45 protein-coding genes (2 of these 45 cut by a window edge) are annotated in these 57,671 nt (G+C 68.5%); 22 read left to right on the top strand and 23 right to left on the bottom strand.

Going from position 1 to position 57,671, the window contains the following annotated elements:
* Positions 1–879 carry the 5' portion of a GntP family permease gene (locus tag DM194_RS14060; RefSeq protein ID WP_111068218.1) on the bottom strand. The gene continues 465 nt to the left of window position 1, outside the view, so only the first 879 of its 1,344 coding nucleotides appear in the window; its start codon is at positions 877–879; its stop codon lies beyond the left edge, outside the window.
* A 188-nt stretch (positions 880–1,067) separates the two neighbouring features.
* Positions 1,068–2,510, bottom strand: a complete 1,443-nt coding sequence (locus tag DM194_RS14055; protein WP_111068673.1) for an alanine/glycine:cation symporter family protein — start codon at positions 2,508–2,510, stop codon at positions 1,068–1,070.
* A gap of 301 nt (positions 2,511–2,811) precedes the next feature.
* Here DM194_RS14055 and DM194_RS14050 point away from each other — a divergent pair, with 301 nt between their 5' ends.
* Positions 2,812–3,906, top strand: a complete 1,095-nt coding sequence (locus DM194_RS14050) for a DUF808 domain-containing protein (RefSeq protein ID WP_111068217.1) — start codon at positions 2,812–2,814, stop codon at positions 3,904–3,906.
* Between the two features lie 72 nt (positions 3,907–3,978).
* Here DM194_RS14050 and DM194_RS14045 read toward each other — a convergent pair whose 3' ends face one another.
* The 7 genes from DM194_RS14045 to DM194_RS14015 all read right to left on the bottom strand — a co-directional run bounded on the left by DM194_RS14045 (position 3,979) and on the right by DM194_RS14015 (position 13,619).
* Positions 3,979–6,063 carry a hybrid sensor histidine kinase/response regulator gene (locus DM194_RS14045; RefSeq protein WP_111068672.1) on the bottom strand — a complete coding sequence of 695 codons (2,085 nt, stop codon included), beginning with the start codon at positions 6,061–6,063 and terminating at the stop codon, positions 3,979–3,981.
* A 14-nt stretch (positions 6,064–6,077) separates the two neighbouring features.
* On the bottom strand, positions 6,078–7,577 hold the full coding sequence (locus tag DM194_RS14040; protein ID WP_111068216.1) for an ATPase domain-containing protein: 1,500 nt from the start codon (positions 7,575–7,577) through the stop codon (positions 6,078–6,080).
* Positions 7,561–7,800 (bottom strand): hypothetical protein, encoded by a 240-nt coding sequence (locus DM194_RS14035; protein ID WP_111068215.1) that lies wholly within the window; start codon positions 7,798–7,800, stop codon positions 7,561–7,563. The genes DM194_RS14040 and DM194_RS14035 overlap by 17 nt, the downstream gene beginning before the upstream one ends.
* A 418-nt stretch (positions 7,801–8,218) precedes the next feature.
* Entirely contained in the window at positions 8,219–10,546 is a 2,328-nt protein-coding gene (locus tag DM194_RS14030; RefSeq protein WP_111068214.1) for a xanthine dehydrogenase family protein molybdopterin-binding subunit, read from the bottom strand.
* On the bottom strand, positions 10,543–11,562 hold the full coding sequence (locus DM194_RS14025; protein ID WP_111068213.1) for an FAD binding domain-containing protein: 1,020 nt from the start codon (positions 11,560–11,562) through the stop codon (positions 10,543–10,545). The genes DM194_RS14030 and DM194_RS14025 overlap by 4 nt, the downstream gene beginning before the upstream one ends.
* On the bottom strand, positions 11,559–12,080 hold the full coding sequence (locus DM194_RS14020; protein ID WP_111068212.1) for a 2Fe-2S iron-sulfur cluster-binding protein: 522 nt from the start codon (positions 12,078–12,080) through the stop codon (positions 11,559–11,561). The genes DM194_RS14025 and DM194_RS14020 overlap by 4 nt, the downstream gene beginning before the upstream one ends.
* A 108-nt stretch (positions 12,081–12,188) precedes the next feature.
* Positions 12,189–13,619 (bottom strand): sigma-54 interaction domain-containing protein, encoded by a 1,431-nt coding sequence (locus DM194_RS14015; RefSeq protein ID WP_194295289.1) that lies wholly within the window; start codon positions 13,617–13,619, stop codon positions 12,189–12,191.
* 316 nt (positions 13,620–13,935) lie between these two features.
* On the opposite strand from DM194_RS14015, the gene DM194_RS14010 reads away from it, so the two are divergent.
* From DM194_RS14010 to DM194_RS13995, 4 genes are all read left to right on the top strand, one after another.
* Entirely contained in the window at positions 13,936–14,850 is a 915-nt protein-coding gene (locus DM194_RS14010; RefSeq protein WP_111068211.1) for a 3-hydroxyacyl-CoA dehydrogenase family protein, read from the top strand.
* A gap of 103 nt (positions 14,851–14,953) precedes the next feature.
* Positions 14,954–15,892, top strand: a complete 939-nt coding sequence (gene kce / locus DM194_RS14005) for a 3,5-dioxohexanoate:acetyl-CoA acetone transferase (RefSeq protein ID WP_111068210.1) — start codon at positions 14,954–14,956, stop codon at positions 15,890–15,892.
* Between the two features lie 31 nt (positions 15,893–15,923).
* Complete coding sequence (locus tag DM194_RS14000) at positions 15,924–16,703, top strand: 3-hydroxybutyrate dehydrogenase (RefSeq protein ID WP_111068209.1); 780 nt, start codon at positions 15,924–15,926, stop codon at positions 16,701–16,703.
* 83 nt (positions 16,704–16,786) lie between these two features.
* On the top strand, positions 16,787–17,989 hold the full coding sequence (locus DM194_RS13995; RefSeq protein ID WP_111068208.1) for an ABC transporter substrate-binding protein: 1,203 nt from the start codon (positions 16,787–16,789) through the stop codon (positions 17,987–17,989).
* A 58-nt stretch (positions 17,990–18,047) separates the two neighbouring features.
* Here the strand turns inward: DM194_RS13995 and DM194_RS13990 are convergent, their stop codons facing one another.
* Positions 18,048–19,376, bottom strand: a complete 1,329-nt coding sequence (locus DM194_RS13990) for a solute carrier family 23 protein (protein ID WP_111068207.1) — start codon at positions 19,374–19,376, stop codon at positions 18,048–18,050.
* 585 nt (positions 19,377–19,961) lie between these two features.
* On the opposite strand from DM194_RS13990, the gene DM194_RS13985 reads away from it, so the two are divergent.
* A complete protein-coding gene (locus DM194_RS13985) occupies positions 19,962–20,300 on the top strand; it encodes a hypothetical protein (protein WP_111068206.1) in 339 nt (112 codons plus the stop codon).
* Positions 20,301–20,450: 150 nt separating this feature from the next.
* On the opposite strand, the gene DM194_RS13980 is transcribed toward DM194_RS13985, so the two are convergent.
* Together DM194_RS13980 and aptA are read right to left on the bottom strand one after the other, a co-directional pair.
* Entirely contained in the window at positions 20,451–21,950 is a 1,500-nt protein-coding gene (locus DM194_RS13980) for a CoA-acylating methylmalonate-semialdehyde dehydrogenase (RefSeq protein WP_111068205.1), read from the bottom strand.
* A gap of 119 nt (positions 21,951–22,069) precedes the next feature.
* Positions 22,070–23,431 (bottom strand): omega-aminotransferase AptA, encoded by a 1,362-nt coding sequence (aptA, locus tag DM194_RS13975; protein ID WP_111068204.1) that lies wholly within the window; start codon positions 23,429–23,431, stop codon positions 22,070–22,072.
* Between the two features lie 149 nt (positions 23,432–23,580).
* Between aptA and DM194_RS13970 the strand changes: the two genes are divergently transcribed.
* Both DM194_RS13970 and DM194_RS13965 read left to right on the top strand, forming a co-directional pair.
* The gene (locus DM194_RS13970) at positions 23,581–24,504 is read left to right on the top strand and encodes a LysR family transcriptional regulator (protein ID WP_111068203.1); all 924 of its coding nucleotides are present in this window, start codon (positions 23,581–23,583) and stop codon (positions 24,502–24,504) included.
* 119 nt (positions 24,505–24,623) lie between these two features.
* Complete coding sequence (locus tag DM194_RS13965; RefSeq protein WP_111068202.1) at positions 24,624–24,914, top strand: hypothetical protein; 291 nt, start codon at positions 24,624–24,626, stop codon at positions 24,912–24,914.
* 101 nt (positions 24,915–25,015) lie between these two features.
* Here DM194_RS13965 and DM194_RS13960 read toward each other — a convergent pair whose 3' ends face one another.
* The 5 genes from DM194_RS13960 to DM194_RS13940 all read right to left on the bottom strand — a co-directional run bounded on the left by DM194_RS13960 (position 25,016) and on the right by DM194_RS13940 (position 32,144).
* Positions 25,016–25,198: an EAL domain-containing protein gene (locus tag DM194_RS13960; protein ID WP_111068201.1), complete on the bottom strand. Its 183-nt coding sequence runs from the start codon at positions 25,196–25,198 to the stop codon at positions 25,016–25,018.
* A gap of 104 nt (positions 25,199–25,302) precedes the next feature.
* Positions 25,303–26,127 (bottom strand): universal stress protein, encoded by an 825-nt coding sequence (locus tag DM194_RS13955; protein WP_246024401.1) that lies wholly within the window; start codon positions 26,125–26,127, stop codon positions 25,303–25,305.
* Between the two features lie 248 nt (positions 26,128–26,375).
* The gene (locus DM194_RS13950; RefSeq protein WP_111068199.1) at positions 26,376–28,163 is read right to left on the bottom strand and encodes an acyl-CoA dehydrogenase C-terminal domain-containing protein; all 1,788 of its coding nucleotides are present in this window, start codon (positions 28,161–28,163) and stop codon (positions 26,376–26,378) included.
* A gap of 11 nt (positions 28,164–28,174) precedes the next feature.
* Positions 28,175–30,481 (bottom strand): 3-hydroxyacyl-CoA dehydrogenase/enoyl-CoA hydratase family protein, encoded by a 2,307-nt coding sequence (locus tag DM194_RS13945; protein WP_111068198.1) that lies wholly within the window; start codon positions 30,479–30,481, stop codon positions 28,175–28,177.
* A 118-nt stretch (positions 30,482–30,599) separates the two neighbouring features.
* Positions 30,600–32,144 (bottom strand): fatty acyl-CoA synthetase, encoded by a 1,545-nt coding sequence (locus tag DM194_RS13940; RefSeq protein WP_111068197.1) that lies wholly within the window; start codon positions 32,142–32,144, stop codon positions 30,600–30,602.
* A gap of 198 nt (positions 32,145–32,342) precedes the next feature.
* Between DM194_RS13940 and DM194_RS13935 the strand changes: the two genes are divergently transcribed.
* Genes DM194_RS13935 through DM194_RS13920 form a run of 4 tightly spaced genes read left to right on the top strand, consistent with a single transcriptional unit; the run spans position 32,343 to position 36,312 of the window.
* Positions 32,343–33,041: a TetR/AcrR family transcriptional regulator gene (locus tag DM194_RS13935; protein ID WP_246024400.1), complete on the top strand. Its 699-nt coding sequence runs from the start codon at positions 32,343–32,345 to the stop codon at positions 33,039–33,041.
* Between the two features lie 35 nt (positions 33,042–33,076).
* Positions 33,077–34,081: a 3-hydroxyacyl-CoA dehydrogenase NAD-binding domain-containing protein gene (locus DM194_RS13930; RefSeq protein WP_111068196.1), complete on the top strand. Its 1,005-nt coding sequence runs from the start codon at positions 33,077–33,079 to the stop codon at positions 34,079–34,081.
* A gap of 55 nt (positions 34,082–34,136) precedes the next feature.
* Positions 34,137–35,069, top strand: coding sequence for a 3,5-dioxohexanoate:acetyl-CoA acetone transferase (gene kce / locus DM194_RS13925; protein WP_111068195.1), 933 nt, complete (start codon positions 34,137–34,139; stop codon positions 35,067–35,069).
* A gap of 37 nt (positions 35,070–35,106) precedes the next feature.
* Positions 35,107–36,312 carry an ABC transporter substrate-binding protein gene (locus DM194_RS13920; RefSeq protein WP_111068194.1) on the top strand — a complete coding sequence of 402 codons (1,206 nt, stop codon included), beginning with the start codon at positions 35,107–35,109 and terminating at the stop codon, positions 36,310–36,312.
* A gap of 37 nt (positions 36,313–36,349) precedes the next feature.
* Here DM194_RS13920 and DM194_RS13915 read toward each other — a convergent pair whose 3' ends face one another.
* Positions 36,350–37,060 (bottom strand): TetR/AcrR family transcriptional regulator, encoded by a 711-nt coding sequence (locus tag DM194_RS13915; protein WP_111068193.1) that lies wholly within the window; start codon positions 37,058–37,060, stop codon positions 36,350–36,352.
* Between the two features lie 194 nt (positions 37,061–37,254).
* Here DM194_RS13915 and DM194_RS13910 point away from each other — a divergent pair, with 194 nt between their 5' ends.
* Genes DM194_RS13910 through DM194_RS13890 form a run of 5 tightly spaced genes read left to right on the top strand, consistent with a single transcriptional unit; the run spans position 37,255 to position 41,410 of the window.
* Positions 37,255–38,034 (top strand): glucose 1-dehydrogenase, encoded by a 780-nt coding sequence (locus DM194_RS13910; RefSeq protein WP_111068192.1) that lies wholly within the window; start codon positions 37,255–37,257, stop codon positions 38,032–38,034.
* 16 nt (positions 38,035–38,050) lie between these two features.
* Complete coding sequence (locus tag DM194_RS13905) at positions 38,051–39,247, top strand: acyl-CoA dehydrogenase family protein (RefSeq protein ID WP_111068191.1); 1,197 nt, start codon at positions 38,051–38,053, stop codon at positions 39,245–39,247.
* The gene (locus tag DM194_RS13900; RefSeq protein WP_111068190.1) at positions 39,244–40,290 is read left to right on the top strand and encodes a phosphotransferase family protein; all 1,047 of its coding nucleotides are present in this window, start codon (positions 39,244–39,246) and stop codon (positions 40,288–40,290) included. The genes DM194_RS13905 and DM194_RS13900 overlap by 4 nt, the downstream gene beginning before the upstream one ends.
* The gene (locus DM194_RS13895; protein ID WP_111068189.1) at positions 40,287–40,700 is read left to right on the top strand and encodes a DUF6285 domain-containing protein; all 414 of its coding nucleotides are present in this window, start codon (positions 40,287–40,289) and stop codon (positions 40,698–40,700) included. The genes DM194_RS13900 and DM194_RS13895 overlap by 4 nt, the downstream gene beginning before the upstream one ends.
* On the top strand, positions 40,697–41,410 hold the full coding sequence (locus DM194_RS13890; RefSeq protein ID WP_111068188.1) for a histidine phosphatase family protein: 714 nt from the start codon (positions 40,697–40,699) through the stop codon (positions 41,408–41,410). Before DM194_RS13895 ends, DM194_RS13890 begins: the two co-directional genes overlap by 4 nt.
* Positions 41,411–41,433: 23 nt before the next feature.
* On the opposite strand, the gene DM194_RS13885 is transcribed toward DM194_RS13890, so the two are convergent.
* From DM194_RS13885 to DM194_RS13875, 3 genes are all read right to left on the bottom strand, one after another.
* Complete coding sequence (locus DM194_RS13885) at positions 41,434–41,760, bottom strand: hypothetical protein (protein ID WP_111068187.1); 327 nt, start codon at positions 41,758–41,760, stop codon at positions 41,434–41,436.
* Between the two features lie 74 nt (positions 41,761–41,834).
* On the bottom strand, positions 41,835–45,140 hold the full coding sequence (locus tag DM194_RS13880) for a bifunctional diguanylate cyclase/phosphodiesterase (protein ID WP_162630032.1): 3,306 nt from the start codon (positions 45,138–45,140) through the stop codon (positions 41,835–41,837).
* A gap of 388 nt (positions 45,141–45,528) precedes the next feature.
* Complete coding sequence (locus DM194_RS13875) at positions 45,529–46,191, bottom strand: HAD family hydrolase (RefSeq protein WP_111068185.1); 663 nt, start codon at positions 46,189–46,191, stop codon at positions 45,529–45,531.
* 391 nt (positions 46,192–46,582) lie between these two features.
* Here DM194_RS13875 and DM194_RS28700 point away from each other — a divergent pair, with 391 nt between their 5' ends.
* Positions 46,583–49,963, top strand: coding sequence for a PAS domain S-box protein (locus DM194_RS28700; RefSeq protein ID WP_246024399.1), 3,381 nt, complete (start codon positions 46,583–46,585; stop codon positions 49,961–49,963).
* On the opposite strand, the gene DM194_RS13860 is transcribed toward DM194_RS28700, so the two are convergent.
* Complete coding sequence (locus tag DM194_RS13860) at positions 49,960–51,720, bottom strand: hypothetical protein (RefSeq protein ID WP_111068184.1); 1,761 nt, start codon at positions 51,718–51,720, stop codon at positions 49,960–49,962. The two genes, DM194_RS28700 and DM194_RS13860, sit on opposite strands and share 4 nt — an antisense overlap.
* A 478-nt stretch (positions 51,721–52,198) precedes the next feature.
* Between DM194_RS13860 and DM194_RS13855 the strand changes: the two genes are divergently transcribed.
* The 4 genes from DM194_RS13855 to DM194_RS13840 are packed head-to-tail and all read left to right on the top strand — an operon-like array spanning position 52,199 to position 56,058.
* Positions 52,199–53,206 carry a sulfate ABC transporter substrate-binding protein gene (locus DM194_RS13855; protein ID WP_111068183.1) on the top strand — a complete coding sequence of 336 codons (1,008 nt, stop codon included), beginning with the start codon at positions 52,199–52,201 and terminating at the stop codon, positions 53,204–53,206.
* 3 nt (positions 53,207–53,209) lie between these two features.
* Positions 53,210–54,112, top strand: coding sequence for a sulfate ABC transporter permease subunit CysT (gene cysT / locus DM194_RS13850; RefSeq protein WP_111068182.1), 903 nt, complete (start codon positions 53,210–53,212; stop codon positions 54,110–54,112).
* Entirely contained in the window at positions 54,102–54,989 is an 888-nt protein-coding gene (gene cysW, locus DM194_RS13845) for a sulfate ABC transporter permease subunit CysW (protein ID WP_111068181.1), read from the top strand. The genes cysT and cysW overlap by 11 nt, the downstream gene beginning before the upstream one ends.
* Before the next feature lie 31 nt (positions 54,990–55,020).
* Positions 55,021–56,058 carry a sulfate/molybdate ABC transporter ATP-binding protein gene (locus DM194_RS13840; protein ID WP_111068180.1) on the top strand — a complete coding sequence of 346 codons (1,038 nt, stop codon included), beginning with the start codon at positions 55,021–55,023 and terminating at the stop codon, positions 56,056–56,058.
* A gap of 3 nt (positions 56,059–56,061) precedes the next feature.
* Here the strand turns inward: DM194_RS13840 and DM194_RS13835 are convergent, their stop codons facing one another.
* A protein-coding gene (locus DM194_RS13835; protein WP_111068179.1) for a monovalent cation:proton antiporter-2 (CPA2) family protein crosses the window boundary here: on the bottom strand, positions 56,062–57,671 show its 3' portion. It continues 88 nt past the right edge of the window; the window shows 1,610 of its 1,698 coding nt (coding positions 89–1,698); its start codon lies off the right edge, out of view — the gene reads right to left on this strand; the stop codon is at positions 56,062–56,064.

The following is a 57,671-nucleotide window of genomic DNA, read 5'->3' as shown; positions in this document are numbered from 1 at the left end:
GGTGGACATCATCTCCCGCGTCAGCCGCTTTGGAAGCATCAGCGCCAGTCCCACGCCGATCAGAAGCGCCACGACGGGCTGGCCCAGGAAGGACAGGATCTGCACGATGCCGCCCGTGCCGAACGGCTTGGCCGGCAGTTCGGCGATGGAGCGGAGCACGATCAGCAGGATGGGAACCGCGATGGGGACCAGCGACTTGGCGGCCGACGGCGCGTCCGCATCGGCTTGCGGCGCGTCGCGGGCAGGATCCTCGTCGGGACGGTACGGTTCGATCGGCACGCGCGCGGCGTACAGGATGGCGAACAGCCAGCCGGCGGCGGTGGCGATGGCGGCGATCGCCATGCCCCACAGAATGACCAGCCCCAGGTCGGCGCCGAGAATGCCGGCCGCGGCGACCGGCCCCGGGGTCGGCGGCACCATGGTGTGGGTGGCGTACAGCCCGAGGGAAAGTGCGATGGCGGTGGCGGCGAGGCTGATCCCGGCCTTGCGCGCCACGGCCTTGTTCAGCGACGACAGGATGACGAAGCCGGAATCGCAGAACACCGGGATGGAAACCAGATAGCCCATGACGGACATGGCCAGCGGCGCGTTGCGCTGCCCGGTCATGCGCAGGATGCTGGAGGCGAGCCGGAAGGCGCCCCCGGATTTCTCCAGGAAAATGCCGATGATGGTCCCGGCGATGATGACGATGCCGATCGAGCCGATGGTGCCGCCGAACCCCTCGTTCACCGATTTCACCACGTCGGCCAGCGGCATGCCGGACAGGATGCCGAAGCCGAACGCGGTGATGAGGAGCGCCAGGAAGGGGTGCAGGTTCAGCCGTGCGGTGGCGAACACGATGAAGGCGATGGACAGCAGCAGCAGCAGGACCAGCAGCATGGCGCGCCTCCCAAGGAGCGAAGTTGACCAGGCGTAACACGCCCGTGGGTGGCGAGTTCCCGCGCCGGTGGAGTGGCCGCGGCCTCATGGGGCTTGCCGCGCTTGGATAGCAGCGGCGGAGACGCGCCCGCCGTTTTGAGGGCGCGCGCAAAGCCTGATGCGTCCGGGTTTGCGCTGAATGCTATCAGTCACCGCCTCGCGGGGGATACGTGCCCGCCTTTCGTGGCTGCCGGCGGCTCCTGCTCGACGATCCAGGCCTCGCGGTCGAGGTCCAGATCGGCGAATTGCGCGGCGTCGAAGACGGGCGACCCGACACCGGCGGCGATTTGCCGGTCGTAGTCCCGCAGGATGCGCATGCCGACCCGGAACAGCATCACCAGCGCGGCGAGGTTGACCAGCGCCAGCAGCCCCATGGTGAGGTCGGCGAAGGCGAAGACGGTGCTGAGATCCTGTTGCGATCCCCACATGACCAGGATCAGCGTCAGCACACGGTAAATGGTGAACAGGGTCCGGTTCTCGTTGCTGAAGAAATTCAGGCTGTTCTCGCCCAGATAGTAGTTGTAGATGATCGATGTGAAGGCGAAGAGCATCAATGCGACGCTGACGAAGGACCGTCCCCACTCGCCCACCACGTTGGCCAGCGCCGCCTGGGTCAGCTCGATGCCCTTCAGTTCCGATCCCGGCTGGTAGACGCCCGAGAGCAGGATGATGCAGGCCGTGCAGGAGCAGATGATAAGGGTGTCGATGAAGACGCTGAACGCCTGCACCACGCCTTGCGCGCCGGGATGCTTCACATAGGCGATGGCGGCGACGTTGGGGGCGCTGCCCAGCCCCGCCTCGTTGGAGAACAGGCCCCGCCGCACTCCCATCGTGATGGCGGCCCCCATGGTGCCGCCGATCGCCGGTTCCAGCCCGAAGGCGCTCTTGAAGATGAGCGCCAGCACGCCGGGCACCGCGCCGGCGTTCAGGACGATCACCACCAGCGTCATCACGACATATCCCACCGCCATGACGGGCACCACGATGTCGGCGACCTCGGCGATGCGCCTGATGCCGCCGAAGACGATCAGACCGACGACGGCGACCAGCACGATGCCGGTGACGAGCGGCGGCACACCGAAGGCATCCGCGACGGAGGTCGCGGTGGTGTAGGACTGCAGCGCGGTGAAGCTGAAGCCGAACGTGACCAGCAGCAACCCCGAGAACAGCGCTGCCAGCCAGCGCATCTTCAGCCCTCGCTCGATGTAATAGGCCGGTCCGCCCCGGTATGTGCCGTCGGGTTCGGCGATCTTGAAAAGCTGCGCCAGGCTGCATTCGAAGAAGCTGGTCGCCATGCCGATCAGCCCGATGATCCACATCCAGAAGACCGCCCCCGGTCCGCCCAATCCGATCGCTACCGCGACGCCTGCGATGTTGCCGGCGCCCACCCGTCCGGCGACGCTGAGCATCAGGGCCTGGAAGGAACTGAGGTGCCCCGGCTGGCGCCCGAACGCCCCGACCAGCGTGCCGAACATCCTCCCGAAGTAACGGAACTGCACGAACCGCGACGCCACTGTGAAGGCCAGGCCGATCGCAACCAGTACGACGGTCAGGACATAGTTCCACAGCAGGTCGTTCACGAAACCAAGCATGACGGCTGCCCCCCGGCTTTCGGCCGCGAGCGGCCCCATGTGCTCGATAACGCGCCAGGGTTCCCGATGTGCCGGCTGCCGGCCGGTAGAGACCTATGTATTCCCTTTGCCTTTCCCGCCGTCCTTTCCGGTTTCAGGCCGCCGAAGGTGCAGGGCGGCGCCCCCGGCCTCATGCCGGCCGCAATCGTTTCCGGGCCGTGGAACACGCGTCCTGCGCGTTGGTTCAGCATCTGGATGAAATCCGGAAAGCCCCAGGCCGATGTTTGTTAGGATGGCGCCGGGATCATGAGGAGCCGCTTCCTTGAGCACTGGACTGATCGCACTGCTTGACGACGTCGTCGGTTTGGCGAAGGTCGCCGCCGCTTCGCTGGATGATGCCGCCGGGCAGGCCGCGAAGGTGGGGGCCAAGGCCGCCGGCGTGGTGGTCGACGATGCCGCCGTCACGCCACGCTACGTCGTGGGTTTCACGGCGGATCGTGAATTGCCGATCATCGGCAGGATCGCCGTGGGCTCCCTGAAGAACAAGCTGATCGTGCTGTTGCCGGCCGCCCTGGTCTTGAGTCTCGTGGCGCCCTGGGCCATCACGCCGCTGCTGATGCTGGGCGGCGCCTTCCTTTGCTATGAAGGGGCGGAGAAGGTCTTTGAAGCCATCTGGCCGCACGAGGCCCATGACGGCCATGGTGCGGAGGGCATTGCCGACCCGCAATCGGCCCGGCAATTCGAAGAGTCCAAGGTCAACGGCGCGATCAAGACCGACCTGATCCTGTCCGCCGAGATCATGGCGATCACGCTGTCCGCCGTCGCCGCGGAGGTTTCCTCCTTCTGGATGCAGGCGCTGGTCCTGGCCATCGTCGGGGCCGGCATCACCGTCGCGGTGTACGGCGCGGTGGCGCTGATCGTGAAGGCGGACGACGCCGGCCTGTCCCTGGCGCAGAACGACCGGCCGGTTTCCAGCATCTTCGGGCTGCGGCGGCCGAGCGCCGTGGCGCCGGGCGGGGTTGACCGGCTGCTGCGCCCGCTGACGCAGGGGCTGGGCCGTGGTCTCGTCTATGGAATGCCGATTTTCCTCAAGCTGCTCAGCCTCGTCGGCACCGCCGCCATGCTCTGGGTCGGCGGCGGCATCATCATCCATGGGCTGGAAGGCTATGGGTTCGAGGAACTCGGTCACGCGATCCATGACGCCGCCGCGGCGGTCGGCCATGCGCTTCCGGCGGGGGCGGCGGTGATCGAATGGCTGGTTGCCGCCGCGATGGCCGGCATATTCGGGCTTGTTCTCGGCGCGCTGCTGATCCCGCTGGTCCACCGCGTCGTCATGCCGGCCTTCGCGATGCTGAGACGCAAACGCGGCTCCGTGGCGGAAACCGCTTCGTCCGACCGTCCTCAGCGTGCCGACTGACGGTCCATTCGTCGGGGCGGGCCCACTGCGAGCGAGTTCCGGAATTCGGCGCGCTAATCGGGGTGGAGGCCGTCACTCTGCTTGGCCGGGGAGCGAACCCCTCGCCATTCCGGCCAACAGCTTGGCCGTCGCAACGGCGAGTTGGCTTTGCGTGTATGGCTTGGCGAGCCGCGGCAGGTCGGCGACCACGCCCTCCGGCAGATCGGCGTATCCCGTCGCCAGCAGAACCGGCAGGTCCGGCGCCATGGCGCGGGCCGCCTGGGCAAGCTCGACCCCGGTCATGCCGGGCATCGCATAATCGGTCAGCATCAGGTCGACCGCCTGCCCGCTGCGCAGAAGCTCCAGCGCCTCGCTGCCCGAACTCGCTTCGAGGACCGTGTGCCCAAGGTCGGACAGCATATCGACGGTGCTCATGGCGATCAGCGCGTCGTCGTCGACCACGAGGACCACGGCGGGAGACACGTCGACCGCCGGGGCCGGCGGCAGCTCGGCCGCCCGGGCCGGTGTGCCGGCCTTGGGCAACCACAGCTCCACGACCGTTCCCCCGCCCGGAACGCTCGACAGCCGGAACGCGCCGCCGGACTGCACCGCCAGACCGTGGACCATCGACAACCCCAGCCCGGTGCCCTTGCCGATGCCCTTGGTCGAGAAGAAGGGCTCGACCGCCCGCGCGACCGTTTCCTCATCCATTCCCATGCCGGTGTCCCGCACGCTGACATGCGGGTAGGAACCGGGCGGCAGACCCGAAGCCTCGGGAACCGGCGCCTCGTCCACGGTCACGGTGAGCGTGCCGCCGTCGGGCATGGCATCGCGGGCATTGACGGCGAGATTCAGGACGGCCAGTTCGAACTGGTTGGGATCGATCAGTGCCGGTGCTTGGGTTGACGGAGCGTCTATGCGGATGACGACGCGCGGGCCGACAGACCGTTCCAGCAGCGTTCTCATGCCGTCCAGCAGCCCGGCAAGGTCCACCGCCTGCGGCTGCAGATCCTGGCGGCGGGCGAAGGCCAGAAGCCTTTGGGTCAGCGTCGCCCCGCGCCGGGCGCCCTGCATGGCGCCGTCGAAAAGGCGCTCCGTCGCCGGATCGGCGGGAAGTCGTTTGCGCAGCAATTCCAGATTGCCGAGCACCGCCATCAGCAGGTTGTTGAAGTCGTGCGCGACGCCGCCGGTCAGCTGGCCGAGCGTCTCCAGCTTCTGCGTCTGGCGCAGTTGCTCTTCGGCGCGTTCGCGGTCGCGGATCTCGTCGCGCAGCTGGTCCAGCGTCGCCGCCAGTTCCCGGGTGCGTTCCCGCACCTTGGATTCCAGCGTCGCGGTAAGGCGCTGCAGCGCCTCCTGAGCCGCCTTCTGGTCGCTGATGTCGACGATGACGGCGAGCGCACCCGCAGTCCTGCCGGTGGCGTCCTGTACGGGCACGCCGCTGACACGGGTCCAGACCGGCTGGCCGCCGACAGGACGATAGACGAACTCGATGCCGCTGACGGTTTCGCCGCGCAGGGCCCGTTGAGCGACGAATTGGTCGCGGGACAAGCGGCGGCCCTGCTGATCGTATCCAATCCAGCTCTCTTCTCCGTCCGGCAGCAGGGAGGGGATGACGGCATCCGGGAGGAAGCGGCGGAATGCCGGATTGGACAGGATGGTCCGGCCGTGCAGGTCCATCAGGTTCACCGCCACCGGCAGGTGTTCCACCAGCGTTTCGAAGCGTGCCCGTTCGTCGGCGAGGTCCGCGAGGAGGCGCTCGCGCTCCGCGAGCCTCGCCCGCGCCTCGTACTGCCGGCGACGGCCGCGCAGGCAGGTCCGCACGACGCTGATCAGGGTGGTCGGGTGAAACGGGCGTTCCACGAAGGTGACGTTGCCCAGCAGTTCGGTCAACCGGGCCGCCTCGGGCGTGCGTTCGGCGCCATTGCCCCGCAAGGTCAGCAGTATGACGGGAAGGTCCGACCAGGAGGGCTGCGCGGCGATCCAGCCGGCGAGGCACTGGAGATCGGCGGTGCGCACCGCCTCCTCCACGAGGATGAGCAGGCCCGCTCCGTCCTCCAGCGCCGAGCACAGCGCCGGCAGGTCGGGACAGGCGTGCGTGGCGATCCCGACCTCGCCCAGCAGGGCGGAAGCGACGGCGGCATCCCGTCCGTGCGGCGCCAGGATCAGCGCCCGCTCCATGATCGCGGCCTCGCTCAAGCCGGATCGTCCTTCAGCAGAGGCCCGCCTTGGCCGATATAGACAGGCACGCCGCACAGCACCCCCTGGAACTCGGCCAGCGGCGGTCCGAGGCTGATGCCCTTGTCGTTGACCCGGTACTCGCGGATCGTGTCCTCGTGCGGACCGGCGCGCTTCTTGATCACCGAGATCGCCCGCCGGACACGGCCCAACGCCTCGAAGTAACGCAGCAATACGACGGTATCGGCCAGATAGGTGACGTCGACCGGGGCCTGCATGTCGCCGATCAGGCCATGTTGGGCGATGGTGAGGAAGGTCGTCACGCCCTGGCGGTTCAGGTACAGCAGCAATTCGTGAAGATGCAGGACCAGAAGCTGCTCTTCCGGCATCGCAGCCTGATAACCGTTGAGGCTGTCGATCACCACGCTGCGGATCCGGTGGTCGTCGACGCAGGCGCGGACCCGGTGGGTGAACTCGCCGGGCGCCAGTTCCGCCGCATCCACCTGCTCGACGATCACGCTGCCGCTGTCGCGCATGGCTTCGAGATCCAGGCCCATCGCCTTGGTCCGGGCGAACAGCAGGCCAAGCTCCTCGTCGAAGACGAACAGCGCCGCCCGCTCTCCCCGTGCGACGGCCGCCGCCACGAACTGAATCGCCAGCAGCGACTTCCCGGTCCCCGCGGGGCCGATGATCAGGGTGCTCGATCCGCGCTCCATGCCGCCGCCCAGCAGCGTATCGAGTTCGGCGATTCCGCTGGCCAGACGCTCCCCGGAGAAACCGGTCCGATGCTCGGCGGCGATCAGCCGGGGGAAGACCTGGAAGCCGCCGGTGGTGATCGTGCAGTCGTGGTAGCCGCCGCGATATGCCTGCCCACGGTACTTCAGCACCCGCAATCGCCGCCGCTCCGCCCCGTAGGCCGGCGTCACCATCTCCAGACGGATCACGCCGTGGGCGATGCTGTGGACCGTCTTGTCCATGGTGTCGGTGGTCAGGTCGTCGAGCAGCAGCACGGTTGCGCCGTGCCGGGCGAAATAATGCTTGAGGGCGAGGATTTGGCGCCGGTACCGCAGCGAGCTTTGGGCAAGCAGCCTGATCTCCGACAGGCTGTCGAGAACGATCCGCATCGGCTTGCTCCGGCCGATCGCCTCGAAGATCAGCTTGGTCGTCTCGCCGAGTTCGAGGTCGGAGGAGTAGAGCAGACTTTGCTGGTGCGCCTCGTCGAGCAGGCTCTCCGGCGGAACCAGCTCGAACACCGTGATCTCCTCGCCGAGCGTCCAGCCATGCGTGGCCGCGGCGTCGCGCAGTTCGCCATCGGTTTCCGACAGCGTGATGTAGAGCCCGGTTTCGCCGGCCGCCGCGCCATCCAGCAGGAACTGCAGGGCAATGGTGGTCTTGCCGGTGCCGGGGCTGCCCTCGAGCAGGAAGACACGGTCGCGGGCGAGACCGCCGGCGAGGATGTCGTCGAGGCCGGCGATGCCGGTTCGCGCCTTGCGCGGCGGTTCAGAGGGTGCGGGCATGGCAGGCCATGAAATCCGTCTTGAGGGTGTCGGGCAGCGCGTGCGCCGGGATGCGGGCCAAGGTATCGGCAAGGGCACGCTGCGTATGCCAAAGATCATGCGCCAACTGAAGGCCGAGCCGGACATGGGCGGAAATGCCGCAGAGTCCGGCCAGCCGGGGCAGCCGGGCAGCCGTCCCGGGCGTGGCGGCGGCGGTGCCTGCAAGCACGCGGTTGCGCAGCACGGCTCCGGGGTGGGGCGGCGGATCAGCGGGCGGAGATAGTTCTGCGGACATCGGATTTGACCGGAATACACGGCCGCCTGAATGTAATGCATCGCAGGACAGAGTGCAGCCTGCACTATCCTCATCGACCCTTCGGCATAGAGGCGGTGAAGACAGGTTGCCGGCCTGTGTTCACGACGCCTCTATTTCCCGGTCGCTGGAATTTGTTTGCGGCAGGGGCGTGAAGATTGAACGGTTTGCGTACTCTTCGGTATCGGCGCGATGCCGTCGCCGCTCGCGGCCTCGCATCCGGGCCTGACCTTTGGCCGCGCCGCCGGCATGATCGGGGAGTGCCGGCCGCGATCCGCATGGCCCGATCTTCGGAGCTTCCCGTGCGACCGGCTTCGGGCCAACGGAACATGACCGGCTTGGGAGCCGGTCACAGAAGCTTGTCGAGCGTGATCGGAAATTCCCGCACCCTCCGTCCGGTGGCGTTGTGGATGGCGTTGGCGACGGCGGCTCCGGTGCCGGTGATGCCGATCTCGCCGATGCCGCGGGCGCCCATCGGGGCGTGCGGATCCGGGATGTCGGTCCAGATCACCTCGATCTCCGGCACGTCCAGATGCACGGGAAGGTGATAGTCGGACAGGTTGCGGTTCATGATCCGGCCGTTCCGCTGGTCGAACTGCGTCTCCTCCATCAGGGCCAGCCCCAGCCCCATGATGATGCCGCCGCGGAACTGGCTCGCCGCCGTCTTCGGGTTGAGGATGCGGCCGCAGTCGAAGGAGCCGAAAAAGCGGCTGACCCGCGTCTCGCCGGTGATGGCGTTGACGCGCACCTCGCAGAACATCGCGCCGTAGGAATGCATCGACCAGTGCATCGTCTCCAACGGCATCGGCGCGCTGCCTTCCACCGCCACTTCATTGCGTCCCGACCGTGCCAGGATCGAAGCATAGCTCTCGAAGCGGCCGGGTTCGTCCAGCTTGCGCAGGCCGGCATCGGCGCATTCCACCTCGTCGGCGCCGAGGCCGGCCAGCGGCGAGTCGTTGCCGGCGAGCGTCAGCAACTCGTCGACCAGCTCCTTTTGGGCCATCATCACGGCGAGGCCGACGGAGGCCGTCTGCTGCGACCCGCCGGCGAGAATGACGCCGGGCAGGCTGGAATCGCCATAGCGGACCGTCACCGCGTCCAGCGGCAGGCCGAGCCGGTCGGCGGCGACCTGCGTGTGGGTGGTCGCGGTGCCCATGCCCATCTCATGCGCCGCCACGTCGATGCGGGCATGGCCGGCGGCGTCCAGCGTGATGCGCGCCGCACCGCCGGGCATGCGGTGATAGGGGTAGGTCGCGGTGGCGCAGCCCATGCCGACGAGCCAGTCGCCCTCCCGCCGCGACCGCGGCACCGGGTTCCGCCGCTCCCAGCCGAAGCGCTGCGCACCGGCCCGGTAGGCCGCCACGATGTTGCGGGCGGAGAAGGGACGGCCGGAGAGCGGATCCTTCTCCGGCTCGTTGAGGACGCGCAGCTCGACCGGATCCATGCCGAGCTGCTCGGCCAGTTCGTCCATCGCGCATTCCAGGGCGACGGTGCCGACCGCCTCGCCGGGGGCGCGCATGAAGGTGTTGGCGACCATGTCGAGGTAACAGGTCTGCACCTCCAGCGCGAAGGTTTGGGCGGAGTAGGCGCTCTGTGTCGGCAGGATGAAGGGCTCCGGCATCGGGCTGTGGCGCGTCTTCGGAGTGACGCCGCGATGGATGATCGCCGTCAGCCGCCCGTCGGCATCGGCGCCGAGCGCCACCCGCTGCTCCGTCGGGCTGCGTCCGCCGACGATGCGGTACACGCCCTCGCGCGACAGGGCGATGCGGACCGGGCGGCCGGCCAGCCGCGCCGCCGCCGCCGCGAGGATCTGGTGCTGCCACAGCCCCTTGGCGCCGAAACCGCCGCCGACGAAGGGGGAACTGACATGGACCTGGGACTCCTCCAGGCCGAAGATCCGCGCCATCGTCCATGCGGTGTGCGCGACCGCCTGCGTGGCGTCGTGAACGAACAGATCGTCCCCCCGCCAGACCAGCGTCGCGCCATGCGGTTCCAGGGCGTTGTGGTTGTGGCCCGGCGTTCGGTAGACCGCCTCGACCTTGTGCGGAGCGGCGGCCAGGGCCGCGTCGGCATCGCCGACCACGGCGCGCAACGGCTCGCCCATGAAGGCCCCGACCTCGCAGCCGTCGGCCGTCGGCAGGGAGGTCGCAGCCGGCTCCTCCGCATAGGTCACGCGGATCAGCGAGCGGGCGTGGTCGGCCTGCTCCTGGGTTTCGGCGAGCACCAGGGCGATCGGTTCGCCGTTCCAGCGCACCCGGTCGTCCTGCATGACCGGCGAATCGTCGCCCGCCGCCGCCTTGTCTCCGCTGAGGAAGCGCGGCGGCGGGTTGAGGCGCGGCGCGTTGCGGTGGGTCATCACCAGGACCACGCCCGGCGCCGCCTCCGCCGCGCCGGTGTCGAGGGTGACGATGCGGCCCTTGGCGATGGTGCTGTAGGCGAGTGCGGCATAGACCATGCCGTCCAGCGCGATTTCCGCCGCGAAGGGGGCCGCGCCCCGCACCTTCAGCGGCCCATCGACCCGGCTGACCGGCGTGCCGATGTGGCCGTGCCGGCGCCGGAGCAGCGGGTCGGGCCGGCCGCCCGGCAAAAGGGCGCCGGGCGCCAGCTCGACCGCCTTCTTCATCGCCGTTTGCGCAATGCCCTGCGCCGCTTCCTTGCCCTTGTCGACGATGCTCATGCCCCGTCTCCCGCCAGCCTGTTTTCCGCCAACTCGCCGAGCATGGCGACGATGACGCGTTGCGCCAGTTCGACCTTGAACGCGTTGTCCCGCAGCGGTGACGCCTCCGCCAGTTCGGCGGCAGCCGCCGCCTGGAAGGCGGCCTCGGTCGCGGGTTGGCCGCGCAGCGCCTGCTCCGCCTTCGCTGCGCGCCAGGGCTTGTGGGCGACGCCGCCGAGCGCCAGCCGCACGTCCGTCACGGTCCCGTTCTCCACCGCCAGTGCGGCGGCGACCGAAACCAGGGCGAAGGCATAGCTCGACCGGTCGCGGACCTTGCGGTAGGCGGAGCGCATCGCCGGGGGCGGGGCCGGCAACTCCACCGCGGTGATGAGGTCGCCCGGCTGCAGCACCGTGTCGCGGTCGGGCTCGTCGCCGGGCAGCCGGTGCAGGTCCGCGAAGGGCAGGCGGCGTTCGCCCTGGGCGCCGGTCAGGTGAACGGTGGCGTCGAGGGCCGCCAGCGCCACGCACATGTCCGACGGGTGGGTCGCGACGCAGGAGGGCGAGGCGCCGAGGATCGCATGCATGCGGTTGAAGCCGTCGATGGCGTCGCAGCCCTGTCCGGGCTCCCGCTTGTTGCAGCGCGATCCGGCCCGGTCGTAGAAATAGGCGCAGCGCGTGCGCTGGAGGATGTTGCCCGCCACGGTCGCCATGTTGCGGATCTGCGGGGAGGCGCCGGCCAGGATCGCCCGCGCCAGCACCGGATAGCGGCTGCGGACCAGCCGGTGCTCAGCAAGGGCGGTGTTGCGCACCGCCGCGCCGATCAGCAGGCCGCCGCCATCGGTTTCCGCGATCACGCTCGACAGGCCGGTGACGTCCACCAGCGCCGTGGGACGCTCGATGGTTTCGCGCATCAGGTCGACGAGGTTGGTGCCGCCGCCCAGATAGCTGGCGCCCGCTTGCCGGTTGCCGCACTGACCGGCGATCAGGCGGACCGCGGCGTCGGCATCGGACGCCTGGGTGTAGGTGAAGGGCGTCATTCCGCGGCCTCCCGCTGTGCATCGGCCGGATAGGTTTCGGCGATGGCGTCGATGATGCCGTTGTGCGCGCCGCAGCGGCACAGGTTGCCGCTCATCCGCTCGCGCAGTTCGTCCCGGCTGTAGGGGATCGAGGCGGCGTCGATTTCGGCGGTGACGTGGCTGGGCACCCCACGCCGCAACTCTTCGATCATGCCGATGGCCGAGCAGATCTGGCCGGGCGTGCAGTAGCCGCACTGGAAGCCGTCATGCTCGATGAAGGCCTGCTGCAGCGGATGCGGCGCGCCCTCGGCGCCGAGGCCTTCAATCGTGGTGACGGAGCGCCCTTCATACTGCACCGCCAGCGCGAGGCAGGAGAGGATGCGCTGCCCGTCCACCAGCACCGTGCAGGCGCCGCAGGCGCCCTGGTCGCAGCCCTTCTTGGTGCCGGACAGATGGAGTTTTTCGCGAAGCAGATCGAGCAGGGAGACGCGGGGATCATCGGGCAGATCCACGTCGGTCCCGTTCACGGTGATACCCATGCGTTCCTCCCGGCCAAGCAGGGCCGGCCGGTCGTCACCGGCCGCATGAAGCGGGATAACAGGCGAACGGCGAAATGGTGCCGTTCATGGGGTCATGGGTGCGCGGTATCAGTCGTCCGGTTGCGAGGGAATGCCGTGCTTGCGCAGCTTGGCATAGAGGTTCGTTCGCGACAGGCCGAGCCTGCGGGCGGCTTCCAGCTTGTTCCCCCGGCTGTCTTCCAGCGCTTCGAGGACGAGGACCCGCTCCAGCTCGTCCATCGCCGCGGCCAGGGAGCGCTTGCCGTCGGGCGGGGGAGGAGGGGGCTGGATCGCGCTGCCCGGAAGGATGTCGGCGAAATCCTCGGCCAGGATGCGCTCGCCTTCGGTGCGCACATAGACCTGTTCGATCACATTGGCCAGTTCACGGACATTGCCGGGCCAATCATGCTGCCGCAGCGCATCGAGCGCCGCAGGCGTCAGCTCGCGCATCGGCTGATCGAGGCTGATGGCGATCTTTTCGGAAAAGAGCGAGGCGAGGATCTCCAGATCGTCCTTGCGGTCGCGCAGCGCCGGCAACTGGATCGGAAAGACGTTGAGCCGATAATAGAGGTCCGACCGGAAGGCGCCGCTCCGCACCATGTCGGCCAGCGGCCGGCTGGTGGCCGCGATGATGCGGACATCGACCTTGACGACCTGATTGGAGCCCAGCGGTTCGACCTCGCGCTCCTGCAGGGCGCGCAGCAGCTTGGCCTGCAACGGCAGCGGCATGTCGCCGATCTCGTCGAGAAACAGCGTCCCGCCATGGGCCAGCTGGAACTTGCCGGGGCGCGGCTGGCGCCCTGCGCCCGTATAGGCACCCGGCGCGACGCCGAAGAACTCCGCCTCTAGGAGATTTTCGGGAATGGCGGCGGTGTTGACCGCGACGAAGGGGCGATGGGCCCGGTCCGAGGCCGCATGGATCGACTGGGCGACCAGTTCCTTGCCGGTCCCGGTCTCGCCCAGCAGCAGCACCGCCGAACGGATTTGCCCCGCCCGGCGCACCAGCCGCTTGACCTGAAGCATGGGCGGGCTGAAGCCGATCAGGTTTTCGACCGTGTATTGGGAGGCCCGGCTGGCCGCCAGTTCCTGTTCCACGCGGTTCAGGCGCGATTGCAGCTTGTTGAAGCGGTCGGCGATGGGCCGAAGATAGGTCAGGCTGTTCTTCAGGGCGAAGGCGAGGGCGCCGATGACCTCTCCCCGCTCGTCGCGCAGGGGCAGGCGGCTGACCAGCAGCGTGTGCTCGCCATAGCGCATGATGTCCAGCGGCAGCGACCGGCCGGTTTCCACCACCTCGCGCATCCGGCTGTGCGGGATGACGCGCTCCACCGTCTGGCCGATCATGTCCGCGGTCGATTGCAGTCCGAGCTGCGCCATCAGCTTGTCGTTGAACCAGACATGCTTGTCGTTGGACCAGACGATGCGCGCCTCCCGGTCGACCAGTATGGCGCCGTCGATCATCTCGTCGATCATCTCCATCAGCGCCCGCGCCGCGGCGAAGTGACCGGCTTCCTCCGGCTGCATCCGACAGACCTCCGTGATGCCCATTGTCAAGATACTGAACATTATCTGTCAGAAAAGTGAACACAGCGAAAGCGCTAATTGGCAAAGATGGTCGGCCGTTGCGGAGAGCGATCTGTCTGAAATCACTGATTCCGGCGTTCCTCCATCCCGCATCGCGAAATCAAACCCCTTTTCTGCCAATCGGTTGCCCAATTGGCACGCGCGTTGCTAACCATCCTTTCGCAAGGTGGCGAAACGAACAATCCGCTCCACGCCTTATGTGCGGCGGAGGGCGGGGCGGGGGCTCCGGTCAGGCAGAAGGGGATATGCACGCGCCATGACAAAGCAGCGCATCGCGATCATCGGCGGCGGATTGATGGGGCACGGCATCGCGCAGGCCTTCGCCGCCGCCGGGCATCGCGTCGCGATCCAGGAACCTGATGCCGACCGCCGGGCGGCGATCCTCGGCCATATCCGCCGGAACCTTCAGCTCCTGGGAGAGGACAGCGCGGTCGCCGAGCTGATCCACCCGCAGGAAATGCTGGCGGACGCCGTCTCCGGCGCGGACATCGTGATCGAAGCGGTGCCGGAGGATCTGGCCCTCAAGCAGCGGGTCTTCGCGGCGGTCGAGGCGGCGGCTCCCGCCCACGCGCTTCTGGCCAGCAACACCTCGGTCATCCCGATCACCCGGATCATGGAGCGGCTCGGCGACAAGACCCGCGCCATGGGCACCCATTGGTGGAATCCGCCCCATCTGATTCCGCTGGTCGAGGTGGTCCAGACCCGGGACACCGATGATGCGGCGGTGGAGGCGATGATCGGCCTGCTGGCCTCCATCGGCAAGACGCCGGTGCATGTCCGCAAGGATGTTCCCGGCTTCATCGGCAACCGCCTGCAGCATGCGATGTGGCGCGAGGCCATCGCCCTGGTCGAGAGCGGCGTCTGCGATGCCGAAACGGTGGATACCGTGGTCAAGGCGAGCTTCGGCCGGCGCCTTGCCGTCTTGGGGCCGCTGGAGAACGCCGATCTCGTCGGCACCGACCTGACGCTGGCGGTGCACGGGCATGTCCTGGCCGATCTCGACCGCAGCGCCGGCCCGCAGACTCTCCTGCGCGATCTGGTCGCCTCCGGGCGGCTCGGCATGAAGGCGGGCGCCGGCTTCCGGACCTGGACCGAGGCGCAGCGGCAGGAGGTCGCCGACGGCCTCGCCGCCCATCTCCGCCGCCTGGATGGCCCGCCTGGGTGGCGTTGACCGCAACTGACCGCCAGAACGGCCGCCGGCACGGCGGTTCACCGACGCATAAGCTTCAATCGTCCGCAGCCTGCCCGGCCGGACCAGAACAGGAGGGCCATGCATGGCCGTGACACGGAACAAAGTGATCATCAGCTGCGCGCTGACGGGATCGATCCACACCCCCACCATGTCGGACGCCCTGCCGGTGACGCCCGACGAGATCGTCGAGCAGGGCGTCGGCGCGGCTGAGGCCGGGGCGGCGATCCTGCATCTGCACGCCCGCGATCCCCGCACCGGCCAGCCGACGCCGGACCCCGCGGTGTTCATGCAGTTCCTGCCGCGGCTCAAGCAGTCCACCGATGCGGTGCTGAACATCACCACCGGCGGCTCGCTGAACATGACGGTGCAGGAACGGCTTGCCGCCCCGCTGCTGGCCAAGCCGGAGATGTGCTCGCTCAACATGGGATCGATGAATTTCGGCATCTACCCTCTCGCCGACCGTTACAAGGACTGGAAGCACGACTGGGAAGAGCCCTATCTGCGCAGCACCGACGACTTCATCTTCCGCAACACCTTCCGCGACATCGCCTATATCCTTGAACATCTGGGCGAGGGCTGCGGCACCCGCTTCGAGTTCGAGTGCTACGATGTCGGCCATCTCTACAACCTCGCGCATTTCCTCGATCGCGGATTGGTGAAGGCGCCGCTGTTCATCCAGACCATCTTCGGCATCCTGGGCGGCATCGGGGCGGAGGAGCGCAACCTCGCCTTCATGCGGGAGACCGCCGACCGCCTGTTCGGCAAGGACTACCAATGGTCGGTTCTGGCCGCCGGCCGCCACCAGATCCCCTTCACGACCATGGCCGCGGTGATGGGCGGCAATGTCCGCGTCGGGCTGGAGGACAGCCTCTATCTCGCCAAGGGCCGGCTCGCCCGGAACAGCGCCGAGCAGGTGGCGAAGATCCGCCGCATCCTTGAGGAGTTGTCGCTGGAGGTCGCCACCCCGGCCGAGGCGCGCGCCATGCTCGACCTCAAGGGCGCCGACCAGGTGGCGTTCTGAGCCGTACCATTTCCTGATCGAGGGACGATAAATGCAGAACAGAAACGCCGTCGTCACCGGTTCCACCAGCGGAATCGGGCTGGCGACAGTGCGGGAACTGGCCGGCCGGGGCTGCAATGTGATGGTCAACGGCTTCGGCGACCGCGCCGAGATCGACCGGACCTGCGCCGGGATCGCGGAGCAAAGCGGAACCCGGATCGTCTATTCGGGGGCCGACCTCAGCCGGCCGGAGGAGGCCCGCGCCATGATGGCGGAGGCCGCCGACCTGCTGGGACCGGTGGACATCCTGGTGAACAACGCCGGCATCCAGCATGTCGCCGCCCTGCACGAGTTCCCCGACGACAAATGGGATCTGCTGCTGGCGGTCAACCTGAGCGCCGCGTTCCACACCATCAAGGCGGCCGTGCCGGCGATGCGCGAGCGGGGCTGGGGACGCATCGTCAACACCGCCTCCGTGCTGGGCATGGTCGGCGCTCCGCACAAGCCCGCCTATGTCGCCGCCAAGCATGGCATCATCGGCCTGACCAAATCGGTGTCGATCGAGCTCGCCCCCCATGGCATCACCTGCAACGCGGTGTGTCCCGGCACGGTGCTGACCCCCATCATCGAAAAGCAGATCGCCCAGCAGGCGCAGGTCACCGGCCTGCCCGAGGATCAGGTCCTGAAGGCGGTGTTCCTGGAAAAGATGCCGACCGGCCGGCTGATCGGGCCGGAGGAGGTCGCCGCCGCCATCGCCTTCCTCTGTTCCGACGCCGCGGCATCGATCACCGGGGCGGTCATTCCGGTCGACGGCGGCTATACCACCCATTGAGCCGTCGTCCCGGGAGCCTCCGGGCGCCGCCGTCGCCGGCGGCCGCCCCAAGCACCAAGAACTGTCAGAATTGGGAGTGAAACATGCGCAAGTTCCTTCTCGCCGGCGTCGCCCTCGCCACGCTGGCTTCAGGCAGCGCCTATGCCCAGATGTCCGACGACGTCATCAAGATCGGCATGCTGTCGGACCGGTCCGGCATCTACGCCGACATCAACGGTGAAGGGTCGGCCATCGCCGCGAGGATGGCGGCCGAGGAATTCGGCAACGCCATCAACGGCACGAAGATCGAGATCATCGTCGGCGACCACCAGAACAAGGCGGACATCGCCGCCAATCTGGCCCGGCAATGGATCGACACCGAAAAGGTCGACGTCGTCGCCGACGTGCCCAATTCGGCCGCCGCCCTGGCCGTCCAGGGGATCACGCGGGACAAGAAGCGCCTCTTCCTGATGTCCGGTCCCGGCTCCACCGACCTGACGGGCAAGGATTGCAGCCCCTACGGCTTCCAATGGACCTGGGACAACCATGCCGTGGCGTCGGCCACCGCCCGTGCGCTGGTCGAGCAGGGCAGGAAGAGCTGGTACTTCATCACCGCCGATTACGCCTTCGGCCATTCGCTCGAAAACGAAGCGGCCAAAACCGTCAAGGAACTCGGCGGTACGGTCAAGGGCAGCGTGCGCCATCCGCTGGGTGCGTCCGACTTCTCGTCGTTCCTGCTGCAGGCGCAGGCGTCGGGTGCGGACGTGGTGGCCTTCGCCAATGCCGGCGGGGACACCATCAACGGCGTCAAGCAGGCGGCCGAGTTCGGCATTCCCCAAAGCGGCCAGACCTTGGCCGGCCTGTTGCTGAACGTCAACGACATCCACGCGCTCGGCCTGGAGACCTCGCAGGGTCTGATGCTGGCGAACTCCTTCTACTGGGACATGAACGACGAAACCCGCGCCTGGTCGAAGAAGTTCGAGGAACGGACCGGCCGCAAGCCGTCGATGAACCAGGCCGGCGTGTATTCGGCCGTCCGCCATTACCTGAAGGCCGTGCAGGAGGCCGGCACCGACGATGCCGACAAGGTGGCCGCCAAGATGCGCGGCATGCCCATCACCGACATGATGATGAAGGAGGCGAAGATCGCCGACAATGGCCGCATCTTCGCCGACATGTATCTGGCGCAGGTCAAGACGCCGGCCGAATCAGAACACGCCTGGGATTACTTCAAGATCGTCAAGACCGTTCCCGCCGACCAGGCCTACATCGACCCGAAGAACAGCGGCTGCCCGCTCGTCAAGTAAAGCGAAACGGGGAGCGCGGACGCGCTCCCCTTCCGCTCTGCTCTCGCTCCATGGAGCGTCAGTGGAGCGTCGCCTTGGATTCCGGCTGGGGCGCGGTGTGGGAGATCTCGCGCGAACGCCCGATCCCGAGCAGCTGGTAGAGGCCGATCGCCGCGACGGTCGCGGTGCCGATGCCGCCGATGGAGAAGGCGCCGTTGGAAATGGTGAAGTCGCCGGCGCCGAGAACCAGCGTCACGCCGACGGTGATCAGGTTGCGCGGATCGGAGAAGTCGACGCGGTTGTCGACCCACAGGCGCACCATCGCCGCGGCGATCAGGCCGAAGACGACCGTCGCCAGCCCGCCCAGCACCGGGGCGGGAATCGTCCGCAGCAGGGCGCCGAACTTCGGCGAGAAGCCCAGAAAGATCGCGGCGACCGCGGCGACAACGAAGATGAGCGTGGAGAAGACGCGGGTGACCGCCATCACGCCCATGTTCTCGACATAGGTCGTGACCCCGGTGCCGCCGCCGCTGCCCGAGACGATGGTGGCGATGCCGTCGCCGATGAAGCCGCGGCCGATGTAGCGGTCGAGGTTGCGCCCGGTCATGGCGCCGATGGCCTTGATGTGGCCGAGATTTTCGGCGACCAGGATGAAGGCGATCGGGGCGATGAGGGCCATGGCGCCGGCATCGAAGCTGGGCGTGCGGAACTCCGGCATGCCGAACCACGGCGCGGCGGCCAGTTCCGCGAAGTTGACCGGCGGCAGCAGGCCGAACCCGTTGCCCAGCACGAGATAGAAGACATAGCCCGCCGCGATGCCGGCGAGGATCGAGAGCCGCCGGATGGCCAGCGGGGCATAGACGGCGATGAGGGCGGTGGCGACCAGGGTGAACAGGGCGACCAGGGTGTGCGGACCCGTTCCCTGGATGCCCTGGACGGCGACCGGAGCCAGGTTGAGGCCGATCGCCGCGCCCACCGCGCCGGTGACCGCCGGCGGCATCAGCCGCTCGATCCAGCCGGTGCTGGTGTAGGTCACCAGCATGCCGATGAGGACATAGAGCACGCCGGCCGCGATGATGCCGCCGAGCGCCGGCCCGATGTTCGGGTTGGCGCCCTGGCCGCTGTACCCCGTCACCGCGATCACCACGGCGATGAACGAGAAGGACGAGCCGAGATAGCTCGGTACGCGCCCGGCGGTGAGCACGAGGAACAGCAGCGTGCCGATGCCGGAAAACAGGACCGCGAGGTTTGGATCAAACCCCATCAGCAACGGCCCGAGGATGGTCGAGCCGGACATGGCGACCAGATGCTGGATGCCGAGCGTCATCGTCGAGCCCCAGGGAAGGCGCTCGTCCGGCTGGACGACGGGGCCGGTCGCAAGCGGCCAACGGGGGAAGAAATCTGCCATGGAGGTTCTGTCCGAAGCTGTGTGGAAAGGCGCCCTTGCCGGGAAAATGTTCAGGCCATGCCAAGCCGAAAATTGTCTATCTGGTAAGGTCGGGCAATCGGGGCGCTTTCCGTGGGAACGACGCCCGCTTTTTGGCGTCCGCGACGCCGTTGCGCCACATCTTTATGCACACTGCCGCTTTTACGGCCGCGCAAAGCACCGGATACCGGCGGATGTGCTTTCCAGGACCGCTTCCCAAAGGAAATAGGTCGTAGAGGCAAGTGCTCGCAAAGGTCGAATTGAGGTGTTTTGGAGCCAATATCAAGATTATGATGATTTTATACAGTCTTCTGCGCCATTTTCAAAAAATATGAACGAAATAGCGAGCGCAATCGATTGGCAGAACTCAATCGAGTGCTATCACTTCTGCATAATGTCCATTGCAAACTGTCTTTCGGGCCACCAATTGTGGTCTATTGGCGACACACCAGGCGTGCTCATTTTTGCTGTGGTTCGTAAATCCGGGGCTCTTCCTGGTGTGACTCGATCCGGACGGCATGGCCGCGGCCATTGCCGACACAACCGGCCCAAATCGGAGATCTCCCCATGGATGCCCGCACAAGGCTTGCCTTCTTCATTCTGAAAACCCGCGTCGGTTGGATCGTCCGTGTGGACGGCTACGTCTATCCACCCTGCGCAAGTCAGGCTGATGCGCTCGCCAAAGCCATTCGTGAAGCCCGGGCGGCGGAGCGGCTCGGTTTCGCCAGTGTCGTGCTGGCGCAATCGGCGGCAGGGGAGCGCTGCCACGTCCGCTGGACCTGTGCGCCTATGGTCGGACCGTCACAGGCGGTTGAAGCTTCACCGCTTCCGGCGGCTCCGGCCATGGCGGACCTCCTGAAGTCCGTTTCCGCATCGGCCAAATCCACACCGGAGGAGCGCCTTTGACCGGCGGCTGGCCGATGCAGCCGCCGATGCAGCCGATGTCCGCATCTCAGCCAGCCGCGTAATACCGAGCATGAAGACGCTGTTGCGACGCCGGCGCCCCCACCGGCACCGGCGTCGCGGCAGACAAAGCTGTACTACCTCAAAGCCGCTTTACTTCATGGATGGGAAGGCGAACTGGGCGCCCTCGCGGAGCCCGCCGGTCGGCCAGCGCTGGGTGATGGTCTTGCGCCGGGTGTAGAAGCGCACGCCGTCCGGCCCATAGGCCGACAGATCGCCGAACAGCGATCGCTTCCAGCCGCCGAAGCTGTGGTAGGCGACCGGCACCGGCAGCGGCACGTTGATGCCGACCATGCCGACCTTGATCATGTCGCCGAAATAGCGGGCGGCCTCGCCGTCGCGGGTGAACAGGCAGGTGCCGTTGCCGTACTCGTGGGCGTCGATCAGGTCCATGCCCTCCTGCATCGTCTTGACCCGGACGAGGCAGAGGACCGGTCCGAAGATCTCTTCCCGATAGATGGTCATGTCCGGGGTGACGCGGTCGAACAGGCAGCCGCCCAGGAAGTTGCCGTTCTCATGCCCCGGCACCACCAGCCCGCGGCCGTCCACCACCAGCTCCGCCCCCTCGGCGACGCCCTGGTCGACATAGGCCTTGACCTTCTCGTAATGCGCGCGGGTGACCAGCGGTCCCATCTCGCAGCCGGCCGAGGTTCCGGCGCCGACCTTCAGGTCGCGCAGCGCCGCCGACAGCTTGTCCTTCAGCCGGTCGGCCACCTCGTCGCCCACCGCCACCACGACGGAGATCGCCATGCAGCGCTCGCCGCAGGAACCGTAGGCCGCACCCATCAGCGCGCTGACCGCGTTGTCGAGGTCGGCGTCAGGCATGACGATGGCGTGGTTCTTGGCCCCGCCCAGCGCCTGCACCCGCTTGCCCTTCGCGCTTGCGGTCGAATAGACATACTCGGCGATGGGGGTGGAGCCGACGAAGCTGACGCCCTGCACCCGCGGATCGGTCAGCAGCGTGTCCACCGCCTCCTTGTCGCCATTGACGACGTTCAGCACGCCCGGCGGCAACCCGGCCTGCTCTGCCAGCTGGGCGATGAGCAGGGCGGAGCTGGGGTCGCGCTCCGACGGCTTCAGGACGAAGGTGTTCCCGCAGGCGATGGCGATGGGGTACATCCACAGCGGGACCATCGCCGGGAAATTGAACGGCGTGATGCCGGCGACGACGCCCAGCGGCTGGAACTCCGACCAGCTGTCGATGGCCGGGCCGACATTCTTGGAGAACTCGCCCTTCAGCAGTTCCGGCACGCCGCAGGCATATTCAACATTCTCGATGCCGCGGGTCAGCTCGCCGAAGGCGTCGTCCAGGACCTTGCCGTGCTCCGCCGTGATCAGCGCGCAGATGCGGTCGGCATTCTCCTCCAGCAGCTGCTTGAAGCGGAACATGATGCGGGCGCGCTTGGCCGGCGGCGTGGCGCGCCAGGCCGGAAACGCGGCCTCGGCGGCGGCGATGGCCTCTTCCACGGTGGCACGCGACGCCAAGGCGACCTGACCGGCCACGTCACCGGTGGCGGGATTGACGATGTCGGCGGTGCGGCTGTCGGCCGGGGCTTCGGTCTTGCCGCCGATCAGATGCGGAACGATAGGCATGGGGCGGTTCCTGAGGGTGTTTGTCTTTGCGAAGTCGGACCCCCCACCCATCCTCCCCCGCCGGGCGGAGGAGGGAAGGGTGAGGGCAGTGCTCGGCCGTTGCTCTTCGGCCGCGGCCCTTACGCCGTCGCCTGGATGGCGTCGGCGACGACGTCGAACAGGCGGTCGAGGTCGGCCGGCTCGCTGTGGAAATGCGGGCCGAACTGGAGCGTATCGCCGCCGAAGCGCACGTAATAGCCGGCTTTCCAGCACTTCTCGCCGATCTCGTAGGGCCGGCGGGCCGGCTCGCCCGGAAGCGGCGCGATGGTGACGGCGCCCGTCAGGCCGTAGTTGCGGATGTCGGCGACGTTCTTCAGCCCCTTCAGCCCGTGGATCAGGTTTTCGAAATGCGGCGCCAGCGCCGCCGCCTTTTCCCACAGCTTCTCCCGCTCGAAGATGTCGAGCGCGGCCAGACCGGCGGCGCAGGCGACCGGATGGGCGGAATAGGTGTAGCCGTGCGGGAACTCCACCATGTATTCCGGCCCGCCATTGTCCATGAAGGCCTGGTAGATGTCGCGCTTCGCCACGACGGCCCCCATCGGGACGGCGCCGTTGGTCAGGCCCTTGGCGACGTTCATCATGTCCGGCACCACGCCGAAGGCATCGGCGCCGAAGGGGGCGCCCATGCGGCCGAAGCCGGTGATGACCTCGTCGAAGATCAGCAGGATGGAATGCTTGTCGCAGATCTCGCGCAGCCGCTGCAGGTAGCCCTTCGGCGGCGGCAGCACGCCGGCCGAGCCGGCCAGCGGCTCGACGATCACCGCGGCGATGTTGGAGGCGTCGTGCAGCGCCACCAGCTCCTCCAGCGCGTCCGCCAGGAAGGCGCCTTCCTCGGGCATGCCCTTCACGAACAGGTTCTGCGGCAGCAGGGTGTGGGGCAGGTGGTCGGCATCGACGCCGGTGCCGAACAGCTTGCGGTTGCCGCCGATGCCGCCCAGGCTGGTGCCGCCGAAATTGACGCCGTGATAGCCCTTGGACCGGCCGATCAGCTTGGTCTTGGTCGGCTGACCCTTCATCCGCCAATAGGCCCGCGCCATCTTCAGCGAGGTGTCGGCCGCCTCGGAGCCCGAGCCGACGAAGAAGACATGGTCGAGGCCGGCCGGGGTCATCGACGCCAGCTTGTGCGCCAGCTTGAAGGCGGCCGGATGCCCGTGCTGGAAGGCCGGGCTGTAATCCAGCTCGGCGATCTGGCGGGCGACCGCTTCGGAGATCTCGCGGCGGCAATGGCCGGCGCCGCTGCACCACAGGCCGGACAGGCTGTCGTAGATCTTGCGGCCTTCGGCGTCCCAGTACCAGCTCCCTTCCGCCTTCACAATCATGCGGGGGTTGTTCTTGAACTGACGGTTGCCGCTGAACGGCATCCAATAGGCGTCGAGTTCCTCGCGCGTCAGTCCGGCAGCCTTGCTGAGGGCGTTGGCATGATCGTTGTCCAGGGGGGCCATCCGCTGTTCTCCCGCATCTGTTGGGTGGCGTCTGTCGGGGGTGCTGTGGGCGGTGAGTGTGCGCGCTTCCAGGTTGCGATTAAATCCAAACTATAAGAACTTCACATAACCCGGTACTTAACTATCCCGCCCCAAACCATGGTCCCCGCATGAGCAAGCCCCCCCGGTCCCTGGCCCCGATCGGCGATGCCGACATCCGGCTGCTGCGCGTGTTCCGAACCGTGGTGGAGTGCGGCGGCTTTTCCGCCGCCGAGGTGGAGTTGAACATCAGCCGGGCGGCGATCAGCCAGCACATGGCGGATCTTGAACGGCGGCTCGGCCTCACGCTCTGCCGTCGCGGTCGGGCGGGCTTCCGGCTGACCGACGAAGGGCATCTGGCCTATGAGGCGAGCTTGCGCCTGCTCGCCAGCGCCGAGAGCTTCCGCAGCGAGATCAACACCGTTCACGGCCGCCTGCGCGGCGAGCTGAACATCGGCATCACCGACAACCTCGTCACCATGCCGCAGATGCGGGTGACCCACGCCCTGCGCAGCCTGAAGCAGCTTGCGCCGGAGGTCCGCGTCAACATCCGCATGATCCCGCCCAATGAAATCGAGCGCGGCGTGCTGGACGGGCAGTTGCACGTCGGCGTCGTTCCCGTGCGCAGAGGCCTGCCGGGGCTGGCGGGCCTTCCGCTCTACCAGGAAGAGTCGCTGCTCTACTGCGGCGACGGCCATCCGCTGTTCGACCATTCCGACGCGGCGGTGACGCGGGAGGCGGTCGAGGCCGCCGACGCCGTGGCCCCGACCCAGGCGCAGCTTCCCCATGAGCTGAACAACACCGCGACGGCGACCGACCGCGAGGGCGTGGCCTTCCTGATCCTCACCGGATGCTATGTCGGCTTTCTGCCCACCCATTACGCCCGGCAATGGGTCGAGCGCGGCATGATGCGGGCGCTGCTGCCCGACACCTACCATCATGCCCTGGAGTTCCAGGTGGTGACCAAGAAGGGCGCGCAACCGAATCTGGTGCTGGAGCGGTTCCTGGAAGTCCTGCGCGGAACCGGAAACGGGGAGGGCGCGGCCGTGGAATGAGGGTCTGCAGGCGACCCTTCATATGCCGGATTGTCCACCATGCGGGAAAGCCGGCTACCGGAAGGGACGTATGCGGAGACCGTCGTCCAGAGTAGGGCGGGAAAGTCTAGGAGACGAACATGGCACAGCCGTCATCGGCCACGATCTTCAAAAACCCTGCGACCGGCCAGACGGAAGCCGTGTCCAACAAGGACGGTCTTTGGGCGTTCCTGGGCGGCCCGTTCTATTTCGCGTCCAAGGGCGAGTGGATGCACAGCGCGATCCATGCGGTTCTGACCGTCATCGGCCTGCTGCTTTGGCCCAGCGGGGCCCTCATGCTGGCGGGGGTCTGGTTCGGTTACGCATGCGCGACACCGACCATTCTGGAAGCGCGCTACAAGCGGCTGGGCTGGCAGCAAATCCCGGCCTGATGGACCCTGTCTGATGGTTCCGGCCTGATGGTTCCGGCCTGATGGATGAGGGTGGGCAGGACGGTGCCCTCGGCTGATCGGCCGGGGTTGGCCCCGGCTTGTCAGCCCGCAACTTGCGGGTGGTCGCGCAACCAACCCTCGAACACCGCCGCCGTCATCGGCCGCGCGATGTGGTACCCCTGCACTTCGTCGCACCCCAGTTCGGACAGCATGTCCAGAGCGGTGAGGGTCTCCACGCCTTCGGCGACGACCCTATAGCCGAGCTGGTGGATCAGGGAAATCATGGCGCTTACCAGCGTGGGGTTGCGGTCCTGGCCGCCGGCCGCGGCGGAGTTCCCGCAATCGGCTGATGAATGCGGGACTCCGATGAACGCGGCGCCTGCCGCGGTCAGTGCGAGACGAGCACCGGCACCCGAAGATCGTCCAGCATTCCCCGTGTGGCGCCGCCCAGGACGAAATCCCTCATCCGGGAATGGCCGAAACCGCCCATGACCAGCAGCCCCGCGCCGACTTCCTGCACATGCGCCTGCAGGATGTCGGCGATGGGTCGGCCGTCGCTCTGCAGCCGGGCCAGCCCGGCATCGATGTCGTGGTCGGCCAGATACTCCGCCAACCGGTCGCCCGCATCTTCCTCCATCGGAACCTTTTCGCCCGCCACCGTGACGATGGTGACGGTTCCGGCGCGGCGCAGGAAGGCGTGGGCGTCGGACACGGCCCGCGCGGCGGCGCTTCCGCCGTCCCAGGCGATCACCACATGGTCCGGGACAATGGCCGGCCCCGCTTCCGGAACCAGAAGGACCGGACGGCCGGACGCGAAGATCACGGCCTCTGCGGTCAGGCGCGAGGTTCCGTCCCGCGGGCCCATCCCGAACAGGACGATGTCGTGATAGCGCGCCTCTCGGGCGATGATCTCCCCGAACTCCGCCGGATAGCGCTCGGCCTCCAGGGTGCGCAGAGGAATCCCCAACGGGTCCAGCTCAGCCTTCATGGCGCCGATCAGGGCCGTCGACCGCGCGCGGCTTCCGGCCTTCGCCTCCCGGATCATCGCGGGTACGTTGATGGCCAGGGTGCCGAGCAGGCTGGATGCATTCGGCAGATCGATGTTGCAGGCGAGAGCGCAGACATCCGCCTGCAGATGCCGGGCATACATCGCCACCTGCCGGGCAATGCTGTCGGGGTTGCCATCGGGATAGGTATGAAGGGGAACGAGCATCCGCATTTTCATGTCGCGTCCTCCCAAAACAGGCTGTGTCAGCCGCTATTGGAGCGCTTCTGGTCGAACCGGTCCCATTGCACAAGGAGAGCAGATCTTCGCGCAATCCGCGTTGACCTGCGTCAACCCGCGTTCTCCCGAAGCCTGGAGTCCGTCGGATGCCTATCCTAGCACCCGAGGGGTCTCCAGGCTTTTGGCTATTCGGTGTGGGTCATGGCTCAGGCATTTCCGCTTGAACCGACCGCATTCTAGCCGTCCAGGGCGGCCAGATCGTCCGTCAGGCCGGGGTCGAACAGGCTGTCGTGGCCACTGCGGATGCGTAGATCCAGCGCCACGGTCTCGGGCAGCAGGCGGTTGGCGAAGACGCGGGCGAGGCCGATCCGTCCGTCCAGATAGGCCCGGTCGTAACCCTCCGGCCGCCGTGCCGCCGCGGTCGCCATCAGTCCCCACATCCAGCCATAGCTCACCAGCGCCATCAGCTTCAGCGTGTCCGCCGCCGCCGCCGCCGGGGCGAGGGGGCTGCGCGCTCCCGCTTCCGCCAGCCATGCCACCACGCCGCGCAGCCGCTCCGCCGCGTCGCGCAACGGGCCGGCGATGTCGCGGGTGAGCGGTTCGGCCTCCAGATCCCTCGCCGCCGCGTCGATGGCCGCGAACAGGCGGGCGACCGGCCGGCCGCCATGCAGCGTCAGCTTGCGCTGCACGAGGTCGAGCGCCTGGACTCCGTTCGTCCCTTCATAGATCTGCGTCGCGCGCACGTCGCGGACCAGCTGCTCGACCCCGTTGTCGCGGATATAGCCGTGACCGCCCATGACCTGCTGGGCCAGCACCGCCGCCTCGAAGCCGAAATCGGTGCCGGCCGCCTTGATGACCGGTGTCAGCAGGGCCGCCCAATCCTCCGCCTCCTCCGCCAATGCGGGATCGCCGCCATGGCGGGCGCGGTCCATCCACAAGGCGGTCCAGGCGGCGAGCGCCCGGCCGGCGTCGGTCAGCGCGCGGGCGGTCAGCACCATCCGCCGCACGTCGGGCAGATGGATGATCGCATCGGCCGGCCGGCCGGGGGTGCGCGGCCCGTCGGGAGCCCGTCCCTGTTCGCGCTCGCGCGCATAGGCCAGGGCGGACTGCGCGGCGCATTCGCCGACGCCGATGCCCTGGATGCCGACGAACAGCCGTTCGTGGTTCATCATGGTGAACATGGCCGGCAGGCCGCGATGCGGCTGCCCCACCATCCAGCCCACCGCCCCTTCGTAGGACACCACGCAGGTGGGCGAGGCGTGCAGGCCCATCTTCTGTTCCGACGACAGCACGGCCCAGCCGTTGCGGGAGCCGTCCGGCAGCCGCTTCGGCACCAGGAACAGGCTGATGCCCCGCGTGCCCGGCGGCGCATCGGGCAGGCGCGCCAGCACCAGATGGACGAGGTTGTCGGTCAGGTCGTGGTCGGCCGAGGAGATGAACATCTTCTGGCCGGTCAGGCGATGGCTGCCGTCCGCCGCCGGCTCCGCCCGCGTGCGCAGCAGGCCGAGATCGGTGCCGGCATGGGGCTCGGTCAGGGCCATGGCGCCGGTCCAGTCGCCGGAGATCATCCGCGGCAGATAGGCATCCTTCAGCGCGTCGCCGGCATGGGCGGCGATGGCGCGGATGGCGCCCTGGGTCAGGCCGGGCACGATGCTGAAGGCGAGGTTGGCGCCGCACACCATCTCCGTCACCAGCGTGTCGAGCAGCGCCGGCATGCCCTGTCCGCCATAGGCGGGATCGCCGGCCAGCCCGTTCCAGCCGCCCTCCCGCCAGGCGCGGTAGGCGTCGCCGAAGCCGGCGGGCATGCGCACGCCATCCGCCTCCACGCGCACCCCCTCCTCGTCGCCGGAACGGTTCAGGGGGAACAGCACCTCCGCGGCGATGCGTCCGGCCTGGGACAGCACGTCGTCGAACAGGTCGCCCGACACCTCGTCCCACCCGGCTTCCGCCAGAATCGCGGGCGCGCGGAGCACCTCATGGACCAGGAAGCGCATGGACTGGATCGGCGGCTGATACACGGACATGGTTCTGCTCCTCAATTCCGCAGGGGCTTGCCGGTGTCCAGCATGTGCCGGATGCGGGCGCGGGTGGCCGGTTCCCGGATCAGGGCGGACAGGGCCTCCCGCTCCAGCGCCGCGAGCGCGTCCTCGTCGACGGGGGTCTGCGGCCCGGCCTCGGGACCGCCGCAGCAGGCGTCGGCCAGCCAGCCCGCGACCACCTCGTCATGGGGGCTGGCCTGCCCGTCCTCCCGCCGGCCGCGGACGATGGCCTGCAGCGCCTCCCGCCCCGCCGGCCCCGGCAGGGTGACGGAGCCGATGCCGGGCGGACGGTAGCCATCGGACAGCGTCAGCGCCTTCGCCTTGGCGTCGCCGAGCAGCCGGTCGCGGCCCATGGTGATGCCGTCCTCCGGCCGCAGATAGCCGAGCGCCCGCGCCTCCAACGCCGAACCGGTGATGCGCGCCCCGGCGATGGTTTCGAAGGCCGCCCGGGCGGTTCCCATCGGGCCTTCGGGCCGGTCGGACCGGCGGCCCCAGCGCAGCAGCAGTTCCGCCGTGCCGCGCCAGCCCGGAATGATGCCGACCTTCAGCTCGACCAGCCCGATATAGGTTTCGGCATGGGCCTGGATCGCGTCGCAATGCAGCAGCACCTCGCAGCCGCCGCCGACCGCCAGCCCGGCCGGCGCGCCGACCACCGGGATGGCGGCGTGCTTCAGGGCGCGGAAGGCCGCTTGCCCCTGATCGACGAAGCGTTCCAGCGCGGCGAAATCCTCCGCCTCCAGCCGCTCGACGAAATAGCCGAGATTGGCCCCGGCGGAGAAGGCGCGCGGATTGTCGTTGTAGAGGACGAGCGCGCGGAATTCCGCCGGCACCCGCTCCGCCGCTTCCGCGACCATGGCGAGGATGCCCTGGTCGATGGCGTTCATCTTGGTGTGGAATTCCAGGCAGGCGACGCCGTCGCCCAGATCCCAGACCGACGCCGATCCGTTGCCGGCGAAGCGCGGCCCGCGCTCCTTCACCTCGGCAAGGTCGGGCATGGCTTGCGGCCTGCGGACCGTCGTCCAGGCTCCGGCGGTGGTTCTGGTCTCCCGCCCGGCGGCGCCACGGCGGTGGAAGCCGCCCTCTGCCGCGGCGGCGGCGAGCAGCGGCGGCACGTCGCGCCCCTCCTCCGCCAGCCGGTCGGCGATGGCGGCGCAGCCGACCCGGTCGGCCAGCGCGAACGGCCCCTCGGCCCAGCCATAGCCGAGCCGCATCGCGGTGTCGATGGCCGCCACGTCGTCGGCGATCTCCCCCGCCACGGCGGCGGCATAGGCGATGCTGTTGGACAGCACGGCCCAGGCATAGCGTCCGGCCGCATCCTCCTGCCGGATCAGCGCCGCCAGATCGCGGTTGGCGGTGGCCTCGGCCTGCGGACGGTACTCCCCGGTGGCGAGGTCCAGCGCCTCGCGCGCCTTGCTGCCGGGGGCGAGGCGGTAGAAGCCGCCCTTGGCCTTGCGCCCGATCCGGCCCTCGGCGATCAGGCGGCGGATCAGCGGCTCGGTGGTCGGATCGTGGCGATGGTGGGCGTCCTCGGGCGGCAGGGCGCCCAGCAGGCTGCCCCAGACCAGCGGCACCAGATCGATGCCGACGAGATCCAGCAGCCCGAAGATGCCCGTGCGCGGCACGCCGAACGGCGCGCCGGCCACGGCGTCCGCCTGCTCCACCGTCAGGCCGTGGCGCAGCGCCTCGATGGCGGCGACCGACATCCAATGGCAACCCAGCCGGTTGGCGATGAAGGCCGGCGTGTCGCGGCAGTCGACCACGGTCTTGCCCAGCACCCTCTCCGCGGCATCGCGGACCAGGGCGGCGGTTTCCGGCGCGGTGCCGGGGCCGGCGACCAGCTCCATCAGCCGCATGTGGCGCGGCGGGTTGAAGAAATGGGTGATGAGGAAGTCGCGGCGGAAGGCCTCCGACGCCCCCTCCGTCAACTGCGCCAGCGGGATGGTGGAGGTGTTGGAGGATACCGCCGCCCCCGGCTTGCGCAGCCCGTCCAGCCGGGCGAACAGCCGGCGCTTGATCTCCGGATCCTCCACCACCGCCTCGACGATCCAGTCGGCGTCGGCGACGGCGGCCAGATCGTCCTCGATGCAGCCGACACTCACCAGATTCGCGGCGGACGGGGCCATGAAGCCCTGCGCCTTCAACTGCCGTTCCAGGCCGGCACGGGCCGGGGCGGCACGGTCTTCGCCGGGGCCGGCGACGTCGAGCAGCAGAACCGGCACGCCGCCGTTGGCGAACTGCGCGGCGATGCCCGATCCCATGGATCCGGCGCCGATCACCGCGGCCTTGCGGATGGTTCCTTCCATCACGCGCGCTCCGGGAGGGTGGCGGGCAGGCGGGTGCGGCCCGCGGCGAAGGCGTGGTTCATCGCTTTCGATCCTTGAATACGGCCTGGAGTGTGGCCCGTAGTGCGGCCAATGGGGCTCAGGCGCCGTAGGACTTGCGCAGTTCGCGCTTCAGCAGCTTGCCGGCGGTGTTGCGGGGCAGGGTGTCGAGGAACTCGATCCGCTTCGGCACCTTGAAATGGGCCAGATGCTGGCGGACATGGGCGACCAGTTCCTCCTCCGTCGCGGTCTGGCCGTCGCGCAGAACGACGAAGGCGCTGATCGCCTCGATCCATTTCGGGTCGGGCAGGGCGACCACCGCCACCTCCGCCACCGCGGGATGGGTGTAGATCGCCTCCTCCACCTCGCGGCTGGCGACCAGGACGCCGCCGGTGTTGATGACGTCCTTGATGCGGTCGACGATGTAGAGATAGCCCTCCTCGTCGAAATAGCCGACGTCGCCGGAATGGAACCAGCCGCCGGTGAAGGCCTCCGCCGTTTCCTGCTCCTTGCCCCAATAGCCGACCATCAGCTGGGGAGAGCGGTGGACGATCTCGCCATGGGTGCCGGGGGGCACGTCGTTCATGTCGGGATCGACGACGCGCGTCTCGACGTTCAGCACCGGACGCCCGGCCGAGGCGGGGCGCGCCTCATGCTCCTCCGGCCGCAGGACGGTGGCGAGCGGCCCGATCTCGCTCTGGCCGTAGCAGTTGAAGGCCTGGGCGCCGGGCAGCCGCTGGCGCAGCTCCTGCAGCACCGGCACCGGCATGATCGACGCGCCGTAATAGAGCTTGCGCAGCGAGGACAGGTCATGCGCGTCGAAATCGGCATGGCGCAGCAGCCCGACCCAGACCGTCGGCGGCGCGAAGAAGGAGGTGATGCCGTGGCGCTCGATCAGCTCCAGGCAGCGCTTCAGCGCCGGGGCCTGGATCAGCCGCGTCGTCGCGCCGATCAGCAGCTGCGGCATGACGAACACATGCATCTGCGCCGAATGGTAGAGCGGCAGCGCCGCCAGCGAGCGGTCGTCCTGGTCCAGGCGGCAGCTGTAGATGCAGCTCTGATACTCCGCCAGCAGCGCGCCATGCGTCATCATCGCGCCCTTCGGCGCCGCCGTGGTGCCGGAGGTGTAGAGAAGCTGCGCCACGTCATCGGCGCGCACCGCCGTATCGACCTCCGCCGGGGCGGTTTCGTCGAGCGCCACCGCCAGGATGTCCAGGCCGCCGGCATCGCCGTCCGTCAGCGTGCCGAACCGCTCCACCCGGCCGGCGGCGCGCACGCCCTCCAGGTTCGCGGCGAGGTCGGGATCGTGCAGCACCATGCGGGAGCCCGACTGCTCGACGATGTAGGACAGTTCCTCGCCGGTCAGGGCGTAGTTGATCGGCACATGGATGAAGCCGCCGATGGCGCAGCCGAGCCAGGCGATCATATAGGCGTCGGAGTTGCGGCCATAGGCCGCCACCCGGTCGCCGGGACGCATGCCCAGGTCGCCAAGCCGGCGGGCCACCCGCAGCGCGGCCCGGTGCAGGCCGGAAAAGCTCCAGTCCCGCTCCTCGTAGGAGAGGGCGGTTCGCGTGGCATTGCGTCGGGCGCTGCGGGCAAGCGCTGCGCCGATGCTGTCGGTCCGGGCGGTGGCGATGCTGTCCATGCGTTCCTCTCCCTTAATGTTCGCCCACTCAACATACTTGTTGGAAGGCATGTTACTTGAGAGTAGGATGAGGCAGATTGATGCGTCGGTCAACAGTGTGTGTGGCGATCAATATGGCCCGGCCGGTGCGCCTGTTGTTGCGCTCTTTGGCCTGATGGACAGAAGCGGAGGGGAGTGCCAAGGCTGGGGAATGGGTGCGTGCCGGAAGGGAGTGACGACGCGATGCAGGAAGCCGCGATGCAGGACAGTGGGGACAGCGGATCGCCATGGAAGGCTGCCGCCGACCGCCAGACGGAGCGGGAGGCGAAGCGCATCGCCGTGCTGCGGACGGCGGCGCGGGCCTTCAACGAGATGGGCTACCACAATACCTCGCTGGACGACATCGCGCGGCGCCTGAACGTCACCAAGCCGACCATCTACTATTACGTCCGCAACAAGGAGGAGATCCTCTTCGAGTGCGTGCGCATCGGGCTGGAGATGCTCGACGAGGCCTCCAACGACGTGGCCGGCCATGACGGCAGCGCCTATGGCGAGCTGATCGCGGTGATGCGCAAATATGCGGAGATCGTCACCATGGATTTCGGCATGTGCGTGATCCGCGTCGGCGAGGAACCGCTCACCGAGGAAAGCCGCCGCACGCTGCGGTCCCTGAAGCGCAGCATCGACCGCAAGTTCCGCCGCCTGATCGAACGCGGCATCGCCGAGGGCTGCATCGCGCCCTGCGACCCGAAGATCGCCGCCTTCACCGTGGCGGGCGCCCTCAGCTGGATCGCCCGCTGGTATCGGCCCAACGGCGGGCTCAGCCCCCACGACATCGCCGCCCAGTCCATCGACCTGCTGATGAACGGCCTCGGCAAAACGCCCGGGCAAAACCAGAACATCCGGGGAGGACCATGACAGCAAATCCACCGGCCGATCCACCGGCCAATAGAATGGCCGACCGGGCCGGCACCCGATCGGAGCTACAGGGGCCGGCGGCCCCCGATCCCGGCGCGGTCGGGCGCGTCGCCGTCATCGGCGCCGGCACCATCGGCGCCAGCTGGGCGGCGGTGTTCCTGTCCAGGGGGATGAGCGTCGCCGTCAGCGACCCCAACCCCGCCGCGGAAGCGGCGGTGCGCGGCCTGATCGCCCAAGCCTGGCCGGCGCTGGAGCGGCTGGGTCTCGCCCCCGGCGCCGATCCGGAGAAGTGGAGCTTCCACACCGACCCGCGCGACGCGGCGCGCGGCGCCCGCTTCGTCCAGGAGAACGCGCCGGAGCGCCACGAGGTCAAGCGCGCGCTCTACGCCGCGCTGGAGGAGGCGCTGGACAACGACGTGATCGTGGCCTCCAGCACTTCCGGCCTGATGATGAGCGAGCTGCAGCAGGGCTGCCGGGTGCCGGGGCGCTTCGCTGTCGGCCATCCCTTCAACCCGCCGCACCTGATCCCGCTGGTGGAGGTCGTCGGCGGCCGGGACACGGCTGCCGGCACGATCGAATGGCTGCTCGCCTTCTACCGCGCGGTCGGCAAGCGCCCGATCCGCCTGAACCGCGAGGTGCCCGGCCATCTCGCCAACCGCCTGCAGGCGGCGCTCTGGCGCGAGGCGGTCCATGCGGTCGCCAGCGGGCTGGCCAGCGTGGAGGATGTGGACACCGCCATCGCCGAAGGGCCGGGCCTGCGCTGGGCGATCATGGGCCCGAACATGATCTTCAATCTCGCGGGCGGCGCGGGCGGAATGTCGCATTTCCTCGACCACATCGGCCCGGCGATGGAGGACTGGTGGCGGGATCTCGGCACCCCGGCATTGACGCCGGAGCTGCGCGACCAGCTGACCGCCGGCATGCGGGAGGCGCTGCACGGCCGGTCGCAGGCCGATCTGGCGCAGGAGCGCGACCGGCTGCTCCTGGCGCTTATCGAGACGCTCCAGCAGGAACGGCGGAGCCTGCGCAGCGGCTCCTGACCGCACCCGACATCACCGAAAAGACATCACGGTAAACAAAGGGAGGGAAAACCCGATGAAGCGCGCCGACAAGGTCATCATCACCTGTGCCGTGACCGGCTCGATCCATACGCCGACCATGTCGCCCCACCTGCCGGTCACGCCGGACGAGATCGCCCGCGATGCCGTGGCGGCGGCGGAGGCCGGTGCGGCGATGCTCCACCTGCACGCCCGCGACCCGGAAACCGGCAAGCCCTCGCCCTCGCCCGACCTGTTCATGGAGTTCCTGCCGCGCATCAAGCAGCAGACCGACGCCATCCTGAACATCACCACCGGCGGCGGGCTGGGCATGACGCTGGACGAGCGGCTGGCCGCGGCCAAGCGGGCGCAGCCGGAAGTGGCGTCGATGAACATGGGCTCGATGAACTTCAACATCTCCGGCGCCGTGTCGAAGTTCGGCAGCTTCAAGCACGGCTGGGAGAAGCCCTATCTGGAGTCGACCACCGACTTCATCCTGTCCAACACCTTCGCCCAGATCGAACGCGGCATGCGCGAGCTGGGCGACGCCGGCACCCGGTTCGAGTTCGAGTGCTACGACGTCGGCCATCTCTACAATCTCGCGCATTTCGCCGACCGCGGCATCGTCAAGCCGCCCTTCTTCACGCAATGCATCTTCGGCATCCTCGGCGGCATCGGCCCCGATCCTGAAAATCTGATGCACATGAAGGCCACGGCCGACCGGCTGTTCGGCAACGACTATTGCCTGTCGGTGCTGGCCGCCGGCCGCCACCAGATGTCCTTCGTCACGCTGAGCGCCATCCTCGGCGGCAACGTCCGCGTCGGGTTGGAGGACAGCCTCTATGCCGGCCGCGGCAAGCTGGCGACCTCCAACGCCGAGCAGGTCGCCAGGATCCGCCGCATCCTGGAGGAACTGAGCCTGGAGATCGCCACGCCGGAAGAGGCGCGCGCGATGCTGCAGACCAAGGGCGGCGACAACGTCGCCTTCTGACCACCCGAGAAAAACCAACCAACAGGGAGGGAAAATCATGAAACGCTGGATTCTGGCCGCCGGGGTCTGTTCCGCGGCGCTGATCGCCGGGGCCGCACACGCCCAGATCTCCGATGACAAGGTCAAGATCGCCGTCCTCAACGACATGAGCGGCGTCTATGCCGACCCGACCGGCATGGGCTCGGTCGAGGCGGTGCGCATGGCGGTGGAGGAGATGGGCGGCAAGGTCGCCGGCAAGCCGATCGAGGTGATCTTCGCCGACCACCAGAACAAGCCGGACATCGGCGCGTCGCTGGTCAACAAGTGGATCGACACCGAGCAGGTGGACGTGATCGTCGACGTCCCGACCTCCTCCGTTGCCCTGGCGGTGCAGGACATCACCAAGCGCAAGAACCGCGTCTTCCTGATCTCCGGCGGCGGCGCCGCGCAGCTGACCGGCGAGGCCTGTTCGCCGACCACCGCCCACTGGACCTACGACACCTATGCGCTGGCCCAGGGCATGGGCAAGGCGGGCGCCAAGATGCTGGGCGACAGCTGGCACTTCCTGACCGTGGACTATGCCTTCGGCCATGCGCTGGAGCAGTCGCTGACCGAGGTGCTGAAGGCCAACGGCGCCAAGATCACCGGCTCCGTCCGGCATCCGCTGAACACCGCCGACTTCTCCTCCTACCTGCTGCAGGCGCAGGGGTCGGGGGCGAAGGTCATCGCGCTCGCCAATGCCGGCGGCGACACCGCCAACTCGATCAAGCAGGCGCAGGAGTTCGGCCTGCCGCAGGGCGGGCAGACCTTGGCCAGCCTGCTGATGTTCCCCACCGACGTGCATTCCCTCGGGCTGAAGGCGGCGCAGGGGCTGGTGCTGATGGATGGCTGGAACGCCGACCGCGACGACGACAGCCGCGCCTTCGCCAAGGCCTATATGGCCCGGACCGGCAAGATGCCCAGCATGATCCAGACCGGCAGCTATTCCGCCGTGCGCCATTACCTGAAGGCCATCGAGGCCGCCGGCACCGACGAGGCCAAGGCGGTGGTGGCGAAGATGCGCGAGACGCCGGTGAACGACGCCTTCGCCAAGGGCGGCAAGCTGCGCGCCGACGGCCGCATGGTCCACGACATGTACCTGATGCAGGTGAAGTCCCCGGAAGAGTCCAAGGGGCCGTGGGACTATTACAAGGTGCTGACCACCATTCCGGGCGACGAGGCCTATCGCCCGATGGACAAGGGCGGCTGCCCGCTGGTGAAGTAACCCGGCAATCCGGGCGGCGACCGCTTTTCCTTGCGGATCAGCGCCCCGCCGCCTGGACCCTCCTCGATCCCACCGCCGCCTCGACGAAGGCGATCATCTGCTCGGCGTAGAGATCCGGGGTGACGCCGCGGCGGCGGTGCTTGGCGCGCTTCACGTACCAGTCCTGCAGCATCGGCTTGATCAGCGCCGCCGCCATCGTCACGTCCGGCACCGCGAACAGCCCGCGGGCCACGCCGTCGGCCAGCGCGTCGGCGATCATCGATTCCGTCATCATCTCGCTGCTGACGGCGAGTTCGCGGCCCTCCTTGGGAAAGGCCTTCGCCTCCATATAGGCGAAGACGAACCAGGGGTGCATCGCCTCGGTGAGATAGAGGTGCGTTTCCAGCAGCCAGCGCAGCCGGCCGGCGGGATCGGCCGCGAGCGCTTCCGGCGGCCGGCCCAGCACCACCTCCACCACGCCGACGACCTGCCCCAGGATCATCATCAGCAGCGTGTCCTTGCTGTCGAAATAGGCGTAGAGCGCCCCCATGCTCAGCCCCGACTGTTCGGTCAGGTCGCGCAGGCTCATGGAATGGAAGCCCTTGCGGTTCGCCAGCGTCAGGGTCGTCTCCACGATGCGCGCCAGATTGCCGATGGCGACCGCCGGTTTCTTCACCCGGATGGTCGCGGCATGGCGTTCCAGGATGCGGGCGCACAGCGCCTCCATCGACAGGTCGTGCCGGGCCTGGAACTCCTGAAAGCTGCTCATGCGGTCTGGTCCAATCGTTCGTGACGCTAATCGTTCTTGCACAGGACGGGGCTTCAGGGATATAAAGCGAGCGCTCGCTCGATTTTTCAAGGGCGCTGTTCGAAGCGTCCGCGGCGGGGCCCAAGGAAAAATCCAACCACCGCCGATCCACGGCCCAACCAAGGCCCAACCACGGCCCAAACTCGGGAGGAAGCATGAGCTTCACCATCGACCTGACCGGCAGGACGGCGCTGGTCACCGGCGCGTCGAGCGGCCTGGGCCGCCATTTCGCCGGGGTTCTGGCGCAGGCGGGCGCCCGCGTGGCGCTGGCTGCCCGGCGCACCGACGCGCTCGCCGAGACGAAGGCCGCCATCGAGGCCGCGGGCGGCACCGCCCTGGTCGTCGCGATGGACGTCACCGACTCCGCCTCCGTCTCCGCGGCGGTCGCTCAGGCCTGGGACGGGCTCGGCCGCATCGACATCCTGGTCAACAATGCCGGCGTGACCGCCACGCGCCCCTTCCTCGACATGAGCGAGGAGGAGTGGGACCGGGTGGTCGACACCAACCTGACCGGCTGCGCCCGCGTCGCCCGCGAGGTGGCGCGGCGCATGCGCGACGACGCGCAGGCCGGCGGGCGGGGCGGGGCGATCGTCAACATCGCGTCGATCCTCGGCATGCGGGTTGCCGGCCAGGTTTCGTCCTACATCGCCGCGAAGGGCGGGCTGGTGCATCTGACCAAGGCGATGGCGCTGGAACTGGCCCGCTACGGCATCCGCGTCAACGCGCTGTGCCCCGGCTATGTCGAGACCGAGCTGAACGCCGACTTCTTTGCCAGCGATGCCGGCAAGGCGCTGGTCAAGCGCATCCCGCAGCGCCGGCTCGGCCGGCTGGCCGATCTGGACGGCCCGCTGCTGCTGCTGGCGTCGGACGCCGGCGCCTACATGACCGGATCGGTCCTCGCCGTCGACGGCGGCCATCTGGTGTCCTCCCTGTAAAGAACGGAGCCGTTCCATGGACTTCACCCTTCCCCCGGAGCTGGACGACTACCGCCGCCGTGTGCGCGCCTTCGTCGAGGAGGAGATCCTCCCGGTCGAGGCCGACCGCGCCAACTGGGACGAGCACGAGAACATCGCCGATGCCCCGCTGGCGGCCTTGCGCGCCAAGGCCAAGGCCGCCGGGCTGTGGACCCTGCAGCTGCCGAAGGACGTCGGCGGGCAGGGGCTGCCGATGGTCGGGGTCGCCGCCTGCTACGAGGAGATGAACCGTTCCATCTTCGGGCCGGTCTGCTTCAACGCCGCCGCCCCCGACGACGGCAACATGCGGCTTCTCAGCATGGTCGGCACGCCGGCCCAGAAGGAGCGCTGGCTCGCCCCCATCGTCGAGGGCCGGGTGCGCAGCGCCTTCGCCATGACCGAACCGCATCCCGGCGGCGGCTCCGACCCGTCGATGATGATGACCAGGGCGGAGCGCAAGGGCGACCGCTGGGTCGTTTCGGGCCGGAAATGGTTCATCACCGGGGCCGACGCGGCGCAGCACTTCATCCTGATGGCCCGCACCTCGGACGATCCGCGGAAGGGGCTGACCGCCTTCCTGTTCGACAAGGACCAGCCGGGCTGGCGCATCGAACGCCGCATCCCGATCATGGGGCCGGAAGAACATGGCGGCCATTGCGAGCTGATCTTCGAGGGGCTGGAGATCCCGGACGAGAATGTGCTGATGAAGGTCGGCGACGGACTGAAGGCGACGCAGATCCGCCTCGGTCCCGCGCGGCTGACCCACTGCATGCGCTGGACCGGTCTCGCCAAGCGCTGCCTGGAGATCGCCGCGGCCTACGTGAAGGAGCGCGAGAGCTTCGGCATGCCGCTGGCCGAGCATGAGGGCGTGCAGTGGATGCTGGGCGAGACGGCGATGCAGATCGAGATCGGCCGCCTGCTGACCATGAAGGCGGCGCACGCGCTGGACAGCGGCAGCTTTGCCCGCAAGGAAGTGTCGATGGCCAAGGTCCAGGTCGCCGACACGCTGTTCAAGGCGGCGGACACGGCGATCCAGCTCTGCGGCGCGCGCGGCTATTCCAAGGACACCGTGCTGGAATGGATCTACCGCTACGCCCGGCAGGCCAAGCTGGTCGACGGCGCGTCGGAGGTCCACAAGATGGTGCTGAGCCGCAGCTATCTCGCCGAGGGCGACGATTTCTGGGGCTGGCGATGAGCGGCGGCGGGACCGGCCTGACCGCGGAGCGGAAGGCGGCGCTGGAGTCCTGGCTGGCCGGGCAGGCCGGGGCCAGGGCCGTGACGGTGATCGATGAGGGGCGTCTCAGCGGCGGCGCCATCTCGCTCAATCTGGCGGTGACGCTGGAGATCGACGGGGGGCGGCTGGACGGCCGCCATGCCTGCGTGCTGCGCACCGGCTCCGCGTCCGGCGTGTCGGCCAGCCTCGGCAAGGCGCAGGAGGCGGCGGTCCTCGGCGCCGTATTCGCCACTGGCGCCACGGTGCCGGAACCGCTGTTCGTCGGCGCCGACCCGGCGATGCTGGGCGCGCCCTTCTACATCATGCGGCGGGCGGCGGGCATCGCCGCCGGCTTCCGCATCGTCAAGAGCGACGCGCCGCAGCGCGATCTGGCCCGCGAACTCGGCCGGCAGCTCGGCCTGATCCATCGTGTGCGGCCGGGGACGGCGGGGCTGGAGTTCCTGCCGCTGCCCGAGCCGACGCCGGCGCGGCAGGCCGCCCATGATTTCCGCCATTGGGCCGGGCGCTATGCGGCGACCGATCCGGTGCTGGCCTACGGCCTGCGCTGGCTGGAGCGCAACGCGCCGCCCGCCGGCGATCTCGTGCTGTGCCACCGCGACTACCGCACCGGCAACTACATGGTCGAGGACGGCCGGCTGTCCGCCATCATCGATTGGGAGTTCGCGGGCTGGTCCGACCCGATGGAGGATCTCGGCTGGTTCTGCGCCGCCTGCTGGCGCTTCGGCCGCAACGACCGTGAAGCCGGCGGCATCGCCGACCGCGCCGATTTCTATGCCGGCTACGAGGAGACCGCCGGCCGTCCCGTGGACCCCCATGCCGTCGCCTATTGGGAAGCCGCCGCCTGCATGCGCTGGGCGGTGATCGCGATCCAGCAGGCCGACCGCCACATCTCCGGCACCGAACCGTCGCTGGAACTGGCGCTGACCGGGCGGATGCTGCCGGAGATCGAAATGGACCTGTTGCTGCACCTGGACGCCGTCGCGGCGCGCGGAGGTTTCGTATGATCAACGACGATCCCAAGGCCGGCGACCTCGTCGCCATCGCGCTCCGCAGCTTCCGCGAGTCGATCCTGCCGGTGATCCCGGCCGACCAGCGCTTCACCGCGCTGATGATCGCCAACGCGCTCGGCGTGGCCGAACGCGAGCTGGCGGCCGGCGGCAAGGGCGAAGCGGAGCTTGCCGACGCGGTGGGCAGACTCATCGATGCCAAGGGCGATCTGCGGGAACTGCTGCCCCGGCTCTGCACCGACATCGACGGCGGAGGGTTCGATTCCCCCGAACGGCAGGCCGCCCTACGGGCGGTGCTGAAGGACATCACGCGGGCAAGGCTGGCGGTGAGCAATCCGAAGCGGCTGGCGGCGGAAATTTCGAAGCCCGCGACGCCGAAACCCGAAACGCCGGGACCGGGGCGATGAGCCTGTTCGCCCCGCTGGACGGCACCGTCGCGCGGCGGCGCCTCTACCTGCTCCGCCACGGGCATGTCGCCTATTACGATGCCGACGGCAAGCCGCTGAACCCGAAGCTGGCCGCCCTGACCGAACGCGGGCGGGAGGAGGCGCGGGCGGCCGGTGCGCTGCTCTCCGCCGCGCCGCTCGACCGCGTGTTGTGTTCCGGCCTCGCCCGCACGCGGCAGACGGCGGAACTGGTCGCCGAACCGCATGGGCTGGCCGTGGAGGACCATCCGGCCTTCCTGGAAATCCGCGCCGGGCGGCTGGCCGGCGTTCCGAAGGAGAGCCGCGAAGCCGCCTATGTCTACGGCTTCGACGCAGCCAGCGAAGAGGGAAGCTTTGCCGGCGGCGACGGCTTCGCGGCGGTTCGCGACCGGGTGGTGTCGGCCATCGAGGCGCTGGTGCGCGAACCGGGCTGGACCCATCTGGCGCTGGCCGCCCATGACGGCGTGAACCGCATGCTGCTGTCCTGGGCCTGCGGGGCCGGCCTGTCCGCCCTGTCGGCCTTCGAGCAGGATTACGGCTGCATCAACATCATCGACGTCGATGTGGCCGACGGCCGCGTGCTGCGCCGGCTGATCCGTAGCGTGAACCTGACCCCCGGGAACCCGGCGAAGCTCGGCCTGCACCGCACCAGCCTGGAGGAGGCCTTCGGCCCGCTGCTGGATTTGGACTGACGGCGATGCCCGCCCGGCATCCGTCAGTGCCGGGCCGCCTTGTGGTCGCCGTGCTCCCGCTTCTCGGCGGTGTCGCGGCCGATCAGTTTGTTGAAGTTGGAGCCCTCCTCGTAGAGCAGCGCCAGCTTGGAGTCCTCGAACTGCCGGAAGAACTCGTTCCAGTCGATCTCCTCCAACTCGCCATGGTTCGACTGGCGGGCCTTGGGGAACATCAGGCGCAGCAGGCCGACACCGGTCTTGCGGTTCCGGCCGCCGCTTTCATCATGGGTGCTGCGGACGACGGCGGGCTTGCCGCCGTGGCTTTCGGCCCAGCGGCGGATCTCGTCGTGGTCGGTGGTGGTCTTTGCCATGGGTATCCTCCGGGGCGGCGTCCTGGCGGGAAGCGTTCCCGTACCAGAACAGCCGGCGCCGGAAGGCGTTGCGGTCAGCCGCCCCTCTGAAGTCGGGCGCCCTGAAGCCGATCGCCCTGCAGTCGGCCACCTTGCAGCCGGCCATCCTGCAGCCGGCCATCCTGCAGCCGGCTGATCAGCGCCGGCACCTCCGCCGCTGGGATCGGGCGCGAGAGGTGGAAGCCCTGCGCCTCGTGGCAGCCCAGCCGCCGCACGGCGTCGAGCTGCGCCCGGTCCTCCACCCCTTCGGCGGTGATGACGATGCCGAGGTTGCGGCCCATGCCGGCCACCGCCTGCACCACGGCGGTGGAGCCGGTGCAGCGCGGCAGGTCGGCGACGAAGCTGCGGTCGATCTTCACCTTGTCGAAGGGGAAGCGGCAGAGATAGCCCAGCGCCGAATAGCCGGTGCCGAAATCGTCCATGACGATGCGGGTGCCGAGCGCCCGCAGCTCGCGCAGGGTGTTGAGGTTGGTGTCGTCGTCCTGCAGCAGGACGGATTCGGTGATTTCCAGCTCCAGGCGGCCGGGGGCGAGGCCGGTGTCGGCCAGGGCGTTGCGCACCGCCTCGACCAGCCCCTTGTTGCGGAACTGGACGGAGGAGACGTTGACGCTGATCCCGATCCCGTCCGGCCAGCGCATGGCCTCGCGGCAGGCGGTGCGCAGGGCCCATTCGCCGATGGGGGCGATCAGGCCGGTTTCCTCCGCCACCGGGATGAAGTCGGCCGGGCTGATCAGGCCGAGCCTCGGATGGCGCCAGCGGATCAGCGCCTCGAAGCCGCGGATATGGCCGTCGTCGGTGGCGATCAGCGGCTGGTAGTGCAGTTCGAACTCGTCGCGGCGGAGGGCGTCGTGCAGGCCGAGCTTCAGGTCGTGGAAGGCCTTCAGCCGTTCCGCCATCTCCGGCGCGAAGAAGCGGTGGGTGTTGCGCCCGTCGGCCTTGGCGCGGTAGAGCGCGATGTCCGCCGCCTTTATCAGGGTATCGGCGTCGGTCCCGTCGCGGTGGGACAGGGCGATGCCGATGCTGGTGCCGGTCTGGATCTGGGCGCCGTCGATGTCGAAGGGCTGCGCCAGGGCGGAGACGATGCAGCGGGCAAGCTCCTCCGCCTCGCCCGGTCCCCACAGGCCGGGCTGGAGAATGGCGAATTCGTCGCCGCCGAATCGGGACACGAGGTCGGCCGGGCCGATGCAGCCGCGCAGCCGGTCGGCCACCTGCCGCAGCAGCGCGTCGCCGGCCGGGTGGCCCAGCGTGTCGTTGACCGCCTTGAACTGGTCCAGGTCGATGTAGTGGACCGCCATCACGCAATCCGGCGTCGCCTCGCGCAGGGACTGCTCCAGCCTTTCCTGGAAATCGAGGCGGTTGGACAGGCCGGTCAGCGAATCCAGCCGGGCGAGACGCGCGATCTTCTCCTGCGCGGCGCGCCGTTCCTCTTCCATGCGGCGGCGTTCGGTGACGTTGCGGAAGAACACCGACAGGCCCTGCGCGGTGGGGAAGGCATGAATCTCCGTCCATTCGCCGAGCGCCGTGAGGAACTCCTCGAAGACCACGGGGCGCTGCTCCACCATCGCCTTGCGGAACAGCGCGCGGGCGTCGGTCTGCTGCGGGAAGGCGGCGAAGAAGTCGTCGCCCAGCCGGATGCCGCAGCCTTCATGGATGATGGCGGCGGCCGGGTTGCGGTAGGTGATGCGCCAGTCGCGGTCGACGAACACCACGCTGTCGGTCGTGCTCTCCAGCACCCCGGACAGCAGGGCCGTGGACTCGTCGGCCTTCTGCCGGGCCAGTTGGATGTCGGTGATGTCGCGGGAGATCGCCAGCAGCCGCTGCGGCCGTCCATCGGGGCCGGGCAGGGGGCAGATGAGGTTGTCCCACCATTTGGGCGTGCCCTTGGCCGTCGGGCAGAAGCCGATGAAACGGGCGGTGACGCCTTGCCGCGCGGATTGCATCGAAGCCCGCAATTGCGTCCGCCGGTCCTCGGGCCAGAAGGATTCCCAGGGCCGGCCGTTCACGCTGCCGAAGCCGTCGAGTTCCATCAGGGCGATGCCGGGGATGCTCATGAAGGTCAGCCGCCCCTCCATGTCCAGCACCTTGACGCATTCCGGCGTGTTGTCGAGGATCTGGCGGGCGAAGGCCTCGCTCTCGCGCAGGGCGGCTTCCGTCAGCTTCCGTTCGTGGATGTCCTCGGTGGAGCCGTACCAGCGCACGACCCGGCCGGCCGCATCGCGCCGGGCGGCGGCACGACCGCGGAACCAGCGATAACTGCCGTCGGCCATGCGGATGCGCTTTTCATGGTCGATCCGAACGCCAGTCGCCATGGCCTCGGCCCAATTGTCCATGGTGCTCCCGAGGTCGTCGGGGTGGACGGCGCCCATCCAGCCCTGCCCCAGCGTCTCTTCGTGGGTCAGGCCGACCAGGGCGCGCCAGCGCGACGAAACCTCAAGAAGCTGGCCGTCGGCATCGAGCGTGAAGGGGAATTGCGGGTTCAGCTCGACCGAATGGCGGTAATGGTCCTCGCTCTCGCGGAGCGCATCCTCGGCCAGACGGCGCTCGTGGATGTCCTCGTCGGTGCCGTACCAGTGGAGGATGCGGCCATCCCCGTCGCGGTGGGCGGAGGCGCGGCGGCGGAACCAGCGATGGCCGTCGCCGCCTTGCGCCTCTTCTCCGGTGACGCGCAGGCGCAGGTCGATTTCAAGCGCTGTGCCGCTATTCAGCGCCACGGCCCAGGCGGCGGCGAAGGGCGCGCGGTCGTCGGGGTGGAGTGCGGCGCTCCAACCTTCGGCGGTGGCGTCCTGCCCGGCATCCTGCCCGGTCATCTGCCCGGCGGACAGGCCGATGCGGTCGCGCCAGCGCGGCGTCGTCATCGGCGTGCCGTCGGGGTCGCTGCTCCAGGGATAGAGGTTGCTCTGCTCCAGCGTGTGGCGATGCCAGTCCTCGAACCGCCGGAGGTCGGCCTCGCGCCGCCGGTGTTCGGTGCGATCCTCCACGATGCAGAGGAACTCGGCTCCGTACTCGTCGATGTGGGGGTGCAGCGCGGCGACCAGCACCGCGTCGGTACCGGTCAGCGGGATGCCCTCGACCACCGTACCCGCCAGGACGGCCGGCAGGGCCATGCGCAATGCGTCTTCCGCCTCCGGCCAGAGGCCGGCCAGCGAAACCCCTGCCGCCGAGGAGGAGGGCAGCCCCGCCATTGCGCCCATGCGCCGGTTCATCCGCAGACAACGGAGCTGTCGGTCGAGAAAAGCGATCCCCACCGGAAGCGCGTCGTAGACGGCATCCGCCGGAGCCGGCTTGCGGTGCGGATGCCGGTCGGACCCGGCGGTCAACTCGGCGGTCAGGGCTTGGTGCATTGTTCCGGGTCGAAAGAGGATGAAAATCGTTGGCACCAAAGTGCCAGGGCTCATCCTTATTCGTGAAGCACCCAAGAAAACGTTAATGATCTATCCAGGGTGACAGTAGTCGCTGACGATCAGGGTATGTTGTTCCAAGGATGTTCTGCGGAGGATGTTCTGCGGGGGCGCCGTGGAGTCCAGCACGATGTTATTGGTGGAAACCCTGATATTTTGCGGATGCCACGAACCGCATGATGGCGGATCGACCCTCCGCTGCCATTCCTCTGCCGCCCTTCCCCCCGCCGGCCTTCGCCGCCCAGCCCATGGACGAAGGCCGGACATGCGCCCGGCGGGGATGGGGCGGCCGGCGCCGTGAACGATGGCCGCCCCATCCCGGGCGGCGCGCTCAGGCGCGGCCCAGCACCGTCGCGATGGCGCCTTCCAGCGCGGTCAGGTCGGGTTCGATGTGCGTGCCGGCGGGGAAGACGTTCTCCGCACCGGGACGGACGACGCCGATGAAGGGCAGGCCGTTGGTCTGCGCCGCCTCCAGGTCGGTCAGGGCGTCGCCGACGAAGACGCTGCGGGTGGCGTCGATGCCGTGGCGGTCGATCAGGTCGGCGACGACGATGGTCTTGTGGCGGGGGCTGCCGGCGACCTCGGCGAACAGCGGCGTCCAGCCACGGCGCTCCACGATCCGCCGCAGTTCCGTTTCCGGGGTGCCCGAGGCGATGAGCAGCGGATGCCGGTCGCAGTGGCGGCGGATGAAGTCGAGCGCGCCGGGGATCTCCTCGCAGGCGGTGACGGCGTCCTCCACCATCCCGCCGACGCGCCTGACCATCTCCTCGATCCGCTCGTCGTTCCGCGACAGGCCCAGCACCACCTCATCGAAATGGCGGAGCATCTGCCCCCGGGGCAGCCCGCCGTTGCGGTGGTAGAAATCGGCGATCGCCCGGTCCACTTCCGGGCCGTGGCCGCGGTACAGGCTGAGAAAGGCTTCAAGCTTGATCGCGTTCGATTCGACGATCACACCGTCGAAATCGAACAGGACCGCTTGGCAGGGCAAGGTCATGTCCAGGTCCCGTTTGCAGGTCTTGATAAGGGGGAAGCGTCCGCAGGACGGAAAAGGAAGCCGCCGGCCAGAATAGCACGGCGGGCCTCAAGTCCGAGAGGAGCATCCGGAAGCCGCCCCATGGAACGGTCACTGGAAGCGACCGCCCGGTCGAACATGAGGCAGGCTGCGGCACCGATTGCAATATATTAATATGCTCGTGCCTTGGAAAGCCTCGTTCGTCCGCGTTCTCCCCCTCGACACAGGCGATAACCCGAACGGGGCTGACGATTGGACAGCTACCTCGGCACCCCGCCGGCATGTGATAAATGGATGCTTCGACTCTTATCGATTGCTTGCTTGTGATGGACGCCCAAGGCTGCCCGAAATTCGCCAACGCCGGGCCTCGCCGGTGAAACCGTCATCCGACCTTGCCGTGCCGCCCGCCTTCCTGACCGGAGCGGGCGAGGTGAGCGCGCTCATGCGCCGCCATGACTGGGATGCGACGCCACTCGGCCCGCCTGCCGGCTGGCCGCCGGAGCTGCGTGCCGCGGTCGGCCTGATGCTGCATTCCAGGCAGGCGATGTTCATCGGCTGGGGGGCGGAGGTCACCTTCCTCTACAACGACGCCTATCTGGAGATTCTCGGCGCCCGGCATCCCGATGCGCTGGGACGGCCGATGGCGCGGGTATGGTCGGACGTCTGGCCGCAGGTGCAAGGTTTCGTCCGTCAGGTCCTGGACGGCGAAGCGCTGAGGCACGAGAACTGGACGGTGCCGCTGGAGCGCAACGGTCATCGGCAGGACGCCTACTTCACATTCTCCTACACGCCGATCATGGATGCGGCCGGCGCGGTCGGCGGCTTCCTCTGCATCGTGACCGAGACGACGACGATTGTGCAGGCCCAGCGGCGCATGGCCTTCCATGTCGAGCTGGAGCACCGCCTGCGGGAGCTGTCTGACCCGCTCGACGTGGTGGTCGCGGCGGCGGAGGCGGTCGGGCGGCATCTCGGCGCCAGCCGCGTCGGCTATGGCCGGGTGGATGATGGCCCAGTGGATGAAGGCCAATTGGACGATGGCGAGCGCTTCTTCACCATCGAACGCAACTGGACCGATGGTACGGTGGGATCCCACCCCGGCACGCATGACCTGATGAGCTTCGGGGAACCCGTTCTGGCGGCGTTGCGCAAGGGGGAGACTCTGGTCATCCACGACGCCGCCCGCGACCCGCGCACGGCGGCGCCGGAGCGGCGGGCGGCCTTCGAGGCCCTGGAATTCAACGCCGTCATCGCCGCCAGCCTGGTGAAGCAGGGACGGATGGTCGCCGCGCTCTACGTGCACAACCGGACCCCGCGGCAGTGGCGCGACGACGAGGTCGAGCTGGTCAGGGAGGTGGCGGAGCGCACCTGGTCGGCGCTGGAGCGCGTGCAGGCCGAAGCCGAGCTGCGCCGCGTCAACCGCCAGCTTCGGGCGGAGGGGGAGCGGATCCGCGCCCTGTTCCGGCAGGCCCCCGGCTTCATGTATGTCTGGCGCGGTCCCGACCATGTCTTTGAGATGGCGAACGATGCCTATTTCGACCTGATCGGCGGCCGCGACATCATCGGGAAGCCGGCACGGCAGGCGCTGCCGGAGGTGGTCGGTCAGGGCTTCTTCGAACTGGCCGACCGGGTCTATGCCACCGGCGAACCCTTCGTCGGCGAGGGGATGCGCACGAGGCTGGCGCGGCGGCCCGGCGCGCCGCTGGAGGACCGCTTCATCACCTTCGTGTTCCAGCCCATCCGGGACGACAAGGGGCGGGTCACGGGCATGTTCGTCCAGGGCAACGACGTGACCGGGATGAAGCGCACCGAGGACGCGCTGCGCGAAAGCGAGCAGCGGCTGCGGATCGCGCAGGATGCCGGCGGGGTCGGCACCTTCGAACTGCGCGAGGACGGGATGCTGGCGGTGTCGCCGGAATTCTGCCGGCTGTGGGGTATCGAGCCGCGGCCTCTGGTTCCGCTGGCGGAGTTGGTCTCCCTGATCCATCCGGCGGACCGGCCATACTTGCCGACGCTTCACCCCGGCCGCGTGCCGTCGGAGGGGCTGGGCTATGTCGAATACCGCATTCTCCGGCCCGGCGGCGGCGAACCGCGCTGGATCGCGCGGCGCGCGCAGGCGATCGCCCATGCCGGGCCGCAGGGGGACGGGGGCGAGGTGCGGGTGCTGGGCGCCTGCTACGACATCACCGACCGCAAGCGCGCCGAGGAGGCCCTGCGCGAACTGAACGCGACGCTGGAACAGCGTGTGGCCGAGCGTACCGCCGACCGCGACCGCATGTGGCGGCTATCGACCGACATCATGCTGGTCGCGCGCTTCGACGGCACCATCACCGCGGTCAACCCGGCCTGGACCGCCCTGCTGGGCTGGCAGGAGGGGGAATTGCTGGGCACCGTCTTCCTCGACTACGTCCATCCCGACGACCGGGAGGCGACGGGGGACGAGGCGGGCCGGCTGGCATCGGGCCTGACCACCAGGCGGTTCGAGAACCGCTATCGCCATCGGGACGGATCCTACCGCTGGATTTCCTGGACCGCGGTTCCCGACGACCGCTTCATCCACGCGGTCGGCCGCGACGTGACGGCGCGCAAGGAGGCCGCCGCCGCCCTGCACCGGGCCGAGGAGCAGCTGCGGCAGGCGCAGAAGATGGAGGCGGTCGGCCAGCTGACCGGCGGGGTCGCGCATGACTTCAACAACCTGCTCCAGGCGCTCAGCAGCTGCCTGACCATGATCGGCCGCCGCACCGCGGAGCCGCGGGTGACGCCGCTGCTGGAGGCGGGGATGCAGGCGGTGGAGCGCGGCAGCAAGCTGGTCCAGCAGTTGATGGGATTCGCCCGCCGCGACAGCCTGCGCCCGGAGCCCATCGACCTGCGCGACCGGGTTCTGGGCATGGCCGGCCTGCTGGAGCGCGCGCTGCGCGCCGACATCCGGGTGGAGACCCGCTTCGCCCCCGACCTGCGCCCGATCGAGGCCGATCCGACCCAGTTCGAGCTGGCGCTGATCAACATGGCGGTGAACGCGCGCGACGCGATGCCCCAGGGCGGCAGCCTGACCATCGCGGCGGAAAACGCGACGCTCCAACCCGGCGACCCCACCGGCCTGGACGGGGAGTTCGTGCGCCTGTCGGTCAGCGACACCGGGACCGGCATGCCGCCGGAGGTGGTCGCCAAGGCCTTCGACCCCTTCTTCACCACCAAGGAGGTCGGCAAGGGATCCGGCCTCGGGCTGGCGCAGGTCTATGGGCTGGCCCGGCAGGCGGGCGGCACCGTCTGGATCGACAGCCGGCCGGGGCAGGGCGCCACCGTCACGCTTCTTCTGCGCGCTTCCGCCCAGTCGCCGCGGGTGTCCGCCCCGCCGCCCCGCATCGCGATCCAGCGCCGGGATGCCGCGCGCGTGCTGATGGTGGAGGATGATCCGGTCGTCGCCTCCTCGGTTTCGGCGGCGCTGGAGGATGCCGGCTGGATCGTCCTGCGCGCCGCCACCGCGGACGAGGCGCTGCCGATGCTGGCCGGCGGGGAGCGCATCGACCTGCTGTTCTCCGACGTCGTGATGCCCGGCCGGCGGAGCGGCATCGACCTTTGCCGCGAAGCGATCGCCCTGCGTCCCGGCCTGCCGGTGGTGCTGACGACCGGCTACAGCGAGGACGTGGCGCGTACCGAAGGCATCCGGGTGCTGCCGAAGCCCTACCGCATCGACAGCCTGCTGCAAGCCCTGGACGAGGCGCTGGCCGGAGCGACCCCGTCGGCTGAGGTGGCCTAGACGAGTCCGGCGCTGTTCCCGACCCGCCGGCGCCACTGGTCTTCATAGCGCCGGCATTCCGCCGCGGCGGAAGGGTCGCTGCCCATGGCGAAGGTCCAATAACCGATCTGGAAGGCGATGTAGCAGGGCAGAAGGAATTCCAGCAGCCGCCGGTCCAGCCCCACTCCGGCGTCCACCGCAAGGCACAGGGCGCCGGACCGGGCATCGGACAGGTCGAATTCCACGATGCTGCCGGCCACGTCCCAGGCGATGTCCTGGCAACCGATCAGGTCATGGGCGGCGGCATGGTCCAGCGCATCGGCCTTCATCAGGCGCCCGTCCGGCAGCCGCAGCCATTCCCAGCGATGCAGCCGGTTGTCGGTGACCACACGCCGAACGGCGCTCTCCAACCCGGCGAGCCTGTCCGGCGTCCAGTGATCCAGCGCTGCCGCGGCATCCGGGTCCAGTGCCTCCGCGACATTGGTGCGGGCCATGGTCAGCAGGTCGGGCAGGGCGGCGCCGGAGTCCGGAGGGGCCGGAAGATGCCGGGCGCGGAAGGCGAGATAGCCGGCGAGGCGGTTGACGGAGTCCGGCGTGATCTGGGTCTGGGGGTGGGTCAGCGGACGGGCGTCCTCCAGCCAGCGTTCGGCGAGGAAGCCATGGCGCAATCCCGCCGGTTCGGCGGTGAAGCCGGCGGCATGGAGCGCGCTGGCGCGGTGCAGAACGCCGTCCCCGGCAGGGCCGAGGCCGGCGAACTTCAGCAGCCAGGGGCCGCTACCGGTGCGCAGAAGGTATTTCCGGCGCTCCTGCCGTGGATTGGCCGGCAAGGCGAGTGTGGAATCGTGCAGCCGCCGCCATGCCCCGCCCGAGAGGTCTTCCAGGGGGGCCAAGGCCGGGCCGAGCAAATCCTCGAACCAGCGTTCCAGCGGCGGGAACGGCCCCTCGCCCGCGCGGAACAGCGACTCGAAATCGACCACCGGGCGCGCTGCGGCGGCCCAGCGCCGGCGGTGCGGTTCGGAGGCCTGGGGGCCGAGGTCGCCGCCATGGCCGGGCAGGAAGGCGATCCGGTCCGCGCCGACCCCTTGCGATTCCAGCCAGTCGGCCACGGCGCCGAAGGAACTGCCGGACAGCCCCGGCCCTTCGTCCGCGATGACGTAGTGGGCCTTGGGATCGGCCAGCATGGCGGCGCGCAAACGGTTCGAGATCCGCAGCTCCCGCCGGAACGGATGGCCCACCGGGCGCAGCGTTATCGGTGGACGGGACTTCAGCGCCACTGCCGCCAGGGCCGCCAGTCCGGTGCCGATGCTGCGCAGCCCGATGACCACCGGGGCGTCGGTGAACCGCGGCGGCAATCTCGCCGCAGCCTCGAGATAGGCTTCGGGATAAAGGCTGTAGAAGGCATGTCCCTCGGCCCGACGCATGCGGATCAGCTCCGGCAGGGGGAGAGCGGCCAAGCTGTCCAGAGGGCGCGGGTCGAGCGGAGTCGTGGCATTTCGCCGCTCCAGCGACCGCCAGGACCAGGCAACCCGATGGGCGAGGTCCGTGACGACTGCCATGGCCGCCTGTTGAACCGGCGTGGAATCATCCTCGCCGACACTGTGGAATTCCGAGTCGGCAAGGCCCTGAGCCAGTTCCGCCGCTTCGATGAACAGCGTCACCAGGGCGCCATGCCGTTCCGCTCCGGGGGCCAGCCGGTCGGCGCCGGCTAGTCCCTGCTTCAGTCCTGCGATGATGCGGCGGGGAGTCCCGCAAGTATCGCGATCGCCATAGACCAGCATGGCTTACTCCCCGCCGGCCGCGGTCACCAGGTTGGGAAGAACAGCAGCAACAGAGTCATGAACGCGAGGATGCCGAGAATTGTCCACATGGCGGGGCGGCCCAAGCCCCGCGAAGTGCCGGCTTTCGGGAGTCCAGTGCCTACTTTCCGATAAGGGCCAGCCATCGTGTGCGCTCCTGAAATTGTCGATCTGTCGGTAATCAACAGGGAGATGCCGGCAAAGTTGCAGGTATCGGATGCGGTTCCCCATCCGGCGCAGGTTCCGCCAGGCTGCGCCGAACGAGGTCGCCGGAAGAGCTTTCCGCTTTAACGCCAACGGGTTGATTGAGTTTCGCGTTTTTCCCGTAGACGGATGCGAAAAAACCACTTCCCAAGCGCACCACCAGTGGGCAAACTCTACACAACAAATAGAAAACAAATCGAAGATACCACGAAAGGAATTCGTGGAATTTAGGAGCTACCCAAGGAGGACCCCTGCCATGTCGCTTCGTCGTCTGACCCTTCTCGCCGCCGGCCTGACGCTGGCTTGGCTGGGTGCTGCCGCTGCCGATTCCAAGGACTCGCTGCTGAACGTGTCCTACGATCCCACGCGGGAATTTTATGTCGAGTTCAACAAGGCGTTTGCCAAGAAGTGGGAAGCGGAAACCGGCCGCACCCTGAACGTTCGCCAGTCGCATGGCGGCTCCGGCAAGCAGGCGCGCTCGGTCATCGACGGCCTGGACGCCGACATCGTGACCCTGGCCCTGGGCTATGACATCGACGCCATCGCCGATGCCGGCCTGCTGCCGAAGGATTGGCAGAGCCGACTGCCCAACAACAGCGCCCCCTACACCTCGACCATCGTGTTCCTGGTGAAGAAGGGGAATCCGAAGGGGATCAAGGACTGGAACGATCTGGTGAAGTCCGGCGTCCAGGTCATCACCCCGAACCCGAAGACCTCCGGCGGCGCCCGCTGGAACTATCTGGCCGCCTGGGCCTATGCCCTGCAGACGAGCGGCGGCGACGAGACCAAGGCCAAGGAGTTCGTGTCGCAGCTTCTGAAGAACGTTCCGGTGCTGGACAGCGGCGCCCGCGGCTCCACCGTGACCTTCACCCAGCGCGAGATCGGCGACGTCCTGCTGGCCTGGGAGAACGAAGCCTACCTGTCGCTTCAGGAATTCGGCGCCGACAAGTTCGAGATCGTGGTGCCCAGCCTGTCGATCCTGGCCGAACCGCCGGTCGCCGTCGTCGACAAGGTCGTCGACCGCAAGGGAACCCGCAAGGTGGCCGAGGCCTACCTGCAGTTCCTGTACACCCGTGAAGGTCAGGAGATCGCGGCGAAGAACTATTACCGCCCGCGTCTTCCGGAACTCGCGACCCAGTATGCGGGACGCTTTGCGGATGTTAAGCTGGTCACCATCGACCAATTCGGGGGCTGGCGTGCCGCGCAAGAGAAGCATTTCTCCGACGGTGGTGTCTTCGACCAGATCTTCCAGAAGGGGCGCTGACCTATGGTCTCCGCTGCCGACAACGACAGCGCTCTGGCCGGAAAGGGGGGGGCGGTGACGGTCCGCGCCCCCGTTCCCCTCTTCCGGAAACCCAGCGTCATTCCGGGCTTCGGGCTGACGCTGGGCTTCACGCTCACCTATCTCAGCCTCATCGTGCTGATCCCGTTGGCCGCCCTGATCCTGCGGTCCAGCAGCCTCGGCTGGAGCGGATTCTGGGCGGCGGTCACGACGCCCCGCGTCATCGCGGCGTTCGAGGTCAGCTTCGGATTATCGCTGGTCGCCGCACTGATCAATGCGGTGTTCGGCTTCCTGGTGGCCTGGGTGCTGGTGCGCTACAACTTCCCCGGCAAGCGGCTGGTCGACGCGCTGGTCGATCTGCCCTTCGCCCTGCCGACCGCGGTGGCCGGCATCGCGCTCAGCGCGCTCTATGCTCCGAACGGCTGGCTGGGCAAGCCGCTGAACGAGCTGTTCGGCCTGAAGGTGGCCTTCACGCCGCTGGGCATCGCCATCGCGCTGACCTTCATCGGCCTTCCCTTCGTCGTCCGCACGGTGCAGCCGATCCTGCAGGATCTGCCGGCGGAGGAGGAGGAGGCCGCGGCCTCCCTCGGCGCCTCCCGTTTCCAGACCTTCCGCAGCGTGATCCTTCCGGCGGTCCTGCCGGCGCTGGTGACCGGCTTCGCGCTGTCCTTCGCCCGCGGCGTCGGCGAATACGGGTCGGTCATCTTCATCGCCGGCAACATGCCCGGCCTGACCGAGATCCTCCCCCTGCTGATCGTCATCAAGCTGGAGCAGTACGACTATGCCGGCGCCGCCGCGGTCGGCACTGCGATGCTGGGCGTCTCCTTCCTCATGCTCCTGATCCTCAACCTTCTGCAGCAGTGGATGAGGTCGCGCCATGCCCGTTGATACCAGCATTTCCGCGCCGGTCTCCATCCCGGTGCCGCCCGCCCAGTCGGCCCTGACCGAACCGGCCTGGGTCCGTGCCGCCCTGATCGGGGGAGCCCTGCTGTTCCTGGCGCTGTTCCTGCTGCTGCCGCTCGTCGCGGTGTTCGTGGAGGCGCTGCGCCGCGGGTTCGACGCCTATTGGACGGCGCTGATCGAACCGGACGCCATCGCCGCGATCAAGCTGACGCTGATCGTCGCCGCCATTTCGGTGCCGGCCAACCTGGTGTTCGGCGTCGCCGCGTCCTGGTGCATCGCCAAGTTCGACTTCCGCGGCAAGAACCTGCTGATCACGCTGATCGATCTGCCCTTCTCGGTGTCGCCGGTGATTTCGGGCCTGATCTATGTGCTGCTGTTCGGCATGAGCGGGCTGCTCGGCCCCTATCTGCGCGAAATGGGCATCCAGATCATCTTCGCGGTGCCGGGGCTGGTGCTCGCCACCATCTTCGTCACCTTCCCCTTCGTCGCGCGCGAACTGATCCCGCTGATGCAGGAACAGGGCACCGACGAGGAGGAGGCGGCGCTGGTGCTGGGCGCCTCCGGCTGGCAGACCTTCCGGCGGGTCACGCTGCCCAACATCAAATGGGCCCTGCTCTATGGCGTGCTGCTGTGCAACGCCCGCGCGATGGGGGAATTCGGCGCCGTGTCGGTCGTTTCCGGCCATATCCGGGGCGAAACCAACACGATGCCGCTGCATGTCGAGATTCTCTATAACGAATACAATTTCGTCGCCGCCTTCGCGGTCGCCTCGCTCCTGGCCATGCTGGCCCTGGTCACGCTGGTCGTTAAGACCGCGCTGGAGTGGCGATTCGGGGAAGAGCTGGCGGCGTCCCGGCACTGATCGCCGGATTCTTGAGAGGAATACGCGACCCATGGGGATCCAGGTTTCAGGCATCACCAAGCGCTTCAGCGATTTCACCGCCCTCGACGCGGTCGATCTGGAGGTGAAGTCCGGCGAGCTTCTGGCCCTGCTCGGCCCGTCCGGCTCGGGCAAGACAACGCTTCTCCGCATCATGGCCGGGCTGGAAAGCCCTGATGCGGGCGGCCTTCTGCTGAACGGGGAGGAGGCGCTGGGGCTGAAGCCGCGCGACCGGCAGGTCGGCTTCGTCTTCCAGCATTACGCCCTGTTCCGTCACATGACGGTGTTCGAGAACGTCGCCTTCGGGCTGAAGGTGCGGCCACGCGGCCAGCGTCTGGGCAGCGCCCAGATCCGCCAGCGCGTGAACGAGCTGCTGGAGTTGGTGCAGTTGTCGCCCTTCGCCGGCCGTTACCCGGCGCAGCTGTCGGGCGGCCAGCGCCAGCGCGTGGCGCTGGCCCGCGCTCTCGCCATCGAACCGAAGGTCCTGCTGCTGGACGAGCCCTTCGGCGCGCTCGACGCCAAGGTCCGCAAGGAGCTGCGGCGCTGGCTGCGCAAGCTGCACGACGACATCCACATCACCTCCGTCTTCGTCACCCACGACCAGGAGGAGGCGCTGGAACTGGCCGACCGCGTGGTGGTGATGAACCAGGGCCGGATCGAGCAGATCGGCACCCCGGCGGAGGTCTACGACCACCCGGCCTCCGCCTTCGTCTACGAATTCCTCGGCCAGGTGAACCGCTTCGACTGTACGGTGGAGGGCGGCGTCGCCCATGTCGGCGGCGGAACCCTGACGATCCCGACCGAAGGCGGCGTGCAGGGACCGGCGGTGGCCTATGTCCGGCCGCACGACCTCGGCGTCACCCCGGCCTCGGCCGGTCCGGCGCGCATTTCCGGCATCCATGTCGTCGGCCCCGATGCGCGGATCGAGATCGACCTTGCCGGTCTGGCGCTGGAGGCCGAGATGGACCGCGAGCGGCTCGCCACACTCGGCATCGTCGCCGGCGACCGCTGCGCCGTCCATATCGACCGGGCGCGCGTCTTCGCCCGGTAAGGCTCAGTCGGTGCTCTTCCTGTCGGCGAGCGCCCGGTAATTGCCGTCGCGGTGGGCCTTCAAACTGAGGTCGACCGCGCCGGTTTCCACCCTGGCGCTGCGCAGCACGAGTCCGGCGAGCTGCAGGCTGGCCTCCATCGTTTCCGGCACGATGGCGGTCGCTCCCGCCCCGGCCAGCGCGGCGCTTTGCCCCAGGTCGTGGGCGCGGGCGATGATCGGCAGCGTCGGCGCCGTGGCGTGGATCGCCTCCACCGCGCGGTGCGCGGCGTCCGGCCGGTTCAGCGTGATGACGGCGGCCCGCGCCCGCTCGATCCCGGCGGCCCGCAGGACGCTGCCCTGGCTGGCGTCGCCGTAATAGACCGGCAGCCCGTCATGCCGCGCCGCGGCGATGCGCTGCGGCTCCAGGTCCAGCGCGACATAGGCGATGTCGTGTTCGGTCAGCAGCTTGGCGACCGCCTTGCCGACGCGGCCGTAGCCGCAGATCAGCACATGGCCTTTCATGTCGCTGGTCTCGATGCCGAATGCCTCGGCTCCCATCCGGGCCTCGATGAATTGGGCGAGCCGCTGGGCCAGGGCGCCGACGGCCGGCGTCACCGCCATGCTCAGCGCGACCGAGGAGGACAGCAGCAGGCCGGTGCGCCCGTCCAGCACCGACAGCCCGACCGCCTTGCCGATCAGCACGAAGGCGAATTCGCCGCCCTGCGACAGCAGCAGGCCGATCCGCAGCGACGTCGCCAGCGCCAGGCCCGACAGACGGCAGATCAGGAACAGCAGCAGGCTCTTGCCGACCAGCAGCGCGGCGGTGATCGCGGCGATGGTCCCTGCCTCCGCCGTCATCGCCGGCAGGTCCAGCGACATGCCCACGGTCATGAAGAACAGGCCGAGCAGCAGGCCGCGGAACGGTTCGATGTCGGCTTCAACCTGATGGCGGTAGGCGGTGTCGGCCAGCAGCATGCCGGCCAGGAAAGCGCCCAGCGCCATCGACATGCCGGCCTCGGCGGTCAGCCAGCCGACCGCCAACACCACGAACAGGTTGGTGGCGGTGAACAGCTCCGGATTGCCGGCCGATGCGATGAAGCGATAGGCCGGGCGGACGACGAAACGGCCGAGCAGCATGATGGCGACGATGGCCGCCACCGCCTTGACCGTGGCGAGGGCCAGGGCGAGCGGGATGCTGGCATTGGCGTCCGCCAGCAGCGGCAGCAGGGTCAGCAGCGGCACCACAGCCAGATCCTGGAAGATCAGGACGGCGACCGAGATGCGGCCGAAGCGGGCGACGGTCTCCCCACGCTCGACCAGCAGCTTCAGCACCGTGGCGGTGGAGGAGAAAGCCAGCATGCCGCCGACGATCAGCGCCGCTTCCGGCGTCAGGCCGAGCCACCATGCGACGAGCCCGATGGCGGCGCTGGTCAGTCCGACCTGCATCAGTCCCAGGCCGAAGATGTAATGCCGCATCGCTCGCAGGCGTGAAACCGGCAATTCCAGCCCTATAGCGAACAGCAGGAACACGACGCCGAATTCCGACAGCACCTGCGGCACCGCCAGATCGACCACCGGCCCCGGCGTATGCGGACCCAGCATGGCGCCGGCGACCAGATAGCCCAGCACCGCCG

The organism is Azospirillum ramasamyi (assembly GCF_003233655.1).
GTDB classification, from domain to species: Bacteria; Pseudomonadota; Alphaproteobacteria; order Azospirillales; family Azospirillaceae; genus Azospirillum; species Azospirillum ramasamyi.
This window is presented reverse-complemented; position numbering and strand designations above follow the sequence as displayed.

Excerpts from the sequence above, each read along its gene's own strand:
- DM194_RS13955 (WP_246024401.1), bottom strand. The coding sequence starts at position 26,127 with ATGCTCGTTCCCCTTCATACCTATCCCGATGGCAACCCCGACAGCATT.
- kce (WP_111068210.1), top strand. The coding sequence starts at position 14,954 with ATGGCCGTGACACGGAACAAAGTGATCATCAGCTGCGCGCTGACGGGA.
- DM194_RS14020 (WP_111068212.1), bottom strand. The coding sequence starts at position 12,080 with ATGGGTATCACCGTGAACGGGACCGACGTGGATCTGCCCGATGATCCC.
- DM194_RS13940 (WP_111068197.1), bottom strand. The coding sequence starts at position 32,144 with ATGGACAGCATCGCCACCGCCCGGACCGACAGCATCGGCGCAGCGCTT.
- DM194_RS13985 (WP_111068206.1), top strand. The coding sequence starts at position 19,962 with ATGGATGCCCGCACAAGGCTTGCCTTCTTCATTCTGAAAACCCGCGTC.
- DM194_RS14010 (WP_111068211.1), top strand. The coding sequence starts at position 13,936 with ATGACAAAGCAGCGCATCGCGATCATCGGCGGCGGATTGATGGGGCAC.
- aptA (WP_111068204.1), bottom strand. The coding sequence starts at position 23,431 with ATGGCCCCCCTGGACAACGATCATGCCAACGCCCTCAGCAAGGCTGCC.
- DM194_RS13970 (WP_111068203.1), top strand. The coding sequence starts at position 23,581 with ATGAGCAAGCCCCCCCGGTCCCTGGCCCCGATCGGCGATGCCGACATC.
- DM194_RS13915 (WP_111068193.1), bottom strand. The coding sequence starts at position 37,060 with ATGAGCAGCTTTCAGGAGTTCCAGGCCCGGCACGACCTGTCGATGGAG.
- DM194_RS13875 (WP_111068185.1), bottom strand. The coding sequence starts at position 46,191 with ATGACCTTGCCCTGCCAAGCGGTCCTGTTCGATTTCGACGGTGTGATC.
- DM194_RS13900 (WP_111068190.1), top strand. The coding sequence starts at position 39,244 with ATGAGCGGCGGCGGGACCGGCCTGACCGCGGAGCGGAAGGCGGCGCTG.
- DM194_RS13895 (WP_111068189.1), top strand. The coding sequence starts at position 40,287 with ATGATCAACGACGATCCCAAGGCCGGCGACCTCGTCGCCATCGCGCTC.
- DM194_RS13930 (WP_111068196.1), top strand. The coding sequence starts at position 33,077 with ATGGCCGACCGGGCCGGCACCCGATCGGAGCTACAGGGGCCGGCGGCC.
- DM194_RS14015 (WP_194295289.1), bottom strand. The coding sequence starts at position 13,619 with ATGCAGCCGGAGGAAGCCGGTCACTTCGCCGCGGCGCGGGCGCTGATG.
- DM194_RS14000 (WP_111068209.1), top strand. The coding sequence starts at position 15,924 with ATGCAGAACAGAAACGCCGTCGTCACCGGTTCCACCAGCGGAATCGGG.
- DM194_RS13945 (WP_111068198.1), bottom strand. The coding sequence starts at position 30,481 with ATGGAAGGAACCATCCGCAAGGCCGCGGTGATCGGCGCCGGATCCATG.
- DM194_RS14045 (WP_111068672.1), bottom strand. The coding sequence starts at position 6,063 with ATGGAGCGGGCGCTGATCCTGGCGCCGCACGGACGGGATGCCGCCGTC.
- DM194_RS13905 (WP_111068191.1), top strand. The coding sequence starts at position 38,051 with ATGGACTTCACCCTTCCCCCGGAGCTGGACGACTACCGCCGCCGTGTG.
- DM194_RS13980 (WP_111068205.1), bottom strand. The coding sequence starts at position 21,950 with ATGCCTATCGTTCCGCATCTGATCGGCGGCAAGACCGAAGCCCCGGCC.
- cysW (WP_111068181.1), top strand. The coding sequence starts at position 54,102 with ATGCCCGTTGATACCAGCATTTCCGCGCCGGTCTCCATCCCGGTGCCG.
- DM194_RS13860 (WP_111068184.1), bottom strand. The coding sequence starts at position 51,720 with ATGCTGGTCTATGGCGATCGCGATACTTGCGGGACTCCCCGCCGCATC.
- DM194_RS13995 (WP_111068208.1), top strand. The coding sequence starts at position 16,787 with ATGCGCAAGTTCCTTCTCGCCGGCGTCGCCCTCGCCACGCTGGCTTCA.
- DM194_RS13920 (WP_111068194.1), top strand. The coding sequence starts at position 35,107 with ATGAAACGCTGGATTCTGGCCGCCGGGGTCTGTTCCGCGGCGCTGATC.
- DM194_RS14025 (WP_111068213.1), bottom strand. The coding sequence starts at position 11,562 with ATGACGCCCTTCACCTACACCCAGGCGTCCGATGCCGACGCCGCGGTC.
- DM194_RS13880 (WP_162630032.1), bottom strand. The coding sequence starts at position 45,140 with ATGCACCAAGCCCTGACCGCCGAGTTGACCGCCGGGTCCGACCGGCAT.
- DM194_RS14030 (WP_111068214.1), bottom strand. The coding sequence starts at position 10,546 with ATGAGCATCGTCGACAAGGGCAAGGAAGCGGCGCAGGGCATTGCGCAA.
- DM194_RS14040 (WP_111068216.1), bottom strand. The coding sequence starts at position 7,577 with ATGCCCGCACCCTCTGAACCGCCGCGCAAGGCGCGAACCGGCATCGCC.
- DM194_RS13990 (WP_111068207.1), bottom strand. The coding sequence starts at position 19,376 with ATGGCAGATTTCTTCCCCCGTTGGCCGCTTGCGACCGGCCCCGTCGTC.
- DM194_RS13855 (WP_111068183.1), top strand. The coding sequence starts at position 52,199 with ATGTCGCTTCGTCGTCTGACCCTTCTCGCCGCCGGCCTGACGCTGGCT.
- cysT (WP_111068182.1), top strand. The coding sequence starts at position 53,210 with ATGGTCTCCGCTGCCGACAACGACAGCGCTCTGGCCGGAAAGGGGGGG.
- DM194_RS13960 (WP_111068201.1), bottom strand. The coding sequence starts at position 25,198 with ATGATTTCCCTGATCCACCAGCTCGGCTATAGGGTCGTCGCCGAAGGC.
- DM194_RS13890 (WP_111068188.1), top strand. The coding sequence starts at position 40,697 with ATGAGCCTGTTCGCCCCGCTGGACGGCACCGTCGCGCGGCGGCGCCTC.
- DM194_RS13840 (WP_111068180.1), top strand. The coding sequence starts at position 55,021 with ATGGGGATCCAGGTTTCAGGCATCACCAAGCGCTTCAGCGATTTCACC.
- kce (WP_111068195.1), top strand. The coding sequence starts at position 34,137 with ATGAAGCGCGCCGACAAGGTCATCATCACCTGTGCCGTGACCGGCTCG.
- DM194_RS13950 (WP_111068199.1), bottom strand. The coding sequence starts at position 28,163 with ATGTCCGTGTATCAGCCGCCGATCCAGTCCATGCGCTTCCTGGTCCAT.
- DM194_RS13885 (WP_111068187.1), bottom strand. The coding sequence starts at position 41,760 with ATGGCAAAGACCACCACCGACCACGACGAGATCCGCCGCTGGGCCGAA.
- DM194_RS13965 (WP_111068202.1), top strand. The coding sequence starts at position 24,624 with ATGGCACAGCCGTCATCGGCCACGATCTTCAAAAACCCTGCGACCGGC.
- DM194_RS13910 (WP_111068192.1), top strand. The coding sequence starts at position 37,255 with ATGAGCTTCACCATCGACCTGACCGGCAGGACGGCGCTGGTCACCGGC.
- DM194_RS14055 (WP_111068673.1), bottom strand. The coding sequence starts at position 2,510 with ATGCTTGGTTTCGTGAACGACCTGCTGTGGAACTATGTCCTGACCGTC.